Source organism: Nostoc sp. DedVER02 (assembly GCF_034530675.2).
GTDB lineage: Bacteria > Cyanobacteriota > Cyanobacteriia > Cyanobacteriales > Nostocaceae > Nostoc.
This window is the reverse complement of record NZ_JAVRCP020000001.1, coordinates 346,029-403,699: the sequence shown is the minus strand read 5'-3', so window position 1 is coordinate 403,699 and position 57,671 is coordinate 346,029. Positions and strand designations below refer to the sequence as shown.

General features: G+C 39.7%; 54 protein-coding genes, 1 tRNA gene and 1 pseudogene (2 of these 56 cut by a window edge). 42 read left to right on the top strand and 14 right to left on the bottom strand.

All coding sequences use genetic code 11. The features are described from left to right. The 27 genes and pseudogenes from RMZ41_RS01740 to RMZ41_RS01610 form a co-directional block, all read left to right on the top strand. Positions 1 to 466: the end of a hypothetical protein gene (locus RMZ41_RS01740; protein ID WP_322639804.1), read on the top strand. The gene continues 1,025 nt to the left of window position 1, outside the view; the window shows 466 of its 1,491 coding nt (coding positions 1,026–1,491); its start codon lies beyond the left edge, outside the window; the stop codon is at positions 464 to 466. Positions 467 to 552: 86 nt separating this feature from the next. Further along, positions 553 to 1,122 (top strand): hypothetical protein, encoded by a 570-nt coding sequence (locus tag RMZ41_RS01735; protein WP_322639803.1) that lies wholly within the window; start codon positions 553 to 555, stop codon positions 1,120 to 1,122. A gap of 35 nt (positions 1,123 to 1,157) precedes the next feature. Then, positions 1,158 to 2,114: a phage major capsid protein gene (locus RMZ41_RS01730; RefSeq protein ID WP_322639802.1), complete on the top strand. Its 957-nt coding sequence runs from the start codon at positions 1,158 to 1,160 to the stop codon at positions 2,112 to 2,114. 4 nt (positions 2,115 to 2,118) lie between these two features. After that, a complete protein-coding gene (locus RMZ41_RS01725; protein WP_322639801.1) occupies positions 2,119 to 2,478 on the top strand; it encodes a hypothetical protein in 360 nt (119 codons plus the stop codon). A 5-nt stretch (positions 2,479 to 2,483) separates the two neighbouring features. Then, positions 2,484 to 2,798: an HK97 gp10 family phage protein gene (locus RMZ41_RS01720; RefSeq protein ID WP_322639800.1), complete on the top strand. Its 315-nt coding sequence runs from the start codon at positions 2,484 to 2,486 to the stop codon at positions 2,796 to 2,798. Further along, entirely contained in the window at positions 2,795 to 3,268 is a 474-nt protein-coding gene (locus tag RMZ41_RS01715; RefSeq protein WP_322639799.1) for a hypothetical protein, read from the top strand. Before RMZ41_RS01720 ends, RMZ41_RS01715 begins: the two co-directional genes overlap by 4 nt. Further along, positions 3,265 to 3,879 carry a hypothetical protein gene (locus RMZ41_RS01710; protein WP_322639798.1) on the top strand — a complete coding sequence of 205 codons (615 nt, stop codon included), beginning with the start codon at positions 3,265 to 3,267 and terminating at the stop codon, positions 3,877 to 3,879. Before RMZ41_RS01715 ends, RMZ41_RS01710 begins: the two co-directional genes overlap by 4 nt. A gap of 92 nt (positions 3,880 to 3,971) precedes the next feature. Further along, positions 3,972 to 5,438, top strand: coding sequence for a phage tail sheath subtilisin-like domain-containing protein (locus RMZ41_RS01705; protein WP_322639797.1), 1,467 nt, complete (start codon positions 3,972 to 3,974; stop codon positions 5,436 to 5,438). A 67-nt stretch (positions 5,439 to 5,505) separates the two neighbouring features. Next, positions 5,506 to 5,964, top strand: coding sequence for a hypothetical protein (locus RMZ41_RS01700; RefSeq protein WP_322639796.1), 459 nt, complete (start codon positions 5,506 to 5,508; stop codon positions 5,962 to 5,964). A gap of 15 nt (positions 5,965 to 5,979) precedes the next feature. Beyond that, entirely contained in the window at positions 5,980 to 6,387 is a 408-nt protein-coding gene (locus RMZ41_RS01695) for a hypothetical protein (protein WP_322639795.1), read from the top strand. 100 nt (positions 6,388 to 6,487) lie between these two features. Further along, positions 6,488 to 6,616, top strand: a complete 129-nt coding sequence (locus tag RMZ41_RS01690) for a hypothetical protein (RefSeq protein ID WP_409874694.1) — start codon at positions 6,488 to 6,490, stop codon at positions 6,614 to 6,616. A 6-nt stretch (positions 6,617 to 6,622) separates the two neighbouring features. Then, positions 6,623 to 8,716 carry a hypothetical protein gene (locus RMZ41_RS01685; RefSeq protein ID WP_322639794.1) on the top strand — a complete coding sequence of 698 codons (2,094 nt, stop codon included), beginning with the start codon at positions 6,623 to 6,625 and terminating at the stop codon, positions 8,714 to 8,716. A 62-nt stretch (positions 8,717 to 8,778) separates the two neighbouring features. Continuing rightward, positions 8,779 to 9,561 carry a hypothetical protein gene (locus tag RMZ41_RS01680; RefSeq protein WP_322639793.1) on the top strand — a complete coding sequence of 261 codons (783 nt, stop codon included), beginning with the start codon at positions 8,779 to 8,781 and terminating at the stop codon, positions 9,559 to 9,561. Position 9,562: 1 nt separating this feature from the next. Continuing rightward, complete coding sequence (locus RMZ41_RS01675) at positions 9,563 to 10,048, top strand: LysM peptidoglycan-binding domain-containing protein (protein ID WP_322639792.1); 486 nt, start codon at positions 9,563 to 9,565, stop codon at positions 10,046 to 10,048. A 3-nt stretch (positions 10,049 to 10,051) separates the two neighbouring features. Next, a complete protein-coding gene (locus RMZ41_RS01670) occupies positions 10,052 to 12,964 on the top strand; it encodes a peptidoglycan DD-metalloendopeptidase family protein (protein ID WP_322639791.1) in 2,913 nt (970 codons plus the stop codon). A 113-nt stretch (positions 12,965 to 13,077) separates the two neighbouring features. Next, positions 13,078 to 13,254: pseudogene (locus RMZ41_RS01665) on the top strand (hypothetical protein); the annotation flags it as partial. A gap of 51 nt (positions 13,255 to 13,305) precedes the next feature. After that, positions 13,306 to 13,716, top strand: a complete 411-nt coding sequence (locus tag RMZ41_RS01660) for a hypothetical protein (protein ID WP_322639790.1) — start codon at positions 13,306 to 13,308, stop codon at positions 13,714 to 13,716. A gap of 38 nt (positions 13,717 to 13,754) precedes the next feature. Next, positions 13,755 to 14,099 carry a hypothetical protein gene (locus tag RMZ41_RS01655; protein ID WP_322639789.1) on the top strand — a complete coding sequence of 115 codons (345 nt, stop codon included), beginning with the start codon at positions 13,755 to 13,757 and terminating at the stop codon, positions 14,097 to 14,099. Between the two features lie 2 nt (positions 14,100 to 14,101). Beyond that, the gene (locus tag RMZ41_RS01650; protein ID WP_322639788.1) at positions 14,102 to 15,283 is read left to right on the top strand and encodes a baseplate J/gp47 family protein; all 1,182 of its coding nucleotides are present in this window, start codon (positions 14,102 to 14,104) and stop codon (positions 15,281 to 15,283) included. Then, a complete protein-coding gene (locus tag RMZ41_RS01645) occupies positions 15,283 to 15,837 on the top strand; it encodes a phage tail protein (RefSeq protein ID WP_322639787.1) in 555 nt (184 codons plus the stop codon). Before RMZ41_RS01650 ends, RMZ41_RS01645 begins: the two co-directional genes overlap by 1 nt. A 19-nt stretch (positions 15,838 to 15,856) precedes the next feature. Continuing rightward, positions 15,857 to 17,185 (top strand): hypothetical protein, encoded by a 1,329-nt coding sequence (locus RMZ41_RS01640; RefSeq protein WP_322639786.1) that lies wholly within the window; start codon positions 15,857 to 15,859, stop codon positions 17,183 to 17,185. Between the two features lie 32 nt (positions 17,186 to 17,217). Further along, the gene (locus RMZ41_RS01635) at positions 17,218 to 18,408 is read left to right on the top strand and encodes a tail fiber protein (protein WP_322639785.1); all 1,191 of its coding nucleotides are present in this window, start codon (positions 17,218 to 17,220) and stop codon (positions 18,406 to 18,408) included. 56 nt (positions 18,409 to 18,464) lie between these two features. Further along, the gene (locus tag RMZ41_RS01630) at positions 18,465 to 20,705 is read left to right on the top strand and encodes a hypothetical protein (RefSeq protein WP_322639784.1); all 2,241 of its coding nucleotides are present in this window, start codon (positions 18,465 to 18,467) and stop codon (positions 20,703 to 20,705) included. A 17-nt stretch (positions 20,706 to 20,722) separates the two neighbouring features. Beyond that, positions 20,723 to 21,121 carry a hypothetical protein gene (locus RMZ41_RS01625; protein WP_322639783.1) on the top strand — a complete coding sequence of 133 codons (399 nt, stop codon included), beginning with the start codon at positions 20,723 to 20,725 and terminating at the stop codon, positions 21,119 to 21,121. Positions 21,122 to 21,192: 71 nt separating this feature from the next. Next, positions 21,193 to 21,624 carry a hypothetical protein gene (locus RMZ41_RS01620; RefSeq protein WP_322639782.1) on the top strand — a complete coding sequence of 144 codons (432 nt, stop codon included), beginning with the start codon at positions 21,193 to 21,195 and terminating at the stop codon, positions 21,622 to 21,624. Between the two features lie 132 nt (positions 21,625 to 21,756). Beyond that, a complete protein-coding gene (locus tag RMZ41_RS01615) occupies positions 21,757 to 22,035 on the top strand; it encodes a hypothetical protein (protein WP_322639781.1) in 279 nt (92 codons plus the stop codon). Between the two features lie 252 nt (positions 22,036 to 22,287). Further along, a tRNA-Lys gene (locus RMZ41_RS01610) sits at positions 22,288 to 22,359 on the top strand. A 221-nt stretch (positions 22,360 to 22,580) separates the two neighbouring features. Here RMZ41_RS01610 and RMZ41_RS01605 read toward each other — a convergent pair. Next, positions 22,581 to 23,081 carry a DUF1772 domain-containing protein gene (locus RMZ41_RS01605; RefSeq protein ID WP_322639780.1) on the bottom strand — a complete coding sequence of 167 codons (501 nt, stop codon included), beginning with the start codon at positions 23,079 to 23,081 and terminating at the stop codon, positions 22,581 to 22,583. Between the two features lie 634 nt (positions 23,082 to 23,715). Here RMZ41_RS01605 and RMZ41_RS01600 point away from each other — a divergent pair. Beyond that, positions 23,716 to 25,209, top strand: a complete 1,494-nt coding sequence (locus tag RMZ41_RS01600; RefSeq protein ID WP_322639779.1) for a flavin-containing monooxygenase — start codon at positions 23,716 to 23,718, stop codon at positions 25,207 to 25,209. A gap of 275 nt (positions 25,210 to 25,484) precedes the next feature. On the opposite strand, the gene rppA is transcribed toward RMZ41_RS01600, so the two are convergent. Then, complete coding sequence (gene rppA / locus RMZ41_RS01595; protein ID WP_322639778.1) at positions 25,485 to 26,183, bottom strand: two-component system response regulator RppA; 699 nt, start codon at positions 26,181 to 26,183, stop codon at positions 25,485 to 25,487. A 66-nt stretch (positions 26,184 to 26,249) separates the two neighbouring features. Between rppA and hisG the strand changes: the two genes are divergently transcribed. The 5 genes from hisG to RMZ41_RS01570 all read left to right on the top strand — a co-directional run bounded on the left by hisG (position 26,250) and on the right by RMZ41_RS01570 (position 33,746). Next, positions 26,250 to 26,894 (top strand): ATP phosphoribosyltransferase, encoded by a 645-nt coding sequence (gene hisG / locus RMZ41_RS01590; RefSeq protein ID WP_322639777.1) that lies wholly within the window; start codon positions 26,250 to 26,252, stop codon positions 26,892 to 26,894. 433 nt (positions 26,895 to 27,327) lie between these two features. Continuing rightward, entirely contained in the window at positions 27,328 to 29,889 is a 2,562-nt protein-coding gene (locus RMZ41_RS01585) for a GAF domain-containing protein (RefSeq protein WP_322639776.1), read from the top strand. 17 nt (positions 29,890 to 29,906) lie between these two features. Then, positions 29,907 to 30,332, top strand: coding sequence for a response regulator (locus RMZ41_RS01580; protein ID WP_409874713.1), 426 nt, complete (start codon positions 29,907 to 29,909; stop codon positions 30,330 to 30,332). Positions 30,333 to 30,337: 5 nt separating this feature from the next. Next, entirely contained in the window at positions 30,338 to 32,638 is a 2,301-nt protein-coding gene (locus RMZ41_RS01575; protein ID WP_322639832.1) for a response regulator, read from the top strand. Between the two features lie 196 nt (positions 32,639 to 32,834). After that, complete coding sequence (locus RMZ41_RS01570) at positions 32,835 to 33,746, top strand: hypothetical protein (RefSeq protein ID WP_322639774.1); 912 nt, start codon at positions 32,835 to 32,837, stop codon at positions 33,744 to 33,746. Positions 33,747 to 33,921: 175 nt separating this feature from the next. Here the strand turns inward: RMZ41_RS01570 and ychF are convergent, their stop codons facing one another. From ychF to yidD, 3 genes are all read right to left on the bottom strand, one after another. Beyond that, entirely contained in the window at positions 33,922 to 35,013 is a 1,092-nt protein-coding gene (ychF, locus tag RMZ41_RS01565) for a redox-regulated ATPase YchF (protein WP_322639773.1), read from the bottom strand. Positions 35,014 to 35,058: 45 nt separating this feature from the next. Beyond that, positions 35,059 to 35,286 carry a hypothetical protein gene (locus RMZ41_RS01560; RefSeq protein WP_322639772.1) on the bottom strand — a complete coding sequence of 76 codons (228 nt, stop codon included), beginning with the start codon at positions 35,284 to 35,286 and terminating at the stop codon, positions 35,059 to 35,061. 197 nt (positions 35,287 to 35,483) lie between these two features. Then, complete coding sequence (gene yidD / locus RMZ41_RS01555) at positions 35,484 to 35,768, bottom strand: membrane protein insertion efficiency factor YidD (RefSeq protein WP_322639771.1); 285 nt, start codon at positions 35,766 to 35,768, stop codon at positions 35,484 to 35,486. 61 nt (positions 35,769 to 35,829) lie between these two features. Between yidD and RMZ41_RS01550 the strand changes: the two genes are divergently transcribed. Further along, entirely contained in the window at positions 35,830 to 36,531 is a 702-nt protein-coding gene (locus RMZ41_RS01550; protein ID WP_322639770.1) for an SEC59/DGK1/VTE5 family protein, read from the top strand. 213 nt (positions 36,532 to 36,744) lie between these two features. After that, a complete protein-coding gene (locus tag RMZ41_RS01545; protein WP_322639769.1) occupies positions 36,745 to 37,008 on the top strand; it encodes a hypothetical protein in 264 nt (87 codons plus the stop codon). A 119-nt stretch (positions 37,009 to 37,127) separates the two neighbouring features. Here RMZ41_RS01545 and RMZ41_RS01540 read toward each other — a convergent pair whose 3' ends face one another. Further along, on the bottom strand, positions 37,128 to 39,389 hold the full coding sequence (locus tag RMZ41_RS01540) for a cation:proton antiporter (protein WP_322639768.1): 2,262 nt from the start codon (positions 39,387 to 39,389) through the stop codon (positions 37,128 to 37,130). Between the two features lie 176 nt (positions 39,390 to 39,565). Continuing rightward, the gene (locus RMZ41_RS01535; protein WP_322639767.1) at positions 39,566 to 40,384 is read right to left on the bottom strand and encodes a class I SAM-dependent methyltransferase; all 819 of its coding nucleotides are present in this window, start codon (positions 40,382 to 40,384) and stop codon (positions 39,566 to 39,568) included. Between the two features lie 6 nt (positions 40,385 to 40,390). Here RMZ41_RS01535 and RMZ41_RS01530 point away from each other — a divergent pair, with 6 nt between their 5' ends. Continuing rightward, positions 40,391 to 41,149 carry a class I SAM-dependent methyltransferase gene (locus tag RMZ41_RS01530; RefSeq protein ID WP_322639766.1) on the top strand — a complete coding sequence of 253 codons (759 nt, stop codon included), beginning with the start codon at positions 40,391 to 40,393 and terminating at the stop codon, positions 41,147 to 41,149. A 76-nt stretch (positions 41,150 to 41,225) separates the two neighbouring features. Further along, positions 41,226 to 41,906 (top strand): Uma2 family endonuclease, encoded by a 681-nt coding sequence (locus tag RMZ41_RS01525; protein WP_322639765.1) that lies wholly within the window; start codon positions 41,226 to 41,228, stop codon positions 41,904 to 41,906. Between the two features lie 77 nt (positions 41,907 to 41,983). On the opposite strand, the gene RMZ41_RS01520 is transcribed toward RMZ41_RS01525, so the two are convergent. Both RMZ41_RS01520 and RMZ41_RS01515 read right to left on the bottom strand, forming a co-directional pair. Further along, positions 41,984 to 42,280: a hypothetical protein gene (locus tag RMZ41_RS01520; protein WP_322639764.1), complete on the bottom strand. Its 297-nt coding sequence runs from the start codon at positions 42,278 to 42,280 to the stop codon at positions 41,984 to 41,986. A gap of 25 nt (positions 42,281 to 42,305) precedes the next feature. Continuing rightward, positions 42,306 to 42,773 (bottom strand): VOC family protein, encoded by a 468-nt coding sequence (locus RMZ41_RS01515; protein ID WP_322639763.1) that lies wholly within the window; start codon positions 42,771 to 42,773, stop codon positions 42,306 to 42,308. A gap of 77 nt (positions 42,774 to 42,850) precedes the next feature. Between RMZ41_RS01515 and RMZ41_RS01510 the strand changes: the two genes are divergently transcribed. Next, complete coding sequence (locus RMZ41_RS01510; protein ID WP_322639762.1) at positions 42,851 to 43,324, top strand: DUF4385 domain-containing protein; 474 nt, start codon at positions 42,851 to 42,853, stop codon at positions 43,322 to 43,324. A 476-nt stretch (positions 43,325 to 43,800) separates the two neighbouring features. Next, the gene (gene recA / locus RMZ41_RS01505; RefSeq protein WP_322639761.1) at positions 43,801 to 44,880 is read left to right on the top strand and encodes a recombinase RecA; all 1,080 of its coding nucleotides are present in this window, start codon (positions 43,801 to 43,803) and stop codon (positions 44,878 to 44,880) included. A gap of 409 nt (positions 44,881 to 45,289) precedes the next feature. Here recA and RMZ41_RS01500 read toward each other — a convergent pair whose 3' ends face one another. From RMZ41_RS01500 to RMZ41_RS01490, 3 genes are all read right to left on the bottom strand, one after another. Continuing rightward, positions 45,290 to 46,012, bottom strand: coding sequence for an FHA domain-containing protein (locus RMZ41_RS01500; protein ID WP_322639760.1), 723 nt, complete (start codon positions 46,010 to 46,012; stop codon positions 45,290 to 45,292). Between the two features lie 678 nt (positions 46,013 to 46,690). Next, complete coding sequence (locus RMZ41_RS01495) at positions 46,691 to 48,295, bottom strand: serine/threonine-protein kinase (RefSeq protein ID WP_322639759.1); 1,605 nt, start codon at positions 48,293 to 48,295, stop codon at positions 46,691 to 46,693. Positions 48,296 to 48,803: 508 nt separating this feature from the next. Next, complete coding sequence (locus tag RMZ41_RS01490; protein WP_322639758.1) at positions 48,804 to 49,634, bottom strand: phytoene/squalene synthase family protein; 831 nt, start codon at positions 49,632 to 49,634, stop codon at positions 48,804 to 48,806. A 1,184-nt stretch (positions 49,635 to 50,818) separates the two neighbouring features. Here RMZ41_RS01490 and RMZ41_RS01485 point away from each other — a divergent pair. Both RMZ41_RS01485 and RMZ41_RS01480 read left to right on the top strand, forming a co-directional pair. Continuing rightward, entirely contained in the window at positions 50,819 to 50,989 is a 171-nt protein-coding gene (locus RMZ41_RS01485) for a hypothetical protein (protein ID WP_409874693.1), read from the top strand. 341 nt (positions 50,990 to 51,330) lie between these two features. Further along, on the top strand, positions 51,331 to 55,245 hold the full coding sequence (locus RMZ41_RS01480) for a PAS domain S-box protein (protein ID WP_322639756.1): 3,915 nt from the start codon (positions 51,331 to 51,333) through the stop codon (positions 55,243 to 55,245). Between the two features lie 605 nt (positions 55,246 to 55,850). On the opposite strand, the gene RMZ41_RS01475 is transcribed toward RMZ41_RS01480, so the two are convergent. After that, positions 55,851 to 56,333, bottom strand: a complete 483-nt coding sequence (locus RMZ41_RS01475) for a DUF4168 domain-containing protein (protein WP_322639755.1) — start codon at positions 56,331 to 56,333, stop codon at positions 55,851 to 55,853. Positions 56,334 to 56,442: 109 nt separating this feature from the next. Beyond that, complete coding sequence (holA, locus tag RMZ41_RS01470; RefSeq protein WP_322639754.1) at positions 56,443 to 57,432, bottom strand: DNA polymerase III subunit delta; 990 nt, start codon at positions 57,430 to 57,432, stop codon at positions 56,443 to 56,445. A gap of 165 nt (positions 57,433 to 57,597) precedes the next feature. Here holA and RMZ41_RS01465 point away from each other — a divergent pair, with 165 nt between their 5' ends. After that, a protein-coding gene (locus RMZ41_RS01465; protein WP_322639753.1) for a DUF1868 domain-containing protein crosses the window boundary here: on the top strand, positions 57,598 to 57,671 show its 5' portion. It continues 715 nt past the right edge of the window; only the first 74 of its 789 coding nucleotides appear in the window; the start codon lies at positions 57,598 to 57,600; the stop codon falls past the right edge of the window.

The following is a 57,671-nucleotide window of genomic DNA, read 5'->3' as shown; positions in this document are numbered from 1 at the left end:
ATCTCTAAAGGCCATAGAAGCCCAGGTAAGGGATTTAGTTAGCTCAGGTGGTGTGTCCTCTTCTAATGGGGCTATAGCTCAATCTGGTGTTAGTAAACAAATGGATTTTACTAAACAGGAAACTATGCTGAAATCCTATGGGGAACTCCTCGTTGATGCTTACCAAGACCTCTTACAACTAGTAGCTAAATCAGCAGGTATAGATGGTAGAAAAATCTCTGTCACAGGGCTTAATTCCTTTGAAAATGACTCCTTGGATTCAATGCTAGTCAAGTTAGATTCTGTCAGTAAACTCAATGTAGAAAGCTTAAAGGCTAATCTACCTCCTTCTGCCTTGAAAGTAGTTTATGAGCAGATGGTGTCATTACTAGCAGGTAGTTTATCAGCCTCCCAAAAAGAGCAAGTTAACAAAGAGATAGAGGTACTAATGAACACTATTAATACTTTGGACACTTCTAAAGTATAGGAACACTAACCAACTGGCTAAGGTTAAAACCAGACAAGTTTTACTGACAACTTAAAAGACAGACACCTATAAAAGGATTATTTAAAATGACAGAACAAGAAATTCAAGCTTTGATTGATGCTAGCTTAAACTCATTTAAAACTGAAATTAAGGCAGAGGTTACTCAAGCTAATCAAGGGCTTGCATCAAGTCTTACTAAAGAGATTAAGAGACTTCAAACAGCCCAACCCACTGTAGCAGAACCTACTGAATCATCTACAGATAGGCTAACCCTTAAGGCTCTAGAACAGCAGTTAACAGACCTTAAGACTCAATTAGCTAACAAAGATAAAGAGACTGTTGCAGCTAAACGTAGCAGTGCAGTTGCTCAGGCAATTGCTAACAGTAAAGCATTAAGCCCAGCCACATTACAAAAAGTATTCTTACTTGATAACTCAGACAAACTCAAGGAAGAAAATGGTAAGTGGTATGTAGCTCAAGGTGATAGTGTTTCAACTTTAGAAGACGCACTAACTTCTTATTTGTCAAGTGAAGATGGAAAAGCATTTGTACCTGCTTCAGGAGTTAGGGGTTCAGATGCTCAAGAAACAAAAGTAACTCCAGTTGACCCTAATCAAAAACTTAAGGCAGAAGATGCCTTATTTGAATCATTCTAATTTACTCAAATACATTAATTAATTTATAAAATATTATGGCAGTTATTGCTAGTGCATTAAACTCACTACAGTTGGTAGTTGATGAAGAAGTTGCTGCTTTGCAACTGAATCAATTCCCAATGTTGAATCGTATTCAAAAGAAAACAATTAGCCAAAAGGCTATCAAATGGAACGTTAACGCTTCTGGAGCTGCCGTAACAGGTGAAGCTACGACTGCCAACGTTACTACCTACTCTGAAGATTCAGTTGTTTCAGCTCAATTAGCTATTGGTGCAAATCGCTTGCGTCATAGTTTCCAAATTCAAAAAGAAGACATCGCTGAAGCAAAAGCTGCTGGTAAGGGTGCTTTACGTGACCTTTTTGGTTATGAAATCCAAAGTGGTATCCGCGTACTTATGGAATCACTATCTGGTTTGCTATACACTGGCGCAGGCGCAGCTTCTGATGGTGGATTAATTGGCTTAACAACGGCTGTACCCACAACTGCTGGTGCTTACGCTGGTATCGCTGCTTCCGCATTGTGGAACCCTTATGTAAACCATAACGCAACTGCCCGTGCATTATCCCTAGCTTTGTTGTTAGACATTGAAGCTGGTATGGTTACAAAAGGTGCTACATTTAGCGCAGTTTATACTACACCTGCAATGGTTGTTAAGTATAAAACATTATTTAATACTAACACTGGTATTACCAATATCCTGGAAGCTGGTAAAGCAGATTTAGGCTACACAGGTGTTGCTTATGCTGGTCGTCCTGTAATCCAAGACCCATATTGCACCCCCAACGCAATGTACTTCTTGAATGAATCTGAAGTATCCTTATATACGTTTGCTCAGAACAACACAAGCGGCAACCAAGGTATGCAATTTGCTATTGAGCAATTACCTTCTAGCAACCCAGATGCAGAAAACTATGCCATCTTGGTTAAGCCCCAATTGCAATTAAAGAACCGTCCTAAGGCGGCTGCTCTCCTAAGCAACGTTGGTGCATAAGTAAATGACACAATTCACCATACCTCAAGTTGAAGAGTTTGAGAGAATCTTAGGTTATTCTATCTACAATGTTACTGTTAGAAATCAGCTAATTTCTGATGATTACACTGTCACTATAGTTGATAGAGCTTTAACTATTCTTGATGAGTTGGTGAGTATTGATGGTTTGTTAAAAGAATCCCTTGAGACCAGTTTTGTAAAGGAATCTAGGGGTTCTAAACTGTCATACAGTAGTCATGTAGCTCACCTGAAATCAGAAGGTACTAGATTATTAAATGAGTTAGGACAACTACTCAGGGTAGGAGTTAATTACAACAAATACTCACCTAATAAAAAACGTAATTCAACCGCAGCTTATTGGTAGGGTAAATGTTTAATTATACTATCAAGGCATCTGGCCCATTATTTGAAGGTAAAGTTACTACTAAAAAGATATTAGAGGTTGCCCTTACAGAGACAGCAGACTTTGCAAAGAATACAGTTAAAAATGTTACTCCTGTAAGAACAGGGGCACTAAAATCAGGTTGGCTTACAACTGTGAACAGGAAATCAGTAACATTATCAAACTCTGTAATCTATGCACCTTTTGTTGAGAAGAGAGTGCAAATGGTTAATAGGTCACTACCTGTTATTAATGAGAACTTACAACAGAATATAGCTAAAGGAATCAATAAACTGAAATGAACCTATATGAAAAGCTGGCTAAGATTGAAAACAAGCTGGCACAGGTGGAAGCAGATTTAGGGGTTCCTCAGCGTAGGTATCTATTAGTAAGGCATATAGTAACAGACCCTATCACCCGCGCTCCCAGTATAGAAGATACTTTAATAAATCCCAAAGCTTATATAACTTCAGTCTCCCCTAGATTTGTGAATATGCAGATAGCAATTCCAGGGGCTGACTCAATTTATGTAACAGTTAATGACCTTGAAGTAGAGATTCCTAAAGTCTACCCTATTACATTATTTAAACCAGAGGGTAATACTAGGGCGATGTTTATTTTAGACCCGCCAGTAACTTATGGGACTGTTGTTTATTCTAACCCTACTACTAAATCTTTTAACAAGCCTAATATTTATAGTTTAGGTTATGTGGATGACACTCAATCTACTATATATAAATTAATTTTAAATGGGCAGAGGGATAATAAATGAATATACAGTTAGCGCATCAGAAAGTTAAAGAATTTTTAGCTGTTAGGGTAAAGATTGACGCTTGGGATTTAGATGTACCAGAAGGTTTATACAGCCCTACTTCAAATAACTATCAACCAGGTAGTAGTGCTATAGCTCTTCCAATACAAAACTTAGTTCATAAAAAAGTAGGGCTGAACTTAATAGAAACCTCAGTAAGGTTGCCTTATAGAATTACCTACAGGTTCGCATACGATTTAGCTTATGACGCATTACCCTTTAATGGCTTAGAGGGGGTACTCAGCACTGTACATTTACTATCACTACTTCAATTGCCAGATGAAAATATTAAGTCATTTCAACCTGCTGAAGTAGAAGATTCAATAACAGTAGAAAGAGTAAATCAGCAGAATGGAGATTGGTTAGTAAGCCTTAACTTTGCTTTTGATGTAGTTTTTAACACAACTGACTTTCCTGATATCTCAAGTATTCAGCCCCCTGATTATTATGACATTGAAAATCCGCCTCCTTTATCTGAAATAACTATTAGGGTTAATAGAGCCAAACCTGAATTTATAAAAAGCAATACTTCTACTTATATAGAAGATTCAACAATTAATATTATTAAATAATATTGCTTTATATAACCCTAATCAAAGGGAAGAATATTTAGGACAGTTTTAATTGATAGATTAAATATAAAAAAATATGAATATAAAAAAATATGACAAGTTTGTTCACAAATTTTAAGAGTCCTGGTGTACGCATTCAGGAGACAACCCAAGGATATAGAGCGCTTGAGATTGCTTCATTTGAAACTCACTATATTATTGGTTCCTCAGCAACTGGGGCTTACCTTTATCCAACTCAAGTAAGCAGCTTAGAAGACTTCACAAATCAATTTGGTGCATCTCCTAGTGAAGCTTCAATCCGCCTTTTGTTCAGAAATGATAAAAGAGCCATTGTATTCTTTATTCGCACCCCTATTGCTGTTAGACGTACAGTTACAGTATCCACAGCCGCAGCAGGTACATACACAGTAACTATTGCTGGCACCGCAGTAAATTACGTAGCTACAGGTACGCCCACAAAAGCAGATATTGCCTCTGGTTTAATCGCTGCTGTCAACTCCTCAACAGTAGCTAGCTTAGTAACAGCAGGCGCTGGTTTGACTACTGATGCTTTGATAATCAGATGTGATGACCCTATTGCCGCTATTCCAACTCTGACAGTAGGAACCAACTTAGCTTTAACAGTTACCACTCCTACAACCCCTGCTGCAATTGATTATGTTTATGCAGTTGAAAACAGCTTTGACTCTGAAGATGCTTACACACAAGGGTTTATCTATGCTCCTGAAGCATTCCAATTACTAAGTCTGCAATCTGACCGTCAAGCAGTTGGTTTAGCTTTAGAAGCACAAGCATCTGATGAAGCTTTTGATTGGATTGCTTTGATTGACCCAGGTGTAGGTTTAACACCAGCTCAAGCTCAAACTGAAGCACTATTGTACAACTCACCTCAAGGTCACTCTGCATTCTTCTATCCCTACCTCACAGACCTTGAGAGTACTGTAGTTCCTCCTTCTGCTGCTGTAGCTGGTTTACACACAAGACGCTTCAGAGAGGAAGGTTTACAACAACCTGGTGCAGGTGCTAAATTCCCAGTTCTGGGAGTACTTGACGTAGTAACCAAAGTTAATACTCAACAGCAAGAAATCCTCAATCCAATTGGGGTTAATGTTATCAGAAACCTGAGAAACAAAGGTATTGTAGTTTGGGGTATGAGAACTCGCTCTACTAGTGAATTCTATACTTTCCTTCCTACTAGAGTCATTATGAATGTTCTTAATGGAACATTAAGATCAGGTTTTGATAATGACCTTTTCACTTCCATTGATGGGTTTGGTTTGCTGCTAAACGCAATCTCCCAAACAGCTTTCTCAGTGTGCAATAGGCTATGGAGAGGTAGATTACTCTTTGGTGCTACTGAAGCTGCTGCTTTTGAAGTTATCTGTAACTTCACCAATAACACTCAAGAAGAGTTGGAAAGAGGAAATGTAATTCTAGAAGTATATGCAGTATCTGCACCTGCTTTAGAAAAGTTGTTGGTTAGCACGGTCAGAGTCAGCATTGGTACATTGCCATTAAATCAGTCTCAGACTGTTGCCACTCAATTACCTGCTGCCTAATCTAATACCCTGTGGGCTAAAGATAAACTTTAGCTCACTTAAACTATTAATAAAATAAATAAAAAATATGGCAATTTTATCAACGATTAATCCTATTGCTAACTCTGATTTTACTATCACCTTAACTTTGCTTCCTAATATTTATTGGACAACGTTCAGTGGTATCAAGACAACTTATAAACGCCCTACATATAATGATGGGTTAGCTCAAATACAAAGAACTGGGTCAGGTGGTACACAGGAGAATGCTAATGTCACAATCAGCAAACCTTATGATCCTGAGTCTGATGATGCTATTAATAGCTTCCTTGTAGACCATGAAGACGGTGTTGCTTTTGATATGAGTGTTACTCCTATTAAACGTTCTGCAACTGGTGAAGTACAAGCTCGTGGAACTAAGTCTTGGAAGCTGACTGGTTGTAGACTTATTAGCTCAGAAATGATGTCTTCTACAGACACAGCAGATGGCTCTAAGACTTCTATGACTACTCTTGAGTTCTCTTATGAATCCGCTACATTTGCATAATAAATAATTAAGATAATGGCTAGAAAACCAGTAATTGAAGAAGTAAAAGAATTAGATAAAGTTGAGGCTGCTTTACCTGAAGTAGAGAAGTCTGGTGAATTCCAAGCTACCTACAACCAAGATGAACAAACAGTTGATTTTGAGTTAACTGATGGCACTCCAGTACAAGTTAAGTCCCCTAAAGCTAAACAGATTTTGCTACTTGAAGGGTTCATTAACACTGCCCCCCAAGAATATAAAACTGATAGCTTTGCTATGTTGAAGTTAGCTTCTCTTTGTGTTACCAAGTTTGGTGACAAAGCTAAGTTATCCTTTGAGGAATTATTAGAACTCCTTGAGTTAGAAGATATTGAGAGGGTAGCTGCTGCTATTGGTTACTTTCGAGATAAGCTTGCTTATTTGGGAAAAAAAGCTAAGGATTAGTGTTCAAGGGCAACCTTACTTTACAGTTACAGAACTTTATAAATTACTAATGATAGCCTGTGGGGGGAACATTAGTTCCTCCTACTTACAGATGCAAGAGATGGAAATATCAGACTGTCTCTTTCATCTTTATCTTTATATTGACCAGCAAAATGAGAAGGCTAATAAGCAAGAAGAAAGTAAGTTAGCTGAGTGGGGATTCTCTGGAGAGCAAATGGAAATGGTTTAATAATAAATGGCAACAAATGGCAACAATATTACAATAGTTTTAAACGCCAAAGATAACGCTTCTGGGGTATTTAAAGGGCTAACGGGGCTAATTGAGGGGGCTACCCTTAGAGCCAATCTACTGTCTAATGCCTTGTCAGCAGGGCTATCAAAAGGTGTATCAGCCTTAACAAGTAAGTTTAAAGAAGCGGCTGACATTCAGTTAAATAATATCTCAGCAGCCAGTACTTATGCTGCCTTAACAGGTCGTAATTTTGCAGATGCTGAAAAGGTATTTAGTAACTTAGATGGGCGCATCAATAAGATAGCCGCAGCCTTACCTGGCTCTACAGAGGAATACAAAAAACTAGCATTAGGAATTCAAGATAATCTGATTCCTGCCTTTGTGGATGCCAATGGTGTATTCAATGAAGGGGCTTTCCTTGATGGTTTAACTAACATTACAAGAGGCTTAGGATTCTTAGGAGCAGCATCCAATGTTTCTTCAAAAGATGTGTCTAAGTTTACATCCAAGTTTCTTGGGGGTAGTTCAATATCTGAGTTAGAAAAACTACTATTTGCTGAAAGTAACCCAGCCTTCTTAAGTTTAGTACAAAAGAAATTAGCTGAATCTGGTAAAAAGTTAGAGAATTTAACTGTTAAGGAAAGAAAACAAATACTTGAAGCAGTCCAGGGACAACTAGTTACTGAAGATACAATTAAGGCTGCTGGTAATTCAGTTAATGGATTATTAGAATCACTCAAGGATAAATTATTTAATCCCTCTCAAGGTATTTTTGGTTTACTTAAGGACTTAGATGACAAGACAGAAGGCAACCAATCAGTTCTAAATGCTTTTAATGACACCCTAAAAGTTCTTATAGGGGATAATGGATTGTTTGCTACTATAGGTAGTGTATTAGCTAAATTAGGTATTGACCCAAATGGGGTATTAATTTATCTTAAAAGGGGGATTGATGGATTTACTAAATGGGCTGAAGGTTTAAATAGTAACTTAAGTTTCCTTAACTCTTCTAGTTCTAATATTGATGAGTTGAAGAAGAATATTCAATCAACTATTTCAACTTTATTTAGTTCATTTGATTTTAGTATTATAGGAACTACCATAGCTAATAAAATCAACTCAGTTGTTGGGTGGGCTTCAACATTAGATTTTAATAGTATATTTGGTGCCATAGGTAAGCTCATAGCTGATGGGCTAAATGGGTTTTCAAAAACTATTGATATCAATAAGTTGGTAACTCTTCTATTTAAAGGGATGGTAGGGTTTGTTAATGGAGTTGGAACTCTATTAAGTAAACTAACACCTGAAAGTACAGACTTAATAGCCAAGACTCTACTAATTGGTGGGATTTTACCCTATGTTACTGCCACAGCTTTAAGTTTAGCAGCAGCAGCTACCCCACCAGGTATAGCAGCCTTAGTAGGTATAGTTGTAACTAAAGTAATTGTAGATAATTGGAAGGGTATTGTAGATAACTTTATACCTTGGTTAGAAAACATAGGTAAAGCTTTTACTTCCAGTTTTAATCTAATCAAAGATATAATTACCCTAAACATACCTGGAATTAAACAGGATGTAAGGGACTTAATTGAGGCTGTAAGGAAAGTAATAAATGAGCCATTACAAACCTTAAAGGATACCTTTGATACTTTAACTGGTAATAAAACTGATAAGGACGTAAGATTTGAGGATAACGAACAGCATAACAAACAACTTATTACTAACAGAGTAAATAAAGCTGTTGCTGAAGGTAGACTCAGCAAAGAGGCTGGGGCTGCTCAAATTAGGGCATTGGATGTACCTAATTATGCTAATGGTCTTAATGTTGGTTCCTTAATGTCAGCTATCAGTAGAGAGCAAAAAGCTGCACCTGCTGGTTCCAATATTGTGATAGCCAACTCAACTGAGGCTATTCTTAATAGACAGCAACAGGCTCAATTAGCCTCTTCTGTTAGTAGAGGTGGCGGGTTAAGTATTGGTTCAATAGTTATCCACACCGCAGCTACTAATGGTAAAGAGATAGCTGAAACTGTTATGCAGCATATTGAAGACCAGTTTATTAAATTTAGTCAAAATAATTTAGCCGCCGCTATATAAGCTTCAATTACTATATAATTCTGCCCTCCTTTAACAAAGGGAGGGTTTATTTTTTTAAATATATGTCAATCAATAATAATGTACTTAAGGGTCTACCTAATGCTGAGAGAATCACAGATATTTATGCCTATTTGATTGATGAATTAGGGCAAGTTATATATTCATTTTTATATAACCCAGAGGAGAAATCATTCAGTAGAAGTGCCAAGTATAACCAAGGTATTACTGCGTTAACCTCTATACCCTCTCAACAATATGGGTACACTTCTGGCTTAACTTTGCAGCTAGATAATTTATTACTAGAAAGTCATAGTGAAGGTAAAACTTGTAAACTCCTTCTACAGAAACTTCAAGCCCTAATGGTAGCAGACCCAGCTAAAGGTAAATATGCCCCCTCTCCTGTGACTTTTAAATGGGGTAAGGATAGCTTTGGCCCAGCAGTTATAACTGACATCAAATGGGCTGAGACAGCTTGGTTGGGTGGTGAAGTTGCTCAAGCTAGATTAGATATCACACTATTAGAAATCCCCTCAAACCAATTACCAAACAAAGCTAAATCAGAATCCACAGCAGACCGCCTACAAAGCGCTTTAAGTAAGTCAAATTTACTAACTGATAGACAAATCCAAGAAGGTAATACAAAGGCCGTAGCGTGGCTTAAAGCTAACGTTAAGAAGCTTCCTACTTATCTATCTACTCTAGTTAAATCTAACAAGTATAAAGTCTCAGTAGCCAAGAATGGGACAGTTTCAATGTTTGATAGCAAAGGTAAATCTTTAGGGACTATCGGTTTATACAAAAATGACAAGCTGGATGTGTCTACAGGGAATTTAATCAAGAAATAATATGAGTACTTTACCTTTAAAGAACCCTTTTAATATTCCCAAGAATGTATCGTTCAATGTTGGGGATTCTCTAACTAAAATTGCTAATGAAGTATTGGGGGATTCAACAGCTTGGCGTGAGTTAGCTACTATGAATGACCTTGACATCTTCAAAGCAATTGAAGTGGGCCAAACTTTAACTATTCCTAATCCAGAAGTAGCTGAACGTAAATTTAGATTGGCTGCCTCTGCTGAGATATCAAGTGTTAATGATAAAGTTCAGGCTACTATCACTGAGATTACTCAATCAAGGGAAGCACAAACCATATTAAATTTATTAGGCACTAGCCAAGAAAATATTCTCAGAGATGTAAATTTATCCCTTTCTGGATTAGCTAAAGGTATTGCCCCTACCTCACAAGATGAACTCCTTTACAAACTTAAAAGTTCTAAAGAAGGTTATGAAGCTAACCAACCTGTATGGCGTTTAATATCCTGGGTTTTATAAATTATGAGCCAATTCAATATTAATAATCCTAATTCTTCTCAACAGCTATTAGACCCCTTTATTAAAATTACTATAGGGGCTAAAGGTAGCACTGAAGCAGAAACATTTACACTTGGGGATGGAAAGCTCATTAAAGCCTCTGTAACCTTGGGGGAGGGTAAAGCTCAATCAAGCTGTAACTTCACTGTCTATGACCCTCAGAAGACCCTTACTGATAAGTTCTACACCTATGTTGAAAGTGTGGGTGGTTTAGACCCAGTAACAGCCCCTAAAGATTCAACAGCTAGCCCTTCTGTAACATCAATAACAAACTCAATAATCCCTACCGCTAATGCGGGTGTAGGTGTAACTGGTAAAGTTCTATTTGATAAGACTAAGGCTACCGTATTCAATGATACTAGTGGGTCAAGGGGTAATACTCTATACCCTGACAGAGACTTTGGTTGTGCAATGAGGTATAACAACCCTGCTGCTGCTAAACAGTTCGGTTCTCAAGGAATGTTTACTGACCTCAAGTTTGGAGACAAAGTAAAGGTCACTAATTTAGATAATGGTAAATCTGTTATCTGTGATATCCAAGATTGGGGGCCAAATCCTAGTTTAGCTGATAGGGGTATTGACCTTTTTACAAAAGCTTTTAATGAACTTACTAATACTCAAGGGTATCAAGCTGCTTATAACATTGGGATATTAACTAATATTAAAGTTGAGTTAGTAGAAAATTCCACAACTACTTCTACTTCATCAACTAGTAATCAAACTAAAGAACAGGTTGCAGTTCAACAAAGTACTCAAGTTAAGAACTCTCAGATTTCTTCCACTAAAATAAATGATTGGCCTGCTGCTTTGCTACCAGCAACAAAGTCAATTATTGTGGTTCCTGGGCATATAGCTGATGGGGCTTCAAGTAGTGGTACAAATGGTACTGCAACCTCTTCAGTAACCTACAAGGGTGAGTCTAGAACTTTAGAATTTGTAGTCAATGATAAGTTGACTGAAATGCTGCTTGCTAAACTACCTCAAGCTGGGTATACCGTAGTAGCTGCCCCAACAGTACCTACTGGTAGAAGTGATGCTGCCCGTAGAGCTTATCAGGATGCTATCAAAACTCTCAAGGAACAAACAGGGGCTTATGCTTTTGAAATCCATTGTGATGAACCTGCGGGTAGGTCAGGTGTAATTCCAGGCGGTAAATATGACCGTAGTGGTAATTATTTATCTGTAATAGACGTTGCTTTAGCTAATGAGTTTGGTGCTTATTCTTTCACCCACAGGCAAGCTTTGAGCGCACCTAGTAGGGGAATAACTATATTAGAAGTAACTAACCTTGGTGCTGCTCTAACTTCCATAACTCAGACGGCTGTTAGCTCTGGTAACTATCAAACTTTAAATGACACTTTACTACCTATTGCTCTGAAGATAATTAAAGCTTTTGATAATGCCACTTCTGGTGTAACCCCTACTTCTAATGTTGCATCCTCAGTAGCAGCTTCTCAATCACCTACTACTGAAGTTGCCCCAATTCCTAAGACTCTAGCAGGTGCTCAAGTTACAGTTGAGATGGGTTATGGAGGTAAGGCGATCGCAGCCTATAGTTTCATACACACTGGACTCAAGTTTTCTCTATTTGAACCTGATGCCCTTGAGTTTTCTGGAACTGCTGCCACTGTTGTTTTAACTCAAATAGTTAGGAATACTGTTTACACCAATTTGACTTTTAAGAAGATAGCTCAAAAGATTACTTCCAACTATGGAATGAAGCTGGAGATGCCTGAAGATGGCCCTCTATATACTAGGTTCCCCCAAAGAGGAATCACAGATTATGAGGCATTACTAATTGAAGCTAGAAGAATTGGTTACAGGGTTCACTGTGTTGGTCCAACATTGTATATAGGGCCAAGGAAAGGGCTTAAAGCTGACCAGAATGTTTTTGTACTTGAATATGGTACAAACATGGGGGTTACTTTCACTGTCTCTCATCAAGCTCAGACTTCCAGTTCAGGAGGTGCTAGGTCATCTAAACCAGGTGAAACTACCTCAGTTGGGGAGCGTAAGTTTGAGGTTGACCCTGACACTGGAGTAATGGTTCAGAAGAAAAAGGAAAGTGTTGTTGGCACAGGTGGGGATAACTTACCTTCCACCACAGGAGCTATAAGCCCTATTCCTGCCCCTACAACTACAGGGGCTACTGATACTGTTGATAGTCAACGGGTGAGTGATGAAAACAGAATTAAAGGCATCTTAGCTCAAGCTGAATTCCCCACCACACCTGAAGCGTTGACACTTGACCCTGACACCTTATTTCAGACTAAAGGTGTTAGTAAATTCCTTGACAGAATGTGGGTAATTGACACTATTACCCATACCTACTCTGGTGGAAGTTTTGTAAGCAGAGCTAGTTGCTATTCTCCTCTGAAAAACAAATCTGCTAGTAGTGATATTCCTTCAGTTAAATCTATAGGCAATCCTGTAATTGGGGCTGCACCTAGTAATGCTGGAAGTAATGGGTTTGACCCTAATGCACCCCAATTTATCAGACCTATGAGAAGAGGAGTTGTAACCAGTAAACATAGGAGTGAAAATCCAAAGCGGCCTAACCATAAAGGCGTTGATATCTCTTCTGTAAGTGGTAATGGTTCTGGTAGTCAAGTATTAGCTGCTGCTGCTGGTACTGCCTCTGTATTTCTTAATAGTAATACTGGCTATGGCAACTATGTAGATATTAACCACGGAGGTGGCTGGTTAACCCGCTATGCCCATTTATATTCAATAGGTATTACTAACGGTCAACAAGTAACTCAAGGACAGATTATAGGTATAGAGGGTAATTCGGGAAATAGCCGGGGTACACATCTGCATTTTGAAGTAAGACTTAATAATCTCGATTTAAATCCCCTCAAGTTTGTACCTGCTTAAAGTGAATTATAAGTAATGAATAACATATTTGAAATACTCAACCAATCTAAAAAAGCAAATCAAATCGCGCTTGACCAACAAGGTAGAATACCTACCCTTCTTTAGGGGTAGTAATTGATAACCAAGATGAACTAGGTAGGCGCAGAATTAAAGTATCTTTTCCCTCATCCCCTTCTTTAGAAAGTGACTGGATTAGAAGGCTTGATATTGCTTCTGGAGTAGATGCTAACTTACCTCCCATTAATTCAACAGTAATAGTTTTCTTTGTAGATGGTTTAGAAAGTAATGCATACTACCTACCCATAATTAATGATACTAACCCTCCCAAGGATAAAGAAGATGTGGTTAATGATTATCACTCCACCATTCCTGGAGATAAAAATGTTTCAGTAAGTGGAGCTGACACTTTAAATGTAAATGGTGAAGTAGCGATTAATTCTGAAAAAAGCATAACTTCCACAGCTACAGAAGATGTTAAAGCTTACTCTAAAAGAAACATTTTTATGCAAGCTATTCAGGCTATTACTTTAAGTGCAGCTCAATATATCTTATTGCAGGCAGGTACTTGGGCGTTTAAGTTATATAGCAACGGAACAAGCGAGATGACTGGCGGGGTATTAACTATTAATTGCGGTGGCTGGGGAATTAATTTTACTAACTGTTCCACAATGTCAATTAATGGTAAGCAAATCTGCACACTTACTGCCACCACTAATGATGGAAAAACAGTAGTTTCAAAGGGTTGGAGCTAAGTAATGGGACACCCATATATATTAGATAACAGAAATTTATGATAACTCAAGGTATTAACTTTCCCCTTACTATCGACCCAGTAAGGGGAAATCTTGTTGTGACTAGTGAGGCTGATTTAATTAAAGGACATATCTTTAGTTGGCTTCAAACTGAAACTAATGAAAGGGTAATGGTTCCCAATTATGGGAGAACTGATTCCTTATTTACTAGTATCTCAAATATTAACCTTATCACTTCTGAATTTAAAACAGGGTTAGAGAAGTATATCCCTGATGCTGAATTTGAAGTTGAAGGAACAATCAATGACCAAGGTGAAGCTGTAATCTTAGTGTATTGGTCGTATGGAGAACTTGAACAAAATCCTATAAAAATAACTATTTAAATATGGCTGACATTATATTAAATTCAATTTCCCTTGACCAACGAAATGAGGCAGAGATTGTAGAACAAGCTAAATTAAAGGTCTACAATGCCTCTGGCGGCCTATTAAATGATTTTACTGAGAATTCCCCAGTTGCAGCTTTAATACAAGGTCAAGCCTTTGCTGGGGCTGAATTACTTTACTATGCAAATCAATTACCTTTAGCTTTAGTAATCGACTTTCTTAAGATTACTGGAGTTACCCGTAGCTCTGGAACCAAAGCTAAAACTACGCTAACCTTTACTATAAACTCCCCTCAAAATACTATATTTACAATTCCTGAAGGGTTTGAAGTAGTTGATAGTCAAGGTAAACTTTCATTCTTCACTAATGCGCCTCTGGTAATTCCTGTAGGCTTAGTGTCAGGTAGTGTAACTGCTACTGCTGAGGAAGTAGGTTCTGATTACAATATCTCAGCATACTCTATTACTGGAATAACCCAACCATTAACTTACCTTGCTGGTGTCACTAATATTGAAGCTGCATCGGGTGGCTCAGATTTAGAAAGTGAGGCTTCTGCTATTAATAGAGCGCTTACTCAAATTAGACTTAAAAACTTAGTTTCTGCTGATGATTATGAGCAAGCTGCTGAAATCTTATTAGGGGAAGGTTCAGTCTGTAAAGCTATAGGTTTACTTGGTGGAGATAAGACTACAAGAGAATTGGGTGCAGTTCACTTATTTCTCCTAAACTCAAATGGGGAACCTGCCAATGATGCTCAAATTAACTATGTTAAATCTGAGTTGTCAAATAGAATTCAACTGGGCACTGCTCTCTATGTTAGTCCTATTGAGTTACTACCCATTAGTGCAGAATTACAATATAATTTGTCTCCCGGTGTTAACCCAGAAGAAGCCTTTGATACTCTATGGGAAGCATACCAAGATTATTTAAATCCTAGTTATTACCCATTAAACAAAGACATATTATTCTTTGAAGTTGGTTATGCTCTGAGGAACACGGGTGTAATTGTAGATGGAGGAACCCTCAGCATAAATGGAACTCCTTCTAATATTCCTATACCAAATAACTATACCCTACCTTATGCTTATTCCCTATTCATGCAATTAGTGGATAAGAATGGGGTAGTGTACGAAAGCCTACGCGGGGCAGGTGAATCAATTTCATTCGGAGGGTTTGTATAATGCAAACCTCTGAATCTTGGGCTACCAATAAGCCTATATATAGTAGATTACCTGAGTGTTATCAAACTAATGAAGTTACTGAATGGTTAACAGATTATTTTGATGAGTTACTGGTAGATACCAAGGCAAAAATTGATGATTTACCTAGACAGTTAGACCCCCTGTTATCTGACCCAGAATGGCTAGATTTCTTAGCACCCCTGACTGGGTTTACAGGAGATTATTGGGATAAAACCTGGGCAACTGAAACTAAAAGATTATTAATCTCTAACTCATTCATTAATATTTGGGCTAACAAAGGGTCTAAAGAAGTATTAAGCCTAGTATTAAATTGTTTTGGTATACAGCACTTAATAACTTCTAGAGGCAACTTTATCTTAGGAACTTCTACCACTGGAGACCCATTAGGAACTAGTGCTTGGGAATATATAATTTACCTCCCAACCGCATATAAATATGGGAATAAGTTTAAGTTAACTCAAAAACTTAATTCCTTATATGGCCCCTGTTGGTGCAGTAGTGAAATTATATTTAATGACGATTATATTCCTTAATTTTAAATAATATAAACAAATGACTCAAATAGTAGGAACACTAAAAGATTCTGCTGGAAATCCTATTACAGGTAAACTTATTGTTACGCTAGCTGGTACCTTGATTGATGAGGCTACCAACCCAGACACAATCTATCTACCTCAATCATATACCTTCAGCATAACAGCAGGTGCTCTTGACATAACCCTGCCACAATCTGAAACTTCAAGAATTACTTATAACTTTCAATTCTTTAAAACTGATACTGGAGGGGCATTAATTGAGCCTGCATTACTTAATTTTAATGCTTTGGTTCCTAATGTTAGCCCAGTTCAATTTGCAACGCTAGTACCAACAGGAATCGTAAATGATGTACTTGATACTGGGGCTTTAAGAGTTGCTAGGTTAATCTCAACTACCCCAGCGCTTGCTCAATCCATTGGTGGCCCATTTCCCCAAGGTGAGTATAACCCCACTACTACCTACAAATTTAGAGATTTAGTTACCTATCTAAATAGAACCTACATTTCAAAAGACCTAAACCCAATTACAGGAGTATTACCAACTAATACTACCAGTTGGATGAATATTCCTATTGAACCAGATGGTAGTCTGCTTTTGGGTGATGCTACCCCTTATGGGACTTCATGGAATGGTTCAGGTTTGGCTGCTTCACAAGACACTGTATATGATGAGCTGGAATCGGTTAAATCTAATGTTTCTTTAAAAGCCAACTTGATTAGTCCTATTTTTACTGGGGATGTTATTGTACCTGACCAAACAGCAGGTGACAACACCTTTAAAGCAGCAAATACCAGATATGTTGATGCAGGTTTAGCTCTTAAAGCTAACTTAGCCGGCCCAACTTTTACTGGAAATGTTGTTGTACCATCTCAACCTGCTGGGGACAACTCTACAAAAGCTGCTAACACTAATTATGTTGATACAGGTTTAGCTCTAAAGGCTAACTTAGCTAGCCCAACTTTTACTGGAGACCCCAAAGCACCTACCCCAGCAACAACTGATAATGATACTTCAATAGCAACAACAGCATGGGTTAATAATGTTTTACTAGATAAAATAAAACAAACTAGTGCTAATAGTAATAACGTAATAAATCTACCTAACAATTTGAGGGTATGTTACCAAAGTTCTGTCGTGACAGTAAATAGCTCAGGATTAGCAACAATAACTTTTGGAATAACTTTTGCTTCCCCTCCAGTAGTTGTTTTAACTAATGGAGATGCTAGCGCTACTACAACAAATTTTAGATTAAACGGTTTCCCAACAACCACAACATTTACATTATCAACAAGTGTGGCTAGTATTCCTGTTAGGGTTAATTGGGTTGCTATTGGTTCAGTTTAATTATACAAAAAATTATTATTAATTAAAAATATATGAGACCTATTCTACAAAATGGGCAAGTTTTTACTGCTGAAATTGCTAATGCTATTGCTAATCCTATAGTTGATGGTGCTGATTTTCTTGGTCATGGCCCTAAAGTATTAGATGAGTACCTTGATGATACCCCAGGTCAAATTAAATCAAACTTCTATAGTTTCTATAACCGCTTAAAAGTTAGTTACCAGTCAGGTTTAACTTTCAACTATTTAGGTGGGGTATTACTATTATCAACTGGTGCGCTAGTCAGCATTAGCCCAGGTTCAATCAATATTCCTAATAATGTTACCAGATTCATTTTTGTAGGGTCTGATGGAACTGTACAAGCTGCCTCAAGTCTCCCTAATGAATCTTTCCCTATGGCTAAAGTTACTACCGCTAGTGGGGTGCTTTCAGGAAATGTAATTGACCTACGAAATAAAGTAATTGACAGAGTTACCCCTAGCACCATTCCTGTTACTCAATTAATCCCTCCTGGGGCATCAATGGAGTTCTCTGGTTCAATATTACCTTCAGGTTGGTTATGGGAAGATGGTAGTTTCTATGCCCCCTCTACATACCCTGAGTTATTTGCAGCAATTGGTTACACTTATGGTCAGTCTGGTACTAACTTCAGAGTACCAGATAGTAGAGGTAGAGTGGCTGTAGGAGCTGGTACTGGCACAGGCTTAACCAATAGAGTGCTTGGACAAACAGGAGGATTAGAGGGTGTTACTTTAAACCTAGCTCAAACCCCTAGCCACACTCATGGAATAAATGACCCAGGACATAATCACTCTGTAAATGAATCTGCACATTCACATGGATTAAGTGACCCAGGACATGCTCATGGGGTATATGACCCAGGACACGCCCATTCTATTTATGCAAATACCACAGATGGTAACTCAGGTCAAAGAGACCAAACAGATGGGTTTTTAGCTAAAGTAAATGTTGCCATAACCGGGGAGGATGTTGGAGGACAGGGCTATATAGCCACAAATTTAAATGGGGTGCAATTAGTAACCAATAGTGCCTCAAATATTGGCATCTATGCTGCTGGTACTGGTATAGGTATTGGTAGTAATAAAACTAATGTTAGCTTAAACCCTGCTGCTTCAGGTATTACTATTAATGCCCAAGGTGGTAACGGTTCCCATGAAAATATGCAACCTTGGTTAGCAAAAAATAAAATTATTAAATACTAAAAAGTTAAGGTTCACTTTATTAATTTAAAGTGACCTTTTTTATTCATAAAATAAATATGCCAACTCAAAGAATTATTAAATCTACATTTATTGGGCTAAATAATGAACCCCTAAGAAATGCAGTTGTTCAAGTAATTCACATGAAGGGTAATACTATTGACAATATAGAGTACCCTCAAGTTACTAAAAACTTTATCACAGATAGAGAAGGTAAAATAAACTTTACTCTCTGGTGTAATGAAGAAGGTGAACGCGCATCTTTCTATAGATTTGTTCTACCAGGGGGTGATACTTTTGATGCCATTGTACCTGTAGGAACCTCTGACTTAGAATTATCTGTATTGCGTGAAGGTGGTGGTGATTCCTCTGCACCCCAACATCAGTCAGTGATATCCTTCATATTATCTAGCTTACAAAATACCCTTATCCTTGCCACCCCGTCAGCTCCAGGAGCAGTGAAGATTAACTCTTCTTCTGCTGACCCAGTTGTATATCTTAAATCTGAAACTGACAGCCTTCTAAGCAGTAAAGCTAATATCTCTACTACTTACAATAAAACTGAAGTTGATGGTTTAATTGGGACTAAAGCTAACTCTTCTGATGTTTATACAAAAGCTCAGTCTGATACCCTATTATCCAATAAAGCTAATACCTCTAGTACTTATAGTAAAGCTGAAGTTGATAATCTGCTTGCTACCAAAGATGCTATCTCAGAATTAGTTGACGTTACCATTTCTTCTGCTAGTAATGGCCAAGCACTAGTTTACAATAGCTCTACTTCTAAATGGATTAACCAATCTCTCCCTGCTGCTGGAGAAACAAATACTGCAAGTAATGTTGGTGTAGGTGGGGTAGGTTTATTTAAACAGAAGACAGGTGTTAATTTAGAATTTAAAAATATTAATGCTGGGTCATCCAAAATTACTGTTAGCAATGACGCTGCTAATAGTGAAATTGACATAGATGTAACTGAAGCTAATTTGACTCTCAGTAACCTGGGAGGAACCCTTTCTGTGGCTAAAGGTGGAACAGGTAGCACAACTGCATCTGCTGCCCTTACTGCCCTTGGAGCTGCCTCTACTACTTCATTAACATCACATACTTCTAATACAAGCAACCCTCACTCTGTTACTGCTGCCCAAGTAGGTGCAATCCCTACCACAGATAAAGGAATTGCAAGTGGAGTAGCTACTTTAGATACTGCTGGTAAAATACCTGACTCCCAAATACCTGATGCTATTACAAGAGATACTGAGCTTACTACTGGGTTAGCTACTAAAGCAGATACAACTGCATTGACTTCTCACACTAGTAATACAAGCAATCCTCACAGTGTAACTGCTGCTCAAGTAGGTGCAATTGCAACTACTGCCAGGGGTGCCGCCAATGGAGTAGCAAGTTTAGATGCCAGCACTCTTATTCCTATTGCACAAATACCTACTACCATTGCTAGACAAAGTGATTTAACAACTCACACTACTAATACGTCTAACCCACACAGCGTAACTGCTGCTCAAGTTGGTAACACAACTGCTCAATGGAATGCTAGTCAGATTAGAGGGATAAACGTACATACCACTGCTCCCACTAATGGTCAGGTACTTAGTTTTAATTCCACTAATAATAGATATGAGCCAACTACTGCTGGTTCTAGTAGCATAGCTTCGCTTACTGATGCAACTATTACAAGCCCTGCCCAATCACAAATACTTATCTACAATGGTACAAGTGGTAAATGGGAGAATAAAGTACAACCCAATTCTCACCCTGGATACAAGTCAGGTTTATCTTATTTACATACAGATAAGGTGCCATCAGCAGGTACCCTAAGTTTAACTACCGGATCTCTTAGATATAGTATATTTTATGTTGCTTACCCAATTACCATAAGTCAATTTATAGTAAACGTGACTACTGCTGCTGCGACTGGTAGTACTTTTTTTGGGGGCATTTATTCACATAATTTATCTACCGCTTTACCTGATACTTTACTTGCAAGTAATACTGCCCTCGCTGATGCAACTGGTAATAGAGCTTTTACTATGTCTCTATCGTTAAACCCTGGTAACTATTGGATTGCTTTAAGTAATAGTGGTAGCCCTACGGTTACCTCAACTGGAACTTCAAATACTTTTATAGGTAGCAACTTTAATTTTGGAGCCAGTAGTGTACCTATTGGGTCTAATAGCTTTGGATATAGTACTAACTATACTCATGCTGCTTTACCCACCACTGCCCCCACATCCACTTTATTTAATCTTAATATCTCTCCTCTCTATTGGTTAACAATAGCTTAAATTAAAGGAATAATAGAATGGTTATTGAACGTAGATATTTTCAAGATAGTAATGGAGTTACTAAATGCTTTGAGTTTGATGAGTGGGCTACATCTTATGAAACTTTATATTATGAAATTGATTGTAGTTTACCTAGCCCTACTAGAGAAGCTACCCCTATACCTGACTGGGCAATGTATGAAGCATTGTATTGGAAGTTTAGACATGAAGACTTTCTTTACTATAATTCTATAGCCATGAGTTTGGGCTATAACACTTATGATGAGTATATTCTTGATTATCCAGAAAATACTATTACTAGCCAAGCTTTTGAACAGGAAAGAACCCAAAAGATTAATGACACAATGCCAACTATAACAGACCGTCAAGCTTTTATTGATTGGTATAGAAGTCAAACAGACTTATTTGAATGGTAACTTAATATTTAACTTTCAGCCTCCTTAATTGGGGGCTTTTTTTTGTAAATTTGTAAATACACCCCAATAAGATGACTCAGCCCACAGACAAACCCCAAATTATTAAAGAAACTAACTATATTAAAATGTCTACACAAATAGAAAAATCTCAACTTGCTAAAGAAATAAATTATATTAATCTATCCCCTGATACGGAATCTAAAATAGTTGACCAAATACTAACCCAGAGCGCTGGAGTTGGCTTAGGAATTATTGTCACCATATTAAGTTTAGTACTCCTAGCTAGATGGGTAGGGATAAATAAACTCATTATCAAATGGGTGGAAAAGTTAGAAAGTGACACTGAAAGTTTTAGAACTCTTGCTAATTCTGTTCAAAATATGTCTATTGATAGTAAAGCAAATCATAGTACTTATGTGACTGACCACACTAAAATTATTGAGGAAGTCAGAGAAGTAAGAGAAATTACTAAAGAAATCTTATACAAAGTTGACAAACAATAAGCTAAGTTTGTTGATTAAAGGTTGCTTCTACTTTACTTCACTAGACTAAGAAACACTATAAGTAATTTCCCGAATGTATTGTCATATTAGCTGGGGTAGCCTTAATTAATAAATTTTCAATTGTTTCTAAATATGAAATACAGCAACCTCGTTCTAGCTACTTTACTATCACTTACTTCATCAGCAATACTTCCAGTTTTAGCCCAAGGTTCCTTAATGGATAGGGAGTTGAGGCGAAGAGAAAGAGACTCTGAGCAGCTAGATGTTCAAAACCAAATAAGATACCTTGAAACTCAAGCTACTACCACCAAACAAGATGAACAACAAAAACAATTAATTTTAATTGGATTTGGCATATTAATTGTAGGTGGGTTATGGCTCTATGATAAAAAATCAAAATCTCCACCATAAATTCTGATGGTAAGCAACAAAGAAAAACATAAATAAACAATCACTTAGCTGAGGTTGCCGCTTGAGGTGTATACTAATCTGATTGAGAGATATTTGAGAGATACCCCGCTAGAGTCAGACATTTAGGCGGCTCAATTTATGTAGAGAGTGGAGTCGGTCAAACCACCTTCACCATTAAATTCCCCCTTTAATTCGTTTTTTAGCGCGGCACTATCTAAATCGTCAGAAGTATGCTATGATGATTATTCGTGTGGGTGACTAGCTCAACGGTAGAGCAGTAGACTCTTAATCTATTGGTTGCGGGTTCAAATCCCTCGTCACCCACTTTTAAAGTATTGTAACTTGTTCATCAATAATTTAGACGGGAATCTGGTATAGTGCCCTTCATCAAAGTACCTGATGTGGAAGAGTAAAAAGTATAGGGCATGGAGTTACAGGTTACAGCGCTTCCGGCTATTATGGAATACAGTTTTCCTCTTACCCCTTTCTTCTCACAGCTTTGAGAATGTACCTAATAGCCCCTGGAAGTGCTGTATTGTCCATTCCTATTGCACTGTTCGATCGCAGAGCGCGATCGTCAACAATGCTGCTGCCCCAAACGCTGCTATTGTCCTAACATGGTTCCAAAGCGTCCAATTGCTTAGATATCTAGCCCACAGGTTTGCACCCTCAGTACTATCTGGTTTGACGATCGCCAAGGCATCATTGAGCGGCACATTAAAGGCGATTGTCACCAGAATTGTCCCAACGAGAAAAAGCAAGCTACCAAACAGCAAGTAGATTGTACCAGGTTGATGCCACTTTGACAGCGAAGCGATCGCCAAAAAGAGGCAAGCGAAAGCTGTTCCAAAGAGCGCTATCATAAATAACGGATTGATCGCTGTGATATTAATCGACTGCATGGCAGCAATGCCTTCCCTCGGCTGAAGTCGAGCAAGAGCATTCATTACAAAAGTCGAGAAGGCAAAGAAGACTCCGGCCACAAGTCCGCAGCCCAAGGCAGTGAACAGTTTTAATGCAAAAAGCAAGTGGTCAACAGTTATCATAAACTTAACATTTGCGTAGTTTAATACGACGTTACAAATAAAATTATTGTAATAACAACAGCTTGTGCATTTGTTACCAAAACAGATGCAGACGTTAGAAATAAAGTTGTTGTCGTTACTACAGCTTGTCTGTTCGTTACCAATGCTTATTCTTTAGTAACAACAGCTTATGCCTTAGTTACCAACATAACTTGTTTTGTTACCACAGCCAATTTCTTTGTAGCAAATTCTAATGTTGTCGTTTCTAGCAAGATAGGCAATATTCCACAACCTTCTGCAAAATTTAGGAATCCGGTTTAATTTGGAGAAAATATACGTAGGATGTGAGCGCCCAGAGTATGGCATCAAACCCGTGATAATAGTGCGTTACGAACTCTGTTCTAATACCAATTCTTTGTGAGGCTGCGTCAAATTCTCTTAACTTCTTTCCTTGTTTGTAATAAGAATTTCAGAGAGTTATTGCGTAAGTCCTGATTCAATTAAGTTTTGAATTTGCGAGTTATCAAAACCGCCTTTGCAGATTAAATTGATAACTTGCGTATAAACAGGTTTTTTTGATGTTATTTAAATAAATAAAACCTGCTGTAAATTCATCTTTACAGAAATTATTGCGAACTCTGCTAAAAAAAAGAATATGGAAATCAAGCAAATTTGCGTGATTGGGGCTGGAATTAGCGGTCTGGTGACAGCGAAAACTTTTGTTGAAGAAGGCTACAAGGTTACTGTATTTGAGAAACAAAAAGGACTTGGTGGTGTTTGGGAACAATCTCGAAGTTACCCAGGATTAACAACCCAGAATACACGTGACACATATAGTTTTTCCGACTATCCCATGCCTGCATCATACCCAGAGTGGCCCACAGCAGAAGATATGCGGAATTACTTAAATTCATACGCCCAGAATTTTGGGGTTCTTGAGAGAATTCGCTTCCAAACAGAAGTTACCAATGTTTCCCGCAAAACTGGAGAACAACCAGGATGGGTAGTTACTATCAGAGTGAAAGATGGTAATGACAATGAGACAAAAGAGGAAAAGCACGAATTTGACTTTGTACTAGTGTGCAACGGCACATTTAGCATCCCGAAGTTACCTTCTTTGCCTGGTAGAGAAGAGTTTGTCGCATCTGGAGGACAGGTAATTCATTCTACCGAATTTAACGATGCTTCAATTATTGAGGGGAAGCGGGTAGTAGTAGTGGGTTTTGGCAAATCTGCCTGCGATATTGCGACTTTGGCGGCAAATATAGCCAAAAAATCCACCCTCGTCTTCCGTAAACCGATGTGGAAGGTTCCGAGATTTTTCTTGGGTTTAGTAAACCTGAAGTATATTTTATTAACTCGCTTTTCAGAAGCTTGGTTTCCCTACCGTCAGATGGGACGGGTTGAAAAATTACTACACACTCTGGGGAAGCCGCTAGTATGGGCTTTCTGGCGCACTAATGAGATGCTGATACGCCTGCAATTCGGGCTTGATAGTTGCGGAATGTTGCCCGAACTACCTCTAAATGTGGTTAACTGTACCATTAGCATCGCTCCCCCAGATTTCTTTAAGTACGTACACTCTGGCAAAATTCAGGCAATTAAAACGAGCATCGCCAAGTTTATCCCTAATGGTGTGGAATTAGCAAGTGGTCAGCAGTTGCAGGCAGATGTAGTAATTTTTGGTACAGGATTTACTCAAGAACTTCCCTTTCTCGAAGAACAATATCGCCGACAGATAATTGATGAAGATGGTAATTTTAATCTTTATCGTTATCTGATTCATCCTAATATTCCCCAGATGGGTTTTGTTGGCTATAACAGCAGTTTCTATAGTCAGTTGACATCAGAAGTTGGTGCTTGGTGGCTACTAGAGTATGTCAAAGGCAATTTGTTATTGCCTTCGCCGTCAGCAATGTATCAAGAAATGGCAGCAGATATCAATTGGATGAAAACTCAATACCATAGTGTTGTAGCGAGGGGGACATGCATCACCTCCTTTTCTTTGCGTTACACTGAACAAATCATGGAAGATATGGGTGCAAATCATCAACTTGGTATCTGGAAGGGAATTTCACAGATTATGATGCCTGTAGATTTATCCTTGTACAACAAACTTCGACAAGAATTGAAGGCGCAAAAACAATAATTCGTAATTCGTAATTCGTAATTCGTAATTCGTAATTACAAGACGTTTGCGGAGTCGCTACCGCAATGCTATTGATGGTAGTTCACTAAATTAAAAATGAAGTGGTGTTTATATCTTTTTTAATTTAATACGACGTTCTGTTAAAGTTAAAACTCAACGAACGGCAGAGGACACAGAGAGGAAGAAAAAATGCTTAACCCAAACGTATTGCTTTCTTTTTAACTACGAATTACGAATTACGAATTACGAATTACGAATTACGAATTACGAATTAGTTAAACTGACTCCACTGAAGAAGCACCAAAACGATAGCCTTTGCCGTAGACTGTGTGAATCAGTGCAGTTTCTTTACCTACCTCAATCTTACGGCGCAGCAAACGAATTAATGCCGCAATCACATTACTACTGGGTTGTTCTTCCTCTGTCCACAAATTTTCCATAATTTGAGCATGAGTCATTAGTTGTCCAGTGTGTTCCATAAAATATTGCAGCAACTGGCTTTCTTTTTGCGATAACTCAATTATTCTTCCTTGGCGATAGGCGACTTGATTTTCACAATCGAGTTCTAAATCAGCGACGGTTAAACGTCCGGTGGTGGTTTCATAGATTTGAGAACCAGAACGACGCAATAAAGCCCGGACTCTAGCTAGTAACTCCCGCAGTTCAAAGGGTTTAACTAAGTAGTCATCAGCACCAGCATCTAAACCTTGTACGCGGTCATCTAAAGTATCTTTAGCTGTGAGAAACAGTACGGGAGTAGTTTTACCTTGTCGTCGCAATTGCTGACAAATTTCTAACCCCGTTTTTCCTGGCAGCATCCAATCTAAAATTAGTAGGTCATAATTGCCTGTTTGCGCGTGTTCGTTGCCACGTGTGCCATCGAAAGCGGCATCTACAACGTAACCCTCACGAGTTAACAGGCGACTCAAGGGTTCAGTTAATTCAACTTCATCATCAACTAATAAAATTCTCATGCTGCTGTGGTAAGCATATAGAGATATTATTCAACTGCCAGAACTCCAAGGATATTAAGAAAAAGAATGCTGACTGTTGCATTGCCAAAAGGGGAACTTCTTAAAAATAGCATCCGCTTGCTACAATCTGCGGGATTAGATTTTAGTGCTTTTTTAGATTCAGGAACTCGCCAACTTCAAATTCCTGATACTAAGGGAGTTGCAAAAGCTTTGTTGGTACGGGCGCAGGATGTGCCTGTTTATGTAGAATATGGTCAAGCACAATTGGGTGTTGTTGGCTACGATGTGCTACGGGAGAAGCAACCGCAAGTTGCCCACTTGATAGATTTACAGTTTGGGTATTGCCGGATGTCGGTGGCGGTAAAAGCATCGAGTTCTTACCGATCGCCTTTAGATTTACCTCCGCATGGTAGAGTTGCTTCAAAATATGTAAATTGCGCTCGTGAATATTTTCACAGTCTAGATTTACCTGTAGAAATAGTCCCATTGTATGGTTCAGTGGAATTAGGCCCGATTACTGGAATGTCAGAAGCGATCGTGGATTTGGTTTCTACAGGGCGGACTCTGCGCGAAAATGGTTTGGTTGAAATTGCTACTCTCTATGAAAGCACGGCGCGGTTGATTGCCCATCCCCTGAGTTACCGTATGAACACGGGTAATCTTAGTGATGTGATTGCCAAGCTGCGAGAAGCTGTTTTGGTAAAAGTTTAACAGTTGTAGGAGAATTCAGGAGTCAGAATTCAGATTTTTATTGACAAAATCATGATTTTTATCAACAAAATCATGATTTTTCTTACAATAGCCTTTGGTGTGTTGACAAATGACTAGTACCGCAAGGCGGAATTAAAAATTGAAAATTAAAAATTAAAAATGAATACAGTGTAAGCGTTTCATAGATGTGAAATGGGTGGTTTACTTCCGCCCTGCTGTACTAGTAATAGTCTGCAACAATTTAATCTCATCATACAGACTAAATTTGTTACACTAAAGTTAATGCAATCGTAAAAGTACGACATTTAAACACAATTCCCTGAACAGCCAGAGGCGGGAAAGTGACTAAGAATTGTTAAAAAAGTTAAGTTACTCTTGAGACAGTCATGCTGCTGACTGAAAATATTACACCTAAATTTATTAATAAAAGTTAATGAACGCTGAACAAATTGATACAGAAATGGCGCGGCTAGAAGCCCTCCGCCAGTATCAAATACTTGACACCGAACCCGAAGAAGCTTACGACAATCTTGCTCAGTTAGCGGCATTTATTTGTGGTACTTCCATCTCTTTGGTAAATTTCATTGATGAAAACCGTCAATGGTTTAAGGCAAAAGTAGGTTTAGATGTATCAGAAATGCCCCGGTGTGTTGGCTTGTCTTACCTTTGCCAAGAGCAACGTCAGGTTGTGGTAATTCCTGATACCTTAGCTGATGAAAAGTTAGCCGATAATGCAGTAGTCATTGGCTATCCCTACGCGCGGTTTTATGCAGGTGTGCCCTTAATTACCCCCAAGGGAGATATAGTAGGAACTCTGTGTGTTATTGACCAAGTTCCAAAAGAATTGAGCCAAAAACAAGTTGAAGCGCTTGTGGCTCTAGGTCGCTTGGTAATCGACCAATTAGAACTTAGGCGTTATGTAACTGAAATATCTCAAGTTACTGAAAAGCTAATGGCGCAAGAGCAAGCAGCCCGCGCCCAGTCTGAAGCTGCAAGAACTCGCATCAATAATCTTCTTGAAAGTATTACTGATGGGTTTTTTGCCCTGGATAAAATGTGGCGCTTCACCTATATTAATGGTCAAGCAGAAAGGCTATTGCAAAAAAAACAAAGTGAGCTTCTGGGTAAAAATATCTGGGAAGTGTTTCCAGAAATTATTGGCACAAGATTTTACCATGAGTATCACAAAGCAATCTCAGAACAAGTAAGTGTGGAATTTGAGGAGTTGTATCAGCCACTAAATTGCTGGCTTCAAGTCCACGCCTATCCTGCAAAAGATGGTTTGTCTATTTATTTTCAAGATATTACTGAACGGCGGCGAACAGCAGAAGCACTACGCGAAAGTGAAGAACGCTGGGAATTAGCGTTACATGGTAACAATGATGGTATCTGGGATTGGAACCTCAAGACTAATGAAGTGTTCTTCTCAACTCGGTGGAAGGAAATGCTCGGTTATAAAGACCACGAAGTTTCCAACGATAGGGATGAATGGACAAAACTAATCCACCCCGATGAGCGAGATTGGGTACTTCAAGCCTTCCAAGACCACTTTGCCAAGAAAACACCGTTTTATGTCTGTGAATACCGAGTCCAGTGCCAAGACGGTAGTTATAAATGGATTCTAGATCGAGGACAGGCACTTTGGGACGCATTGGGTGATATAGTTCGCATGGTGGGTTCTTATACAGATATCACAGATCGTAAGCGGGCAGATGAAGAATTAAAACGGCAGAATTTACGATCGCAATTATTTGCAGAAATCACCCTGAAAATTCGAGAATCTTTACAAATAAATGAAATTCTTCAAACTACGGTGACAGAGGTACAAAAGTTACTACAAGCTGACCGAGTTTTAATTTTCCGACTGGAAGCTGATGGTTCGGGAACAGTAATACAAGAGGCGGTGTTACCTAATTGGCCGATAATTTTAGGAGAAAATCTGCTCGACCAATGCTTTAAAGAAGAATATATAGAAAGATACCGCCAAGGAAGAGTCAGTGCCATTGAAGATGTTCAAGCTGCTCACATTCAACCATGTCATCGAGAATTTCTTCAGCAGTTTGCGATAAGAGCTAACCTTGTAGTACCGATTCTTGTCAGAGATAATATTTGGGGCTTGTTGCTGGCTCATCAGTGTGCCACACCTCGCAAGTGGAATAACTTTGAGACAGAATTGTTAAAGCAACTAGCTAATCAAATTGGCATTGCTTTATCTCAAGCGCAACTATTAGAAAAAGAAACCCAGCAAAGTCAAGAACTCGTCCGTTCTAATTCTGAATTGGAACAGTTTGCTTATGTAGCTTCCCATGACTTGCAAGAGCCGTTACGGATGGTAACAAGTTATTTACAGCTACTAGAGCGAAGATACAAAAATCAACTTGATGCCAGTGCCGATCAGTTTATCACCTACGCAGTAGATGGGGCGCGGCGAATGCAGACCTTAATTAACGATTTGTTGAATTATTCCCGTGTCAGTACCCGTGGACAGCCTTTTAAGTTAGTTGATTGTGATGTAATTTTACAGCAAGCGATCGCTAATCTCCAAATTGCGATCGCAGATAGTCAGGCAATTGTCACTCATGATACTCTACCTGAAGTCATGGCTGATACTACCCAATTAACACAAGTATTTCAAAACCTGATTGGCAACGCCATTAAATTTTGCCAGAATCAGCAGCCACAAATTCACATTGGGGTAGCCAAGCCAAATGCAAATTCAGACGAAGAAAGTTTAAATTCTATACCATTGGCAGATGAATGTTTGTTCTGGATACGTGATAATGGGATTGGTCTGGAATCCCAGTATGCTGAACGTATTTTTATAATTTTTCAGCGCTTGCACGGTAGAGACAAGTATCCCGGTACTGGAATTGGTCTGGCAATTTGTAAAAAAATTATAGAACGGCACGGCGGCCGGATCTGGGTTGAGTCGAAACCGGGTCAAGGCTCGACTTTCTACTTCACAATTCCAGATAGGGCAGGTAAACAATCGTGAGTATAATAACAGCGATTATGCCTATTGAGGTTTTGCTAGTAGAAGACAATCCTGGCGATGCCCAACTTACACGCATCGCCCTAGAAGATAGTAAAATATCGATTCATCTAAATGTGGTTGAAGATGGTGTGGAGGCAATGGCATTCTTGCGTAAACAAGAAAAATATGTTAAAGCAGCCCATCCCGATATTGTGCTGCTCGATTTGAACTTACCCAGAAAAGATGGGCGGGAGGTATTGGCAGAAATTAAAGCAGACGAAAACCTCAAGCGAATTCCCGTAGTCGTTCTGACCACTTCCCAAGCTGAAGAAGATATCATCAAAGCCTATAATTTATCTGCAAACTGTTACATAACTAAGCCTGTAGATTTCGATCAATTCGTTAAAATTGTACAATCAATAGAAAATTTTTGGTTTGCGATCGTAAAACTGCCGCCGGAGTAATGGAAATGGCAGGTAACAATATTAAAGTTTTGTTAGTAGAAGATAATCCTGGTGATGTCTTTTTATTACAGGAGTTTTTAAAAGAAGTTACTACAGTTGTAGTTGATTTGTCGCCCGTTGAGAAGCTTTCGGAAGCACTCAACTGCCTAGCCAAGGAATTTTTTGATGTGATTTTGCTAGACCTCTCGCTGCCAGATAGCCAGGGGCTAGAAACCTTTGTTATCGCTCACCATCAGGCAAAAGCAACTCCGATAATTGTGCTGACGGGTATAGATGATGAAACCCTGGCAATTAGGGCCATGCAAGAAGGAGCGCAAGATTATTTGGTGAAAGGGCAAGTAACTGGTGACTTGCTGGTACGATCTATGCGTTATGCTATTGAACGTCAACGGGCAGACGACGCATTACGCCACAGTGAGGAGCGATTTCGGGTAGCCCTGAAAAACTCTCCCATCTTTGTCTACAACCAAGATAGGGAGTTATGCTACACCTGGGTTTACAATCCCCCATTTAGATTGACAGTTGAGGAAATATTGGGCAAACAAGATTTAGATATTATCTCAATTGAAGATGCTCAACGTCTCACCACAATTAAACGTGGGGTGCTAACCACTGGCATAGGAACGCGAGAGGAAGTATCAATTACCATCAAAGATACAACTCGATATTACGATTTGACAGTTGAGCCATTGCGGAATGAGTCGCAAGAAGTTGTGGGCGTGACATGCGCCAGTATTGATATTAGCGAACGACAGGCCGCACTACGCGAACAGCAAGCTGCGCTACGCGAACGCAAATTGGCACAAGAAAAAATCCGCGAACAAGCAGCATTGCTAGATGTCACCACAGATGCTATTTGCGTGCGAGATTTAAACAATAAAATTATTTTTTGGAACAAAGGTGCAGAAACACTTTACGGCTGGCAAGCTACAGAAGCTTGGGGCAAAAATGCCAGTGAGCTTTTGTATGACGAACCTTCGCCAGAAATCGAAGCGGCTCTTTTACAAGCTACAAGTAAAGGAAAGTGGCAAGGCGAGTTAAATAAACTTACCAAAACTAACAAAGAAATCCTGGTTGCTAGTCGCTGGAGTTTAGTATGCGATGAACAAGGGAAACCGAAAGCAATTCTCACCGTTGACACAGATATTACTGAGAAAAAACATTTAGAAGCCCAATTGTTTCGCGCCCAACGGTTGGAAAGTATTGGCACTTTAGCTAGTGGCATTGCTCACGATCTCAATAATATCCTGACACCAATTTTGGCAGGAGCGCAACTCTTACCACTCAAATTTCCCGATGCAGATGAGCGTACCCGTCATCTATTAGAGATTTTGGAAATCAACGCTAGACGCGGGGCAGATTTAGTTAAACAAGTACTGTCATTTGCACGGGGTGTAGAAGGAAAGCGCATCACTTTACAACTCAGACATATAATTGTCGAAGTTGCCAAAATTCTTAAAGAGACATTTCCCAAATCCATACAAATCAGCACAGATATACTGCAAGATTTGTGGATGGTTTCTGGAGATAGCACCCAACTACATCAAGTGCTGATGAACCTCTGCGTTAACGCCCGTGATGCAATGCCCAATGGCGGGAGTTTGAGCATTTATGGTGAAAATCTCTTAATTGATGAAAATTATGCCCGCATAAACTTGGAAGCCAAAGAGGGGCCTTATATAGTAATTACTGTCTCTGATACCGGAATTGGAATTTCTAAAGAAATCTTAGATAGAATTTTCGAGCCATTCTTTACCACAAAAGATGTTGGAAAAGGCACAGGGTTAGGACTCTCCACTGTGCTAGGGATTATTAAAAGCCACGGTGGTTTTGTGAACGTCTATAGCGAAGTTGGAAGTGGCACCAGCTTTAAGGTTTATTTGCCAGCAGTGGAGGGAATGGAAACAATTACTCCAGCAGAATTGCCACCACAGCCAGGAAATGGAGAATTGATTTTGATTGTCGATGATGAAGTTGCCATTCAAGAGATTACGAGGACATCGCTGGAAGCTCACAACTATACAACTTTAATTGCCAGTGATGGCATTGAAGCGATCGCGCTATACGCTCAAAATCGGGATAAAATTGATGTCGTGCTAATGGATATTATGCTGCCCATGCTCGATGGTTTAACTGCCATCCGTACCCTGCAAAAAATTAACCCCCAAGTCAGAATCATTGCCAACAGTGGACTTATGTCTGAAAATAAGCTTAATGCAGTAGCTGCTATTGGCGTGAATACGTTTTTGGTAAAGCCTTATACTGTCAACGAATTATTGCTTTCTTTACAAAAAATCCTATCGTAACTCAGTTAATTACGTAAGTATTCTAGTAGTTATAAGTACAAAAAGCCGCTTCATTGATGTGGGTGTAATTTGTTGGGATTTGATATGATTGAGCATCGACTAACACACCCCTCTTACGGAGTGTAGGTAGGGGCTGGGAAGACTTTTTCTAACCCCATACCCAATGCCCAATGCCCCATGCCCAATCCTTTTTAATATGCCTCGCTTTCTCAAGTTAATCATCAATATAGTAGTCTTGAGTGCATTGTTACTCATATCTGTGCAAGTTTGGGCGCAAGATTGGCGACCAGTTCGCGGTGGTATTCCTTTCGGGATAAGTGGTATGGCTTTGATAAAGCAGCAAAGCAATACGCTCGATTTTCTGATTGTCCATGACAACAAACAAAAAAATCAAAGTCGTTTAGCAATTATTAGCATTAAAGGGAAGAAACAACCTGAATATTTCCCGTTAAACTGGCCAAATAACATAGAATTGCCCATCGATTTAGAAGCTTTAACATCTGTTCCAGAAAAAACAAAATTATCTTTTATCGCTTTAAGCAGTTCTGGAAAAGCCTATTATATCCGGTTAGACGGTTCCAGTAAGACTATCTCTATTATTAAAGAATTCAATTTACCAGGAATTATTCAAGGAAATAATTTTGAAGGATTTGGATTACAAAATATAGACGGAAAATTAATTGCTATTTGGGCACACCGAGGTGAAGGAGAACAACCAGCGACTATTTTTTGGGGAATGTTTGATTTGGCTAAATATCAAATTACTCTTGCGGGTTCTGCTAATTTAAAAGTACCGTTTCCATCTGGCAATGTGCGTCATATATCAGATATTAAGGTAGATCCTGTAGGAATTGTGTACATCACCTCAGCAAGTGATGCCGGAGATGATGGCCCGTTTCAGTCAGCTGTTTATGTCGCTGGTTATCTAGGATTGCATGATAACAAAATTCTATGGCAGCAAAATCTTCAACTTGTTCCCATTTACCGCTCTGATTACCACAAAATTGAAGCTATGGAACTTATTCCAGGTGCAGAAGGTGGTGTGATTGTTGGTACAGATGATGAGAATTTGGGTTCTTATATATACATGGTGGGTGGGAGTAACTGAAGTATATCCTTGCTGGTTTATTTGCGATCGCCTAACAGGTTCCTTGAAAAATATGCATACTTTGAAGCTTTTGTCAAGTTTTTTATTGGTATCATGTACTCACCTACCGTAGGCGATCGCAATTTTGTGTAAGTTGACCATTATCTGATTGATAACGGCCACTCGTTAATTACCCTTACACATTAAATCGGAACAACATTACATCCCCTTCCTGCACAACATACTCTTTACCTTCACTGCGAACCAACCCTTTTTCCTTCGCAGCATTCATGGAACCAGTTGTTACCAAATCTTTATAAGCGACAGTTTCAGCACGAATAAAACCCCGCTCAAAATCACTGTGGATTACACCAGCAGCTTGAGGTGCAGACATTCCGGCATTAATTGTCCAAGCGCGGGTTTCTTTGGGGCCACAAGTGAAATATGTCCGCAAGCCTAGAAGCGAGTAAGTTGCACGAATCAATGATTTTAAACCGCCTTCTTCCACACCTAAAGATGCAAGAAAATCAGCTTTATCTTCTTCTGGTAACTCTACTAACTCAGCTTCAACTTGGGCTGAAACTATCACAACTTGGGCATTTTCTGTTGATGCAATTTGTCGCACTGTTTCTACAAAATGATTACCAGTTGCCAATTCATCCTCAGATACATTGGCGGCGTAAATAATCGGTTTATAAGTAAGCAGTTCTAATCCTTTAATAATTACTTCTTCTTCTTCATTCAAACTTACCTGACGCACCGATTTACCTTCATTCAAAGCCGCAGCTAATTTTTCTAACACTGTGATTTCAAACTGTGCATCTTTGTTGGTACGAGCTTGTTTGCGAGTCCGATCAATTCGCCGCTCAATTTGTGCTAAATCTGATAAACCCAATTCTATATTAATGATTTCAATATCTCGTGCTGGGTCAACAGAACCAGCAACGTGAATAATATCATCATTTTCAAAACAACGTACCACATGGACGATCGCATCAACTTCCCGGATGTGGGACAAGAACTGATTTCCTAGTCCCTCACCCTGACTTGCACCTTTAACTAAACCGGCAATATCTACAAATTCAACCCGCGCCGGGATAATTTGTACCGAACTGGCAATCTTAGCAAGAACATTTAACCGTTCATCCGGTACTGCGACAACGCCGACATTCGGTTCAATCGTGCAAAAAGGGAAGTTAGCTGCTTCTGCTTTAGCATTAGCAACTACAGCATTAAATAAAGTAGATTTTCCGACGTTGGGAAGTCCGACAATTCCGGCTCTTAGCATTTTGGATTTTAGATTTGAGATTTTGGATTACATTACCAAGGTAATCTAAACAGGTTCCGGTATGGTTTGGGGAATTGTCCCTGGAACCGTCTGAGGAATGGGAGCAGGTACTGGTTCTGGTACAGGCCCAGGTAAGGGTTGAGGAATCGCTGGCCCCGGTACAGGTTCAGGACTCGGTAGTGGATTCGGCTCAGGATTGGGACTAGGTAGCGGATTCGGCCCAGGAGTAGGGATTTGTGGTTCAGGTATAGAAATCGCAGTTGGATTAAGCATGATAAATCTTAAATTAAATTATTCAACCTTCCCACGCTAGATGACAACCTCATCTGTTGACATCTCCCCAAATAGCTATACCCACGAACACTTTCTTTAAGTTGGGCATTGGGAAAGGGGCATTGGGAAAGGGGTAAGGGGAAAAGGGTAAGGGGAAAAGGAGAAAGATTAAATTTTATTCCTTTTCCCTTTTCCCTTTAACCTTTAACCTTTTCCCCTGCTCCCCCGCTCCTCTGCTCCTCTGCTCCATTGCCTCTCTGCTTTTCCACCACCTCTGGCACCGGATCGTAACCACCTGGATGAAACGGATGACAGCGCAAAATCCGCCGAGTTGCCATCCAGCTACCACGCAACACTCCAAATCGTTCAATAGCTTCAATAGCATACATCGAACAAGTGGGTTGAAAGCGACAAGTCGGGAGAAACAACGGCGAGATAAACATTCGGTAGCCCCGAATCAGCCAAATAAATAATAATTTCATTACAGCTACCCAAATCTTATAAATTAGTAACAGAGGTAAAATTTTTCATTTTGTTACATCTTTGTTGATTACATTTTCTGACTCAACTTTAATTCCGGTGTTATGGCTACAAATTGCGATTACAGCAATTTGGGTGTTACTCATCCTCGTGATTGCATGGGTGGTAAACCGTTTCGCCGATGAGCCAGAAATCGTGCGGAAAATAGTTCATATTGGCACTGGTAACGTGATTTTACTTGCTTGGTGGCTAGATATTCCCGCTAGTGTAGGGATTACAGCTTCCATTCTAGCGAGTGCAATCACCTTATTATCCTACCGATTGCCTATTCTTCCTGGTATTAATAGCGTTGGACGGCAAAGCTTAGGGACATTTTTTTACTCTGTCAGTTTCGGTATTTTAGTTGCCTGGTTTTGGTATTTACAACAACCCCAGTACGCAGCACTCGGAATTTTGGTGATGACTTGGGGAGATGGATTAGCAGCCTTAATTGGGCAACGCTTTGGTACACACAAATATAAAGTCTTTGGAACACAAAAAAGTTGGGAAGGCTCTCTAACTATGATGTTCGTTAGCTATCTCATCAGTAGTTTGATTTTGATTGGCACTCAAGGAAACAGTTGGCAAACTTGGGGAATATCAATTGTGGTGGCAGTTATAGCTACGGCTTTAGAAGCTGTTTCATTTTTAGGTATTGATAATTTGACAGTTCCTTTAGGTAGTGCAGCCCTTGCCTTCTTTTTAAGCCAGTTAGTTTTGAATTAGTAATTGTCTTGAGTGCCATTCCTAATTGAGCAAACAAGAAATAGCGCAAAAAATTTATTGTTAGTTAATAAATATAATGCTTTTTATTTGAGTCCAATACGGGTAATACCAATTCTGTATGGTTCTTCAGTACTTGTTATGCTAAATTGTTAGCTACGAAGCTTAATAAATAAAAATAATTGTATCAACTATTGAGAAAAAACTTTGCCTTAGTTGACTTATAAAGCATATTTATTGTTAGATTTTGTAAGTAATAAAAGAACTTATAGAAAACGACTAGCAGACAAGATAATACAAGATGTTGTAGAAAATGATATCCATAGTGTAGCTGATAAAGGGATAGTGACAACAGAAGAAATAGAAAGAATGTTAAAAGATGCCTCAGAAGAATTATCCAGTAAAAAACCTGATTTCATCAAAAGACTTGGAATAGATGAAATAGCTCTAGTTAAAGGCAAGGGTAATTACTGTTATTAATAGATTTAGATACATCTAAATTAATAACTTTGTTAAGCGGGCGCACACAAGAGGTAGTATATGTACTGAAGAACCAGAAAAGTTTGCTTAGATTTTTAATAAATCTAAGCTGAGAACGACTAGGGCGCAGTAATTACTGCTACTGGGCAATGGGCTTTATTCAGAATTGCATCTACTCTATGACCGAAGAAAACGCGACCCGTAACCATTCGGATATTGCTCCCTAGAATAATTAGATCAACTTCTTGGGTTCGGGCAAACTTAAGGATTTCTCTTTCTGGGCTGCTTCCTTGAAGAATATAAGTTTTGACATCAGCACCGAGATTGCGGCCAATTTCTGCTTGTTGTTCGAGGAGATCGTGAGCAATTTCTTTTACTGGAGTGAGCGATCGCTGTTCGTAAAGAATATACTCAACTTGTGGCAAATTAATCACGTTTACGATCATGACTAATGCCCCTGTTTGAGCAGCGATCGTACTTGCCATCTCTACAGCATATTTGCTATATTCTGTCCCCACCGTTGGCACCAGAATCTTTGTCAGCTTTTGTTGAGCGATTTTGCATATCTCACCTTTGGGGTGGGTTAGCTGCGACTTCACTACCATCGTTGCACAAGGTGCTTCTTGTACTACCCGGTCTACAAGCAAATTGAACAATGCTTTTTGAGGGCGGATTTTTTCAGAAGCTCCCAATACAATCAAGTCATAGTTTTTCTTCGCTTCATTGAGAATTACCTCCGCCTTATTGCGCCCAGACTCCGTTTTTGTTTGCAGGGTGGTATCAGCAGGTAGTTGCATTTCCTCAACAACAGCGGCCAAAGCTTGCTCTGCGGCAGTATCTTTTACTTCGGTTGCTGTTCGACGTGCTTTTTTTTGGGGCTGCTTGTCACTCAGGGCATATAAAGATGTAACTTCTATGGAATTTTGGTGAGCCATGTAACCGACTAGTTGCGCCGCAAGTTGGATATTGGGGCCACCACTAGTAGGTATTAAGACACGGTGAATCTGCTTAATAAAGCTGCGGCTATCCTGCTCTTCTTGTGACAAACGTTGAGCTTCCTCGTCACTCATAACCACCTTCGACAAACACCAGCGCAAAAGGGGGGGAGCCATTAGGGAAGTGACGATCGCCACCATAACAATAATTGAGTACATCTGCGGATTCAGCACTCCCAAAGATAAACCAATGGTAGCAACGACAATTTCCATCGCCCCGCGAGCATTCATCCCCGAACCCATCGCCAAACCTTCCCAATGACTCAAGCCACCGACGCGAGAACCAATATAAGCACCTGTAAATTTGCCAACACAGGCGACAGCAAGAACAATCAAGCCAAATAACAACGTTTGGGGAACTAACAGAGTTCCCAAGTCAACTTTCAAGCCAGCTGAAGCAAAGAAAATTGGCGCTAGAAAGGCTGCTGTGAAGACTTCTAGCATGTGACCGGCTTCATTGCTAAAGCGGCGAGATTGACCTGCCAGAATCCCTAGCACGAAAGCACCTAATGCTGCTTCTAGACCTAATGCGTGGGTAAGTGCTGCTGCCGAGAGTGCAAGAATCAGCACAACCGACATACTAGCAGCGATGCCGCCAACGTAGTCATCAACCCAGCGCAAAATCTGGTCTACAATGGTACGCCCAATTGTGAAAGCGATCGCTAAAAACAATATAGCCGCACTCACAGAATGAAAAATTGTCCCAAAGTCAAATTTGCCACTACTAGCTAAACCTGAAACCACAGAAAGTAAAATCCAGCCGATGGTGTCGTCAGTCATCCCAGCTGCTAAGGTGACTTGACCAATGTCACGGCGAATCAGGTTTAAGTCCATCAACACCTTCGCAATCACCGGGACTGCTGAAATACTCATGGCTGTGGCAATAAATAGACTGAATACTAGTCGCTTTTCTGGGTCGGCTAAAAAACTATCTGGCAATAGCCAGCCCAGTCCAAATCCGGTGATAAATGGGATAATAATTCCGCCCAGTGAAATCAAAAGAGCCGTTTTCCCCTTACGAAGAATCAGCTTGAGATCCGTTTCCAGCCCAGTCACAATCAGCAAAAATAACACGCCTAACCAAGAAATCACCGAAAGTAAATTAGACTGTTCTTGACTTTTGGGAAAGATGTGCGCTTGTAAGTCTGGAAGAAGCAAACCAAATAGAGAAGGGCCAAGCAGCACACCCGCCAGTAATTCTCCAACAACAGGCGGTAGGTTAATCCGGCGCATCAACTCACCTAATCCCCGTGCTACGAGAAGCAATAGTGATACTTGCACCAGCACTAACAGCAGTTCATGATGACCGAGAGGTTTAATTAAACCGTCACCTGCTACTTTCTGTGCAGCAAGTACAGGTACTAACATTAGGGACAGGTTTTGCATATAAGCGTCCAAAGGTTGGATTACAAATTTTCAAGGGGCTGTTCAAGTAAATCCTGAAAATGTTTGCTTCCACATCGGCCTATAAGATTAAACTCTCATTATCATTAGTATCGGCAAAATTATTATGTGCGATCGCCCCAAGCTGTAATATTTAGGAGCAAACAAAGCTCACCAACTTATTTTCGAGCGCGAACAAAGAACTTTGTAGTGTCTATCCAGATACCTCGATCGGTTGCTAGTTTCTCAATTTCTGCTTTATATTCAACTTGCAACTGATTTAATTGTTCTGCTGATAATGTTGACAACAGTGGATTATCTTTAAAATTTATCTTAATTACTGTCTCAGATAATTTGCTATCCCTAAACTGGCTATAACGTCCTGATGGCTCAATCTTAATTTCAATATCTCTAAAACCTGCCTGATTGAGCAAATTTCGACATTTTTCTGGAGTTCCAAGTGGTTCAAGGATATATGGTAATGACACGCCCAAAACTTTAGCACAAATCCTTTGCTGAAGAGATGCCATCAAAGCAGTTTCGGGAGGACAGGTAAATGCCACATACCCCCCTGTTTTCAAGTAGCCGTACCACTTTTGCAAAGTAGCAAGGAGATCAGGAAAAAGTACAATGGCTTCACAGCAAAAGACAACATCAAAACTACGATCGCTAAAGTTGAAATATTCTGCATCTGCCTCAATCAACTCGATGTTTTGTAATTTTGCTGCTGCAATCTTAAGTCTTGCTTGATGCAACATTCCAGGGGTCATATCAATCCCAATCACATAGCCTTCTGAACCAACTTTTTCGGCTGCGGGTATTGCAACTAAACCTGTTCCAGTCGCCACATCAAGGATTTTCTGCCCCGAATCTAGCGGCACAAATTCAAGTAGAAGCTTGGCTTCTAGAGGGTGGCGAGTACCTTCTTCATGGTCATAAGTCGTTCTACTACCATAAAATTCTTTTAATTGCTGCTTATAACTATCCAGATCGGTCATAACCAAATGTTAAATTTTCTCCACTTTATAGTAACTTTTGTTGTGATATTGAGTTGCTTGCTGCTGAATCCAACCCTGACAACACAAGCCGCGACTACTACTGCTGTTTACGAACAACGGATAATCCATAGTCCAGATGGTATCGGCAAATATTACATGGGGCGCGAAATCGCCAAAATTATGGGATATACGGGCGCTGGCTGGCTAGAACGTCCAAACCGAGAGGGAGAGGAACAGCCAAGTAAGGTAGTCAACGCCCTTAATCTAAAACCTAACGATGTAGTAGCAGATATTGGCGCTGGAACAGGTTACTTAAGCTTTCGCATTGCACCGTTATTAACAGCAGGTAAAGTGTTAGCTGTAGATGTGCAGCCAGAAATGTTGGAAATAATTGAATTGTTCAAAAAAGAGAAAAATATCACTAATGTTGAGCCTGTTTTAGCAACCCTTAGTGACCCAAACTTACCATCTGAAAGTATCGATTTGGCGTTGATGGTCGATGCTTATCATGAACTGGAGTATCCCCAAGAAGTGATGCAAGGAATTGTGAAAGCACTTAAACCAGGTGGTAGGGTTGTGCTGGTTGAGTACCGGGGTGAAAATCCTTTTATTATGATTAAAGGTCTGCACAAAATGACTCAAAAGCAAGTCCGTAAAGAAATGCAAGCCGTTGATTTGGTTTGGCGTGAAACTAAAAACTTATTACCTCAACAGCATTTAATGGTATTCGAGAAACCTAATTCTAGCGATGTTTTGACAAGATGAGGCTTGGACGGTACATCATAATAAAAATATGTACCAAGCCATAATAAAGTAAAACTCACTGCCAGAGCCGAAAATCATGGTCAACCTATCACTCAAGCAACGAATTCCTCCTTTAGAAAATGGCGATCGCCTCACTCGCTACGAATTTGAGCGACGCTATCAAGTAATGTCCCGTCATCAAAAGGCAGAATTAATTGAAGGAGTTGTATACTTGGCATCCCCATTACGCTTTGAAAGCCATGCTGAACCACATGGTCATACAATTACTTGGTTAGGAGTTTATGAAGCATCAACTCCTGGTGTAAGATTGGGAATTGAGCCAACAGTCCGCTTAGATCGAGACAACGAACCACAACCAGATGGAGTGCTATTAATCACACCAACATCCCAAGGACAATCTCGTTTGAGTGATGATGACTACATCGAAGGTGCGCCAGAACTCGTGATAGAAATAGCAGCTAGCAGTGTTGCTATTGACTTATATGATAAGAAAAAAGTTTATGGTCGAAATGGGGTAAAAGAATATATTGTTTGGCAAATATTTGAAAATAAATTAGATTGGTTTAGCCTGCAACAAGGAGAATATATGCCCTTAGAAGTAGACGCAGATGGAATTATCAAAAGTCAAGTATTTCCTGGTTTATGGCTGTCAATGTCTGATTTACTTGCTGGGAATATGCAGCAAGTATTGGCTATCTTGCAGTTAGGATTAAATTCACCAGAACATCAAATATTTGTGCAGCACTTTTCTAGGTGAGGGAGATATACAGCCACTTCTCTAAAAGGGAAGAGGGGTAAGATTCTAAGCCTTTATCCAAAAGCCATTTTTTGACATCAGTCTATTTTTTTGGGAATGAGACTAGCACTTTTCGTTGCACTATTCCAAACAATCCAGCTAACAGAATTATCTAAATCATCGGGACTATTTGAAACTTTAAAATATAGTTTTTCTTCGCCTTTCATTTCAATAGCAAAGTCGGCATTTTGAGCATAAACAACTATAAACCCTTTGTCTCGCAAACAATACATCGCCCAAGCTTTCAATGATTGCTTATATGGTTCGTGTGGAATTGGCGGTTTTGCGATCGTTTCTTCAATTAGTTTAAATATTTGTACAATTTTTGCGGTCATAGTAGATACTTTTATTATCCCTAAGTTAACTAGCTTCTGGATCGCAACGAATTTCAATCATAAACCCATCTGGATCGTAAAAATACACACCTCTACCAGTAGGACGAGTGACTGGGCCATGAGCGATCGCTATTTTATTTTCCCTGATCACACTCACCGCTTGCTCAAATAATTGCGGATCGATATCAAAAGCTAGATGGTATGCTCTGGTGAATGTCTTCTCTGGATTAGGATCTGGTGGTGATAATTCTGGTTCCCCAAATAAATCTAGAATCGTACCATCCGGGGTAATAAAGTTGGCTACTTTCCCGGATGCGACAAGTTCCGCCAGAGTTAAGGGTACTTCGTCGCCTGTAAGTTCGTGCAAACCTAGAATTGTGCCATAGAAGTAGCGGGAAGCTTGCATATCCTGGACATTGAGGGCTATATGATGCACTTTACGCAGATTTCCTGGCGCAAGTACACTTTTCACAGATTGGGTGCTAGACAACATAGTAGAACTAAATCTCAATACTTATGATAGAAGCGAAACTTTTATTTAAAGTTTACTATTCCTAATAAAAATCTATCATGTCATTTGATTATTCTTTAGACTTTAAAAATATTGATTTTCGTCAACATCCTGAACTCTATCGCGTTGGCAAGGGTGAGCAGGGCGTACTTTTAGTAGAACCATACAAATCAGAAATTCTTCCCTACTGGCGTTTCAAAACTCCTGATATTGCCAGAGAGTCAAGTGAAAAAATCTACGAAATGTTTCTCGTTTATCTAGAACAAGATGATTTCGTCGGCGCAGATATGGCACGAAAATTTATCCAAATGGGTTATACTCGTTCTCGCCGTTATGCTAATCATAAAAGTGGCAGAAAATATAAACAAAATTCGGAAACTTCAGGTTCTAAAAAAGAGATTCTTCCCTACCAGGAAGACCCTGTGAAAGCGGAATCAGCAGCAATATTTAAAGCTAAGTGGATACAAGCAAAGACAAATGAGAAATATAAAGAGCTTTTAGCCAAGCATAAAGAGATTTATAGGGGCATCTGAATTTTTGCAAATCTACAGCGTTTATGCAAAACTACACACGCTAGAAGCAGAAGGCAAAAGGAGTCGATTCTCCCACTGATTTGAAGCCACTGAATAGGGTGGGGGTGTTAGACCAGCCCTTTCAACGCTTTGATAAAGCCTAGAGCAGGCATGGCGAAAGTTTTTACAGCGAGCGATCGCTTCTAATCTAGCAACCTCTGTAAATGCTCACGAGTACGGTTCTACTGACTAGATCATTTTTTATTGAAAATCCCTTGCTTACTCAGCTAAAAAAAGCTATCTCTGAATGCAAGTTGGTATCATTGTGCAAGACTACCCTAATCTGGTAGCGATCGAGTTACGATCTTGTCACACCCCTTTTTTGATTTGAGAACTCCTATTCCAGAATTTTCTGGTTAAAATAGTATATCTGTTCTACTCAAACTCCGAAACCAACATTCCTTAAAACCATATATTTAGAGGCATTAGAGGCAGAAATGGCTATCAACACCGATACTTCAGGCAAGCAGAAAGCGCTGACTATGGTACTCAACCAGATTGAGCGCAGCTTTGGTAAAGGAGCAATCATGCGCCTGGGTGATGCTACCCGGATGCGGGTGGAAACAATTTCTAGTGGAGCGCTCACACTCGATTTAGCGTTGGGTGGTGGTTTACCGAAGGGGCGAGTAATTGAAATTTATGGCCCGGAAAGTTCCGGTAAGACTACAGTAGCCTTACATGCCCTCGCTGAAGTGCAAAGAAATGGCGGTATTGCTGCCTTTGTTGATGCTGAACACGCTCTCGATCCCACTTATGCTGCGGCATTGGGTGTAGATATTGACAATTTGCTGATTTCCCAACCAGACACTGGCGAATCAGCTTTGGAAATTGTCGATCAGCTTGTTCGCTCTGCGGCGGTTGATATTGTAGTCATTGACTCCGTAGCAGCACTAGTTCCTCGTGCTGAAATTGAAGGCGATATGGGTGATGCCCATGTCGGTCTGCAAGCACGGCTCATGAGTCAAGCTCTACGTAAAATTACGGGCAATATTGGGAAATCTGGTTGTACAGTAATTTTCATCAACCAATTGCGGCAAAAAATCGGTGTTACTTACGGTAGCCCAGAAACTACTACTGGTGGTAACGCATTGAAATTTTACGCTTCGGTGCGCTTGGATATTCGCCGAATTCAAACTTTGAAAAAAGGTACAGAAGAATTTGGTAATCGCGTCAAAGTCAAAGTCGCCAAAAATAAAGTAGCCCCGCCTTTCAGAATAGCGGAATTTGACATTATTTTTGGTAAAGGTATTTCTACCTTGGGCTGTGTTGTTGACTTAGCAGAAGAAACTGGCATTATCATCCGCAAAGGAGCTTGGTATAGTTACAACGGCGATAATATCTCCCAAGGACGAGATAACGCTATTAAGTATCTAGAAGAAAAACCTGAATTTGCTGAGGAAATTAAGAAACTAGTGCGTGAAAAGCTAGATAAAGGTGCTGTTGTTTCTGCTAACTCCGTAGCTAAAGCCAGTGAAGAAGATGAAGAGGAAGACGTAGATTTAGAGCCAGAAGAATAAGCAATATAGATTTATTAATCTACAACTTTTAATCTGTAGTGGGTTACAGCTATTGAAGCAAAAAGCCCACTGCTTTAAGGGTGGGAGTGTCAAAAAGACAGCTAACCCACCTTTTTTTGCAGAAATTTATCAAAACAGAATTCAGGAGTCAGGAGTCAGAATTCACACTGAATTCTGTACAAGTAGCGGATAGCGAAATGGTTCGGCTTAGAGCGAGTCCGCAAACGTCTTTATTCTGAATTCTTCTTCAAGAATTGTGCTTCTACTAATTGCGTGAAGTATACGCAATTAAAAATTGTTATATAGCACAAACTTTGGTGGTTAGGACTTCAACAGATGATGAAACTTAGACACCAAAGGACTTTTCACCCAGTCCCTTGCTATAATTCCTAATTTTTTAGGTGTGATTTTATGGTATTTTTCTGCTAAAAAAGCGGTCTAAAATTTCTGATTTTTGTTCTAAACTGAAGTTGTCATAATGATGTTCAAGCTTCTGAAATAGTGGGGAATTTCTTAAACTATCTAAATTATCATCTGCTTTTACAAATATAGATTTTTGTCTGTCATGCGATAAAGTACGTATTTCTACTTGATCATTGTTCTTTCTATACACAAGCTGCATCAGTAACTCCATTGCTACACTTGGCAAAATACGGTATGCAGAATTCATAAAAAAATCAAAAGTCATGTTGCCTACACGGATGCGATCGCCATCTTTGAGCTTGATCGACCCAAAAGCGCGATCGCCATTCACAAAGGAACCATTGGTACTGTTGAAGTCTATAAAGTAGAAGCCTTGATCGTCAATATATTGAATAGCCGCATGGCGACGAGACATATAATTGTCAGCAATGCAAATACCACTATTGCGATTACGTCCTATTGTCCATATCTGCTGTGGCTGTTGTAAACTTTGAGTCTGATTGTCACACAAGTTAGTCATCAAATAAACGGCATTAGTATCTACTACACCATGTACGTAACATGACTTCATCTTCTTAAACAACGGTTGAGATAGATTTTCTTGTTGAAGAATTTCATCTAGAAGACTGCTGTGATGCTCATACAACTTGAGGAATACCTGATATAAACTTAATCTCCGTTCTATTTCCGTTTGTGCAAAGTCAGTCATAATACCTAAACCTTGTATTACCTGATTTCGGTTGTAAATATTTTACTTCAGCCTAAAATCAGGGATAATTAACTAATTTTTCGATTTTCGCTGTAATCTCAAAACTTGAATAGTTTGAGAGCGTTATGTTTTACAGCTTTGAAGTCCGAGATTTCCCTATTGTTTATATCAATAAAAATCATGGAAATATCTATAAAAACTATTATGATGCTTTATTGTTTATTGTAAATAGTCATTTGTTATTTTTAACAGATCATTGTTATAAAGATTTAATTAAGAATTGCCAACTACCTGAGTATTTTTTATAGCTCTTCAGTTATTTCTTAACATTTGCTAAAGTAGTCGCTATTGCTCGCACTCAACTATAACAATCCTGAATTATTTGTGAGAAACAAAATCCCCGATAACTTTTATGAAGTCGGGGATTTAGGGACTGTAATTCTCACAAATCAAATAGATTGCTAGATGGTATCTACTTAGTCAATTCTGAATAGATTTGAGTTTTATCAAGAAAAATCAGGTTTTATTTATCAAACTAATAAAAAATCCAAGCTTTCTGAGCTTAATAGAACAATATAGTTAAATTTAAAATTTGATTCTCCCTAACTCTTGTTCAAAAGTAGAGAATTCATCTGAGAGCCAGGGTAAGGAACTGGCTCCAAAATCTCAACTTTCAATTTACAATAAACCTCGCTTACCATTGGGGCGAATGGTCATCCAATTTGTTTTTGCTAGTGCTAGTTGCTCATCAGAAATTTTGGCACTGGTAAGATTAGCACCACACAAATTAGCTCCTCGAAGATTAGCATTGCTGAGATAAGCATTGCTGAGGTCTGCACCTCGCAAGTCTGCCCCTTCTAAATCAGCATGGTTAAAGTATGCTTTGCTCAAATTAGCATCCTTGAGATTTGCTTTAGTGAGACTGGCTCTGCCAAAATCACTATTGTGAAGATTAGCTCCCTGAAGATTGGTTTTTTGCAATTGAGTGGAATGGAAATTTGTTCCTGATAAGTCAGCACCTTGCAGGTTCAGCAAATTTAAATTGTGGAGAGCAAAATCCCGTCTTCCCTTCTGATAGGCGGTTAACAAACTTTGGGTATCTAATTTACGCTCAACTTTAGAATTTTGACCTGGCGAACCATTACTGTTGCTGTTAGCAAAAGTTGTTGATTTGGCCATCCCTGAACCCTGGTGCGATCCAGCCGCTTCTGCTGCCTTAGCGCGTCTGGCACGAATTGCTGCCGCTACCTGTGCCACTCCTGCACTGGTAGCAGCGACAGAAGAATTGTTACATAAAACAGCAGAATTTTCTAAATGATTGTATGTTCGTTCTTTAGATCCAGTATCTGATTTAATTAATAAACCCTTTGCTAAACTTTCTAAGTATGGTTCTATTTGCAAGGCTCTGAGAACGTCTGACGCAGACTGATAGCGATTACGTACAGACACATCTAACATTTTTCGCAATACATTGCTCAAGTGATCGCTCACTTGCACAAGTTGCTCCCACATCATCTCGCCAGTGTTGGGATTGTAATCTAAGTCTTTGGGAGTTTTGCTAGTGAGTAAATAAATGCATGTGACCCCCAGTGCATAAATATCACTGGCGTAGACTGGACGCATAGCCATTTGCTCTGGAGGTGCAAAACCAGGAGTACCGATAGCATAAGCGGTTAATGCTGTCTGTCCTGATGGACTTGTCGCGCCTTGGGTGATTTGGTTTTTGACAGCACCAAAGTCGATGAGTACCATTCTGGAATCTTGAGTACGGCGAATTAAGTTGGCTGGTTTGATATCACGGTGAATCACCTTTTGCTCGTGGATGTATTGGAGTAGTGGCAAAACTTCGCTTAAAAATTGCTTGACTCCAGTTTCACTTAAGATGCCGTTAAGTTTGACCTCCTCCTGCAAAGTATCGCCACTGATGTATTCTTGAACTAAGTAGAATTGCTCTTGATCTTCAAAATAGTCTAATAATCTTGGTACTTGGGGATGATTGCCAATCTTACCTAGAGTTTTAGCTTCTCGTTCAAAGAGTTCTCTGGCCATCTGTAAAACGTGTGGCGCGCTTCCTGATGGACGTAGTTGCTTAATCACACAACTCGGTTCTCCTGGTAAGCCTTGATCGTTAGCTAAGAAGGTTGCTCCAAAGCCACCTTGACCTAATGGTTTGATCGCCTCGTAGCGATCGCGCAACAGTAGTTGCGAGCCACAAGACTGACACCTTTGGCTATATACCAAATTTTCTGGATTGGGACAGATAGGATTTAAGCAGTAGCTCATGCTCTGTCAACTCGCTGCACGAATAATCACGGGGAGCATTACACTCTTTCTCAATTATTTAGATATTAATCAACTGTTGCCAGGTAATTTTTGCTGGAAATCCTTTGAAGAGTTCCTAAAGTTTAGTTATATTTACGTAAACTACTTCTCTGCACAATATAATTTATTATACCAATGCTAACAACTAATTCCAAAATTAAAAATTTGTGTTGCTATACACTGACCAATGTCAGTTGCTTTACTTGGGGAGATGCACCAATTGCTTCATTTGGGGAGATTTAGACGCTAGCGAGTTCGCTAACGCTTTTAACAGCTTCCCTTGTGAGAGACTCTGCCTTGACTCCCCATCGCCCTTGGTGTCTTCCCTCCCCTTATCTACAAGGCACTACATGAAGGGAGAAGACCGCACTGGCTACCTTACAGAAAATCACTGTAGGATTTTGGATACCCAAATTTGGAGGCAATTTAGAATCGTCTCCATTAGTTTCCATTAGTCCTTAAGAGACTTTTAGCTGGCTTTCATGTTCACACTAATCAGCTGTTCGATAAGGGCAAAAACATCACTGCGGCTGAGTTTCTCTTTACCATTAGCAAGAGCGTCAAGAGTACCATTAGCCAAGGTTAAGGGAATTTGGCAAAAATCTAAGGCGGGGCCCGTAGGAAGATTTTTGGTATAAGCTTCAGCCAAGGCTAGATTACGCCGTGCATACTCTTGCATATCTGCCGCACTCCAACCTTCTGGGAAGAAGTCTACCCCACGCCCCAAATCTTCAGTATGATTACGCAGAATATTAACTGCTTGTAAACCTCGACCAAAACCAATGGCCTGAGTACGGTTAGTTGGCGTTCCATCGTACCAAGTCCATAAGTCTGAAAGTAATAATCCCACTGCACCTGCAACCCCAAAGGTATAACTATCCAAATCAGATTCTGTGTAAATCTTCCAATTGGTTTCTGCCCAGTAAGCCATGCGGTCTGCCATTGCAGCAGTAGCATCCCAAATTCGAGGTGCAATAGTCTCTGGTGCTAACAGTAACCATTCTCTAATCCTCACAGTGACTTCTTCTAAGGTATTTTCATAACCACTAAACCCGGCAAAGAAAGCATCGACTGCGAAGCCATCAACACCTGCCTGTAATGTCAGACTAATCGTTCTCAACAGCTTTGCTTTAGTAGCATTATCTAGCCCAGGATGATCTTCAATTTCATCAATGGCACGCATACACAGATATGCTGATGCTACTGCTTCTTGCAATCCTGGCGGTAAAAGATTAATTGGAATATAAAAAGTTCGGCTAGTTTCTTTTAGGATTTGCAATGCATCTCTACGTAAATTCATGTTTTCACTCCCCGCTTGATTTTTGCACCACATGAAGTTTGCAGTTTTTTGATGATACTGGATATAGTTTTGACTAAACTTTAAAAACTATAGACTATAAGATACGCTGCTATTTCATCTAAAAATTAATAGTTTTTGGTGTTGCAATTAACAGAACTCTCAAATTTATCAAAGTTTAATCTAGTATATAGGCTTTTGGTTGCAAAAATTTGTCAGGTGTCGTTTAAGGTAGCTTTCATCATTTTTTCGTTCATATACCAATAATTATGCTAAGATTTGGTCGATTAACGCCAAATTTTTCCATAAGCAAACATCCGTTTTAGGGATTGGAAAGTGTTTTAAGTCTGCGTTAATCTAACTAACAAAGTGTAATCATTGTATATATCAAGACAATACAGGGAAAGTGGGTAGCGGATAAAGTAACTATACGTACCTTTAAATGTAAACGATGGCTTGTCGAAGAGTTGAAGGAAGTTAAATTGGACATCGAGGCCGTGATGCCTGAGTTAGGCATCGCCTAAGCTTACTTGGTTATCGTCACAGCCTCCTTACTATTCAAGGTGACATAAAGTGACCATAACCCAGAACAAGAAGTTCCCGTATATTTTTTTACGAGATTGATAATACAAAAATGGACTGTTTGCCTACTCAACAAAATATCTATGAATATTTAACCAAATACTTCGCAGCGTGTAAGCCCCTAAATTTATGGAGGTAATTTGTAGGCGAATTTATTCGCCGTCTAAACTCCTTGATTAATTCACTAATAAAAATCACGCACAACTATACGCTATAGGGGCAATTCATGAATTGCCATTACGTGAAAATAGAGATTTCGGTCATTATTTGCGTAAATCTTGACTAATACTAATGCTACGTTGAACCTCCCGTTTCATATTCTCCTAGACTGTAGGTTTTACCATTATTCATTACAGATTGGTGAATGTTTATGTGGCGTAATCTTTTCATCTTAGTAAGCTCGACTTTTGTCAAACCACGCCGTACTACTCTACCTGTAAGGGGAACAACTTTTTTAAGATTGTGCTTTGATGTGCCTTGAACCCTTGTTAAAACTAATTTAAGATGTGTATTATAGCTTGTTTTATATAAGAATCTGGTTTGATTTTGAGAAAATATACGTAGGATGTGAGCGCTAAGAGTATGGCATCAAACCCTTGATAATAGTGCGTTACGAACTCCGTTCTAACACAACGCCAGTTACTACAACGGATAGCGTCGGGAACGTCCCTTCTCTACGAGAGGCTGCGCCAACGGGTTCACCAGTCGCTTACGGCGGCAAACCCGCAGTAAGCGCTGGATTCACCGCAACGCACTGGCTCCTCTACAATGCCTAATTTCGTTCAAAAATCAAATAGTAATCCTATATACCTAGATATTAATTTTAAATAACATATCTGCATCAGAAGAGTATGTCTGTAGTAGTGCGATCGCTTCTATGCAATCTGTGAAGCAATGGGTTAATCTAACTGACATCCTCTGATATTTTGAAATCCTCACAAAGGTAGTTTTTTGAGCCACAATTATTTCCAACTCTAAATTGTACAAGAAAAAATATGCATAGAGGTAGATGAAAAGTCAGTCAAGGGGCAGCCTAAAATACAAAGGACATAAACGATTAAACCGTAAGAAATACAAAAGTTTACTACGCTAGATAGATGCGGTTAGAGAACACTAAATGTTAAATATTAACCGCTTGCGGCTGCAAGATATCAAAATCCATGCAAATTCACTCGTGGCAAAAGTCGCAAGTGCGATCGCTGTTTTTGTTGGCAGCCTGGTATTAGTTGGCTGGTGTCTTGGCATTGAAGTTCTGAAGCGTGGCTTTCCTGATAGTCCTGCCACTATGAAAGTCAACACAGCGCTGTGTTTTGTACTGTGTGGTATATCGCTGTGGCTGTTTTCACAAGGAGGAGGCAGTAATAGTAACAGAACAATTCAAAATTCCCCCCATAGTTCCCTCTCCCCTACTCTTTTAATTTCTAATTTCTGTGCAATAGCGGCGACCACAATTGCTACACTCACACTCTGTCAATATCTATTTGGCTGGAATTTAGCCATTGACGAATTGGTGTTTCGGGATTTGCCAACTACTGTGGCAACATCACATCCAGGGCGAATGGGAGTGAACACAGCAGTCAACTTTATGCTGGTCAGCGTCGCCCTACAAATTCTGATTAATCCAAAAAACCAACGTAGTTATTGGTATGCCCAGATTATCGCTCTGATCGCCACTTTAATTTCCTTTCAGGCGCTCATGGGCTATGCCTACAAAGTGAAAGTTCTTTACGGACTTGCCCCTTACACAACATCAATGGCTTTACACACGGCAGTGTTGTTCAGTTTACTAAGTATAGGAATTCTGTGGGCGCGAGCAGAAAAGGGGTTAATGAGGGTAGTTACAAGTGATACCTATGGTGGTTTACTTGCACGTCGTTTATTAATCGCTGCGATCGCAGTACCTTTTATATTGGGGTGGATAATTGTTGAAGGTCAACGCGCAGGACAATACGATCCGGCTTTTGCAGTATCGGTATTTGCGATCGTCCTGATTGTAATTTTTACTATTTTGATTTGGGAAAGTGCCAGGGTTGTCGAACGTCTCAGCAATCAACGCGATGTTGCTCAGGAAGCGCTGAGAACCTACGAAGCTAAACTAGGGAGTTTTGTCGATTCTAACGTTATTGGCATTTTATTTGGCGATGTATATGGCGGTATCCAGCAAGCAAACGCCGAATTTCTAAGGATGATTGGTTATACCCAGGAGGATTTGTTAGCAGGTAGGTTAAGTTGGAGCAATATCACACCACCAGAGTATTTATACTTGGATCTGCAAGGTGTTGCCGAAGCTCAAGCAAATACTAACGCTACCTGTACGCCCTACGAGAAAGAATATATTCGTAAAGATGGTAGCCGCATCCCGGTTTTGGTTGGTTACGTCCTGCTAGGAGAAAACCGGGAGGAGTCAGTAGCGTTTATCCTCGACTTAAGTGAACGCAAGCTTGCACAAGCAGAGCAACAAAAATTAGCATCGCTGGTAGAAAATAGCTCCGACTTTATCGGCATCGCCACCCTTGAGGGTGAATTACTCTACATAAATGATGCAGGTCAAAAGCTGGTAGGGCTTGCAAGTCTTGACGAAGTCAGGCAAAAGACAGTATTAGATTACTTCATGCCCAAAGACAAAGCCTACTTTCAAAAATATATACTGCCGAATGTGCTATCGCTTGGGCGGTGGCAAGGAGAATTCTGTTTCCGACACCTCCAAACAGGTCAACCAATACCAGTTGATTACAATATCTTCACTGTTAAAGACAACAACACAGGTCAGCCAATTGCCTTAGCAACTGTAACTCGCAATATCAGCGAACAAAAACAGGCTAAGGAAAAAATCTTACAACTAAACAAGGATCTACAGCGCCGCATTACTGAATTACAAACTTTGTTGGAAGTAATTCCCATTGGAATTGGCATTGCCGAAGATCCACAATGCCAAAATATCAAGGTGAACCTTGCTTTTGCGAAGCAGTTGGGGATATCGTCAGATACAAACGCTTCTCTGAGCGCTCCTAGTGACCAAAAATCTCCAAGCTTTAAAGTCTACCAACAGGGGAGGGAACTTTCAGCAGAGGAACTTCCAATGCAATACTCTGCTGCTCATGGTGTCGAAGTTTTGGATTGTGAACTTGATGTAGTGCATGAAAATGGAAAAATTGTCAACCTGTTGGAGTATGTTGCACCCCTGTTTGACGAAGAGGGTAAAACTAGAGGAAGCGTTGGTGCATTTTTAGATATTACGGAGCGCAAACAAGCAGAGGAAGCAGTTCTAAATCAGCAAAAATGGCTGGAGGATGTGTTAAACCTGATGCCAAGACCGTTGCTGTTTATTGAACCAGGAACAGCGCGGGTAACTTTTGCCAATCGCTCTGCTAATGAATTAGCTGGGGGCGAATTTCCGAAAGGTGTGCCAGCCGAAGATTATCATACAGTTTATCACTATACAGATGCGGCTGGCGATCGCATTCCCAACGAACAAATGCCAGGGGTGCGAGTTGCTCTTGGCGAACGTCTCAATGGATTAGAGGTAGACTGGCACACTCCTGTTGGTGTGCGTTCTCTACTGATATTTGCTGATACCTTGCCAGCAATGCACGGTCATCCGACTACCTGTATCTTAGTGTTCCAAGAAATTAGCAACCTCAAAGAGGTACAAAAAGCGCTCTCGTTAGGTTACAAAAGGCTAAAGCTACTATTCGACACAGCTAGCGATTTACTCTCAAGCCAGCAACCAATAGTATTAATCGATAGCGTCTATCGAAAACTAAAAGACCAAATTGGAATAGAAGTTTATTTTAACTATTTGGTTGAGGATAACTCTCAGGTAATGCGACTACAGTCTTACGGCGGTATTTCCCAAGAACTGGCAAAGGAGATTGAGTCATTGGCTTATGGTGAAGCGGTTTGCGGTACTGTAGCCCAAGAGCGTTGTGCAATAGCTCTAGAGAATGTACAGCAATCAATTGACCCAAAAACAGAATTGATTCGTTCTTTAGGCATTACTGCTTATTATAGTTATCCGTTGATTGCTCAAGGACGGTTGTTAGGTACTCTTTCTTTTGGCAGCCGGACTCGGTTAACTTTCACCGAGAATCAAAAGGGGATGATGCAAGCAGTATGCGACCAAATAGCGATCGCAATGGAACGCTCTAGTTTAATTGCTTCTTTGCAAAAACAAACTGAGCAGTTGCAAGAAGCGAACCGGATGAAAGATGAATTCTTAGGGATATTGTCTCACGAATTGCGATCGCCCCTGAATGCAATTCTGGGCTGGGCGCAACTCCTGCAACGAAGCAAGCTGAGTGAAAGCCAAATGGCTAGGGCTACGGAGACAATTGAGCGCAATGCCAAAGCACAAACCCAGCTAATTGAAGATTTACTGGATATATCGCGGATGATGAGAGGCAAGTTACGCCTCAATGTCGGTGCTTGTAATTTGGTTCCAATAATTGAGTCGAGCCTAGAGACTGTTAGCCTAGCTGCCCAATCCAAGAAAATCGATTTAAGATTTTCCATTATTCCCGCAAAAAAAAGATTAGAACTCAATACCGAAAATCTAGAATCTTCAGAAACACAATCCCAAAGCAATCAACACTTAGAAGGCAGCAAACTTGGCGATAATTCCCAATTCTTAGTTTCCGGTGATTTCGAGCGTTTGCAGCAAATCATCTGGAATCTGCTATCTAATGCCATCAAATTTACACCCACAGGTGGACGGGTAGAGGTGCAATTGTCAGTAGTAACTAGTGAAGAGCAAAAACACGTAATAGATAAATATGCCCAAATTCAGGTGATTGATACAGGCATTGGTATCAGTTCTGACTTTTTACCTTACGTTTTTGATCGGTTTCGTCAAGCTGATAGTTCTAGCACTAGAACCTATGGTGGATTAGGAGTAGGATTAGCACTCGTGCGCCATTTAGTAGAATTACATGGCGGTACTGTCCATGCAAATAGTCCAGGTAAAGATCAAGGAGCAACGTTTACAGTTAAGCTACCATTTCTAAATAGTCCTCCTCTTTGCCCGCCCCTGTGAGTCTGCACTCGTCTTTGCCTTATACCGCCCAACTCTTGGAAAAGCCCCGCAAACGTGTCGTTCCGCTAACACGCTGCGCGTCTCAGTATAATTCTTCTTTTTAAACTGGCCTTTATACTCATACTAATTCTGTATGAATATGCACCAAATTAGATAAGGCAATACAGTTCAGATAAGACCAAAACACTTGTAGAGACGGCGATTTATCGCGTCTCAAAAACCCAAAGTTTTTTACCAGTAGTTCTTTAAGTGAACCGTATTACTATATAAGGAACGAACCGCAAAGGACACAAAGAAAGAAGGAAGGAAGCCAAGAGAATTTGGCGCAGCCTCACAAAGAATTGGTATCAGAACTAAAGTACGCCTTATGTGAATTAAAAACGCCCAAGCCATAGCAAGGGTTTCAGGCTATGGTTTAGCCAAGATGTTTAGCCATGTTAACGTATTTACGCCTTTCCAGACTCCAACTCACATAAGCCCTAAAGTTTTAATTCATACTTTCAACCTTCTGCCGACGCTCGCGAACTCGCTCTAAGCAAAGCTATGCCGTAGGCTTTACGCTGCGCTATCCTGCCTCCTAACTCCTGCCTTTTTGTCAATTGGAGCTAGGGAGAATCAGGACTCTTTTGCAGACGTAATAAGGTATTGTAAACCTGCTGTTTTAAAATATCGTTATTTTGTAGTTCTATAGTAATTTTGTTGAACTGATCGATGCTCAAACCATTATCTTGGACAATTTTTTGAGAGCGAGTACAGTAATTTACTGCGATATCTTGAGCCTTTCTAGGAAGACCATTTATGCTGTTAGGCTCGTTACAAACAATTTTAGGAATTTCTCCATTGCCAATAAGTTTTTTAATTTCTTCAAAGGCATTTTGACGTGCTGGTTCCATTGCTAGCACAGCTTGAGCATAACTGTTTATTTGATTATTGTTAGCTATTGGTGCTGAAGTTTGACCATAAGCTTTTGAACTCAATAAAAAAGAGTTAGAAATCACGCTTGTAGTGACAATCGCGCCGAAAAAGAATGATTGGTAAAGGTTTCGCTTTCGGCTAGTTCGGGAAAGTAAATCAGAAATTTTCTTCATATAGTGTGTGACACAAAACTACATCAGGGATATTATAAGAAATTTGAATTATTTTCCGAGTTGGAAGTTCCAGCAACTTTTGAATACATCAAGCTTTTATATTTGATTGTCAACTCCTTTGGCATACTTGACAAAGTTCGATGACTTTAGTCTGGAATGTTGACATTTCTGATGCTCCTTGCTTGAGGCTCACTTCTAACTCCAATAGTAGATGTAAGCAAGAGATTAGTTGTTGCACAGAAAGCAGCTTGATTTCTTGCTGTAAGAAGTAGAGCCGTTTCGGATTACCAATATCAGCAGCACTAGCGATCGCTTGTTGATTGCGCTCACCACTTTCTATCATAATCTTCACCCATAGCCAGGTGCGAAATTGTCCAATTAGTGTGGCAACTATCCGTAATCCCGGCTCGGAAGCATTGATCATATCTGCTAAGGTTGTCAAAGCTTTGGCTGTATCTCCTGTTCTGATTGCTGCTGCTAATTGTAAACTATTTTGGGTAGTATTTCTTACTAACTTTGTAACGGTATCTACGTCTAAAGGCTTGTTGCTACCGTGGGCATATAACCGTAATTTCTCTATTTCATTGTAGAGCAATCGCGTATCATTTCCGACGGATTCGGCCAACAATTGGGCAGTATTGGCAGTTAGTTTTACACCTACAGTTTGGGCTGCTTGATTAACAGATTGCACCAGTAATTCTGTTTTCCAAGGGGGAATAAGGGGAAATTCTCGGAATTCGGTAGCAAATTGTTTTAATAATTTCGTGGATTTGAGGCGTTCATCTGGCTTGTTGCGGCTGGTGAGTAATAAAAATGAGTTTTCGGGAATCACAGGTAGCGATCGCACCAATTCCGCCAAGACATTCTCTGGACAGTGCTGACATAGGGTTGTATTTACCAGCCATACCAAGCGCCCCCCAGCGCCAAAAGTGGGTGTCATGACCTGATTTAACCCTTGGATAGCTGCATCAGCTTGATCTGGGGTGAATGCAGTGTAATTAAAACTGATCCAATTGGGATCGAGAACGCGATCGCGCAAAATGGCGATCGCCTTTTCAATCGCAAAATCATCCTCACCCCAGTAAACATAAATTGGCATAGATAAACCTCATTGAGCATTAGGAAAAAATTCCTTTTGTACAGACGCGATTCATCGCGTCTCCTCCCTCCCTCAGCCCCAAAAACTAAATACTTTTGAAATCATTCGGTTAATCGGGATAATTTTCCCTAAAATCTATCAAGTGAGAGCGTGAGGCCATGAAGATTGGACGACAACTATCAAACTTACTTAAATCGGTTAGCACGACTGACGCTGCCAGAAGCCTACAGATCCCAAGC

Coding starts and splice junctions, on each gene's coding strand:
- RMZ41_RS01645 (WP_322639787.1), top strand. CDS start 15,283: ATGCAAACCTCTGAATCTTGGGCTACCAATAAGCCTATATATAGTAGA.
- RMZ41_RS01640 (WP_322639786.1), top strand. CDS start 15,857: ATGACTCAAATAGTAGGAACACTAAAAGATTCTGCTGGAAATCCTATT.
- RMZ41_RS01600 (WP_322639779.1), top strand. CDS start 23,716: ATGGAAATCAAGCAAATTTGCGTGATTGGGGCTGGAATTAGCGGTCTG.
- RMZ41_RS01535 (WP_322639767.1), bottom strand. CDS start 40,384: ATGACCGATCTGGATAGTTATAAGCAGCAATTAAAAGAATTTTATGGT.
- RMZ41_RS01510 (WP_322639762.1), top strand. CDS start 42,851: ATGTCATTTGATTATTCTTTAGACTTTAAAAATATTGATTTTCGTCAA.
- RMZ41_RS01725 (WP_322639801.1), top strand. CDS start 2,119: ATGACACAATTCACCATACCTCAAGTTGAAGAGTTTGAGAGAATCTTA.
- RMZ41_RS01520 (WP_322639764.1), bottom strand. CDS start 42,280: ATGACCGCAAAAATTGTACAAATATTTAAACTAATTGAAGAAACGATC.
- RMZ41_RS01720 (WP_322639800.1), top strand. CDS start 2,484: ATGTTTAATTATACTATCAAGGCATCTGGCCCATTATTTGAAGGTAAA.
- RMZ41_RS01705 (WP_322639797.1), top strand. CDS start 3,972: ATGACAAGTTTGTTCACAAATTTTAAGAGTCCTGGTGTACGCATTCAG.
- RMZ41_RS01515 (WP_322639763.1), bottom strand. CDS start 42,773: ATGTTGTCTAGCACCCAATCTGTGAAAAGTGTACTTGCGCCAGGAAAT.
- RMZ41_RS01715 (WP_322639799.1), top strand. CDS start 2,795: ATGAACCTATATGAAAAGCTGGCTAAGATTGAAAACAAGCTGGCACAG.
- RMZ41_RS01475 (WP_322639755.1), bottom strand. CDS start 56,333: ATGAAGAAAATTTCTGATTTACTTTCCCGAACTAGCCGAAAGCGAAAC.
- ychF (WP_322639773.1), bottom strand. CDS start 35,013: ATGCTAAGAGCCGGAATTGTCGGACTTCCCAACGTCGGAAAATCTACT.
- RMZ41_RS01630 (WP_322639784.1), top strand. CDS start 18,465: ATGCCAACTCAAAGAATTATTAAATCTACATTTATTGGGCTAAATAAT.
- RMZ41_RS01695 (WP_322639795.1), top strand. CDS start 5,980: ATGGCTAGAAAACCAGTAATTGAAGAAGTAAAAGAATTAGATAAAGTT.
- RMZ41_RS01540 (WP_322639768.1), bottom strand. CDS start 39,389: ATGCAAAACCTGTCCCTAATGTTAGTACCTGTACTTGCTGCACAGAAA.
- RMZ41_RS01620 (WP_322639782.1), top strand. CDS start 21,193: ATGACTCAGCCCACAGACAAACCCCAAATTATTAAAGAAACTAACTAT.
- rppA (WP_322639778.1), bottom strand. CDS start 26,183: ATGAGAATTTTATTAGTTGATGATGAAGTTGAATTAACTGAACCCTTG.
- holA (WP_322639754.1), bottom strand. CDS start 57,432: ATGCCAATTTATGTTTACTGGGGTGAGGATGATTTTGCGATTGAAAAG.
- RMZ41_RS01605 (WP_322639780.1), bottom strand. CDS start 23,081: ATGATAACTGTTGACCACTTGCTTTTTGCATTAAAACTGTTCACTGCC.
- RMZ41_RS01495 (WP_322639759.1), bottom strand. CDS start 48,295: ATGAGCTACTGCTTAAATCCTATCTGTCCCAATCCAGAAAATTTGGTA.
- RMZ41_RS01580 (WP_409874713.1), top strand. CDS start 29,907: ATGCCTATTGAGGTTTTGCTAGTAGAAGACAATCCTGGCGATGCCCAA.
- RMZ41_RS01690 (WP_409874694.1), top strand. CDS start 6,488: ATGGAAATATCAGACTGTCTCTTTCATCTTTATCTTTATATTGACCAG.
- RMZ41_RS01500 (WP_322639760.1), bottom strand. CDS start 46,012: ATGACTGACTTTGCACAAACGGAAATAGAACGGAGATTAAGTTTATAT.
- recA (WP_322639761.1), top strand. CDS start 43,801: ATGGCTATCAACACCGATACTTCAGGCAAGCAGAAAGCGCTGACTATG.
- RMZ41_RS01730 (WP_322639802.1), top strand. CDS start 1,158: ATGGCAGTTATTGCTAGTGCATTAAACTCACTACAGTTGGTAGTTGAT.
- RMZ41_RS01480 (WP_322639756.1), top strand. CDS start 51,331: ATGTTAAATATTAACCGCTTGCGGCTGCAAGATATCAAAATCCATGCA.
- RMZ41_RS01585 (WP_322639776.1), top strand. CDS start 27,328: ATGAACGCTGAACAAATTGATACAGAAATGGCGCGGCTAGAAGCCCTC.
- hisG (WP_322639777.1), top strand. CDS start 26,250: ATGCTGACTGTTGCATTGCCAAAAGGGGAACTTCTTAAAAATAGCATC.
- RMZ41_RS01570 (WP_322639774.1), top strand. CDS start 32,835: ATGCCTCGCTTTCTCAAGTTAATCATCAATATAGTAGTCTTGAGTGCA.
- RMZ41_RS01635 (WP_322639785.1), top strand. CDS start 17,218: ATGAGACCTATTCTACAAAATGGGCAAGTTTTTACTGCTGAAATTGCT.
- RMZ41_RS01710 (WP_322639798.1), top strand. CDS start 3,265: ATGAATATACAGTTAGCGCATCAGAAAGTTAAAGAATTTTTAGCTGTT.
- RMZ41_RS01735 (WP_322639803.1), top strand. CDS start 553: ATGACAGAACAAGAAATTCAAGCTTTGATTGATGCTAGCTTAAACTCA.
- RMZ41_RS01685 (WP_322639794.1), top strand. CDS start 6,623: ATGGCAACAAATGGCAACAATATTACAATAGTTTTAAACGCCAAAGAT.
- RMZ41_RS01525 (WP_322639765.1), top strand. CDS start 41,226: ATGGTCAACCTATCACTCAAGCAACGAATTCCTCCTTTAGAAAATGGC.
- RMZ41_RS01560 (WP_322639772.1), bottom strand. CDS start 35,286: ATGCTTAATCCAACTGCGATTTCTATACCTGAACCACAAATCCCTACT.
- RMZ41_RS01680 (WP_322639793.1), top strand. CDS start 8,779: ATGTCAATCAATAATAATGTACTTAAGGGTCTACCTAATGCTGAGAGA.
- RMZ41_RS01700 (WP_322639796.1), top strand. CDS start 5,506: ATGGCAATTTTATCAACGATTAATCCTATTGCTAACTCTGATTTTACT.
- RMZ41_RS01670 (WP_322639791.1), top strand. CDS start 10,052: ATGAGCCAATTCAATATTAATAATCCTAATTCTTCTCAACAGCTATTA.
- RMZ41_RS01625 (WP_322639783.1), top strand. CDS start 20,723: ATGGTTATTGAACGTAGATATTTTCAAGATAGTAATGGAGTTACTAAA.
- RMZ41_RS01650 (WP_322639788.1), top strand. CDS start 14,102: ATGGCTGACATTATATTAAATTCAATTTCCCTTGACCAACGAAATGAG.
- RMZ41_RS01490 (WP_322639758.1), bottom strand. CDS start 49,634: ATGAATTTACGTAGAGATGCATTGCAAATCCTAAAAGAAACTAGCCGA.
- RMZ41_RS01615 (WP_322639781.1), top strand. CDS start 21,757: ATGAAATACAGCAACCTCGTTCTAGCTACTTTACTATCACTTACTTCA.
- RMZ41_RS01655 (WP_322639789.1), top strand. CDS start 13,755: ATGATAACTCAAGGTATTAACTTTCCCCTTACTATCGACCCAGTAAGG.
- RMZ41_RS01575 (WP_322639832.1), top strand. CDS start 30,338: ATGGCAGGTAACAATATTAAAGTTTTGTTAGTAGAAGATAATCCTGGT.
- yidD (WP_322639771.1), bottom strand. CDS start 35,768: ATGAAATTATTATTTATTTGGCTGATTCGGGGCTACCGAATGTTTATC.
- RMZ41_RS01530 (WP_322639766.1), top strand. CDS start 40,391: ATGTTAAATTTTCTCCACTTTATAGTAACTTTTGTTGTGATATTGAGT.
- RMZ41_RS01675 (WP_322639792.1), top strand. CDS start 9,563: ATGAGTACTTTACCTTTAAAGAACCCTTTTAATATTCCCAAGAATGTA.